This is a genomic window from Agromyces mediolanus (genome assembly GCF_014648575.1).
In the GTDB taxonomy this organism is placed as follows: domain Bacteria; phylum Actinomycetota; class Actinomycetes; order Actinomycetales; family Microbacteriaceae; genus Agromyces; species Agromyces mediolanus.
Genome location: NZ_BMRJ01000002.1, coordinates 819,371 through 862,779 on the forward strand (window position 1 = coordinate 819,371; position 43,409 = coordinate 862,779).

General features: G+C 74.6%; 45 protein-coding genes (1 of these 45 cut by a window edge). 23 read left to right on the top strand and 22 right to left on the bottom strand.

Annotation, left to right across the window (positions count from 1 at the left end):
• A protein-coding gene (locus IEY71_RS13685) for an EI24 domain-containing protein (RefSeq protein ID WP_229781745.1) crosses the window boundary here: on the bottom strand, window positions 1-669 show its 5' portion. Its footprint begins 84 nt before the window's first position; the window shows 669 of its 753 coding nt (coding positions 1-669); the start codon lies at window positions 667-669; the stop codon falls past the left edge of the window.
• A gap of 124 nt (window positions 670-793) precedes the next feature.
• On the opposite strand from IEY71_RS13685, the gene IEY71_RS13690 reads away from it, so the two are divergent.
• The 3 genes from IEY71_RS13690 (at window position 794) to IEY71_RS13700 (ending at window position 2,859) form a co-directional block, all read left to right on the top strand.
• Window positions 794-1,219, top strand: a complete 426-nt coding sequence (locus tag IEY71_RS13690; protein ID WP_189085861.1) for a VOC family protein — start codon at window positions 794-796, stop codon at window positions 1,217-1,219.
• Between the two features lie 79 nt (window positions 1,220-1,298).
• Window positions 1,299-2,204 (top strand): intradiol ring-cleavage dioxygenase, encoded by a 906-nt coding sequence (locus IEY71_RS13695; RefSeq protein WP_189085862.1) that lies wholly within the window; start codon window positions 1,299-1,301, stop codon window positions 2,202-2,204.
• A gap of 55 nt (window positions 2,205-2,259) precedes the next feature.
• Complete coding sequence (locus IEY71_RS13700) at window positions 2,260-2,859, top strand: class I SAM-dependent methyltransferase (protein ID WP_189085863.1); 600 nt, start codon at window positions 2,260-2,262, stop codon at window positions 2,857-2,859.
• A 3-nt stretch (window positions 2,860-2,862) separates the two neighbouring features.
• Here the strand turns inward: IEY71_RS13700 and IEY71_RS13705 are convergent, their stop codons facing one another.
• Together IEY71_RS13705 and IEY71_RS13710 are read right to left on the bottom strand one after the other, a co-directional pair.
• Window positions 2,863-3,945 carry a trans-sulfuration enzyme family protein gene (locus tag IEY71_RS13705; protein ID WP_189085864.1) on the bottom strand — a complete coding sequence of 361 codons (1,083 nt, stop codon included), beginning with the start codon at window positions 3,943-3,945 and terminating at the stop codon, window positions 2,863-2,865.
• Between the two features lie 82 nt (window positions 3,946-4,027).
• The gene (locus tag IEY71_RS13710) at window positions 4,028-4,516 is read right to left on the bottom strand and encodes an NUDIX hydrolase (RefSeq protein WP_189085865.1); all 489 of its coding nucleotides are present in this window, start codon (window positions 4,514-4,516) and stop codon (window positions 4,028-4,030) included.
• A 53-nt stretch (window positions 4,517-4,569) separates the two neighbouring features.
• Between IEY71_RS13710 and IEY71_RS13715 the strand changes: the two genes are divergently transcribed.
• Both IEY71_RS13715 and IEY71_RS13720 read left to right on the top strand, forming a co-directional pair.
• A complete protein-coding gene (locus tag IEY71_RS13715) occupies window positions 4,570-5,208 on the top strand; it encodes an SDR family oxidoreductase (protein WP_189085866.1) in 639 nt (212 codons plus the stop codon).
• A gap of 270 nt (window positions 5,209-5,478) precedes the next feature.
• Window positions 5,479-5,649 (top strand): hypothetical protein, encoded by a 171-nt coding sequence (locus tag IEY71_RS13720; protein ID WP_189085867.1) that lies wholly within the window; start codon window positions 5,479-5,481, stop codon window positions 5,647-5,649.
• A gap of 111 nt (window positions 5,650-5,760) precedes the next feature.
• Here IEY71_RS13720 and IEY71_RS13725 read toward each other — a convergent pair whose 3' ends face one another.
• Window positions 5,761-6,792 (bottom strand): PHP domain-containing protein, encoded by a 1,032-nt coding sequence (locus IEY71_RS13725; protein WP_189085868.1) that lies wholly within the window; start codon window positions 6,790-6,792, stop codon window positions 5,761-5,763.
• A gap of 142 nt (window positions 6,793-6,934) precedes the next feature.
• Here IEY71_RS13725 and IEY71_RS13730 point away from each other — a divergent pair, with 142 nt between their 5' ends.
• On the top strand, window positions 6,935-7,237 hold the full coding sequence (locus IEY71_RS13730) for a DUF1540 domain-containing protein (RefSeq protein WP_189085869.1): 303 nt from the start codon (window positions 6,935-6,937) through the stop codon (window positions 7,235-7,237).
• Between the two features lie 93 nt (window positions 7,238-7,330).
• Here IEY71_RS13730 and IEY71_RS13735 read toward each other — a convergent pair whose 3' ends face one another.
• Window positions 7,331-7,849, bottom strand: coding sequence for a MarR family winged helix-turn-helix transcriptional regulator (locus tag IEY71_RS13735; protein WP_189085870.1), 519 nt, complete (start codon window positions 7,847-7,849; stop codon window positions 7,331-7,333).
• 103 nt (window positions 7,850-7,952) lie between these two features.
• Between IEY71_RS13735 and IEY71_RS13740 the strand changes: the two genes are divergently transcribed.
• The gene (locus tag IEY71_RS13740) at window positions 7,953-8,525 is read left to right on the top strand and encodes an NADPH-dependent F420 reductase (RefSeq protein WP_189085871.1); all 573 of its coding nucleotides are present in this window, start codon (window positions 7,953-7,955) and stop codon (window positions 8,523-8,525) included.
• Between the two features lie 6 nt (window positions 8,526-8,531).
• On the opposite strand, the gene IEY71_RS13745 is transcribed toward IEY71_RS13740, so the two are convergent.
• Window positions 8,532-9,335, bottom strand: a complete 804-nt coding sequence (locus tag IEY71_RS13745) for an MBL fold metallo-hydrolase (protein WP_373292267.1) — start codon at window positions 9,333-9,335, stop codon at window positions 8,532-8,534.
• 43 nt (window positions 9,336-9,378) lie between these two features.
• Between IEY71_RS13745 and IEY71_RS13750 the strand changes: the two genes are divergently transcribed.
• Both IEY71_RS13750 and IEY71_RS13755 read left to right on the top strand, forming a co-directional pair.
• A complete protein-coding gene (locus IEY71_RS13750) occupies window positions 9,379-10,152 on the top strand; it encodes an NUDIX hydrolase (RefSeq protein WP_189085873.1) in 774 nt (257 codons plus the stop codon).
• Between the two features lies 1 nt (window position 10,153).
• Window positions 10,154-11,620, top strand: coding sequence for a phytoene desaturase family protein (locus IEY71_RS13755; protein ID WP_189085874.1), 1,467 nt, complete (start codon window positions 10,154-10,156; stop codon window positions 11,618-11,620).
• 31 nt (window positions 11,621-11,651) lie between these two features.
• On the opposite strand, the gene IEY71_RS13760 is transcribed toward IEY71_RS13755, so the two are convergent.
• Window positions 11,652-13,094 carry an MDR family MFS transporter gene (locus IEY71_RS13760; protein WP_373292268.1) on the bottom strand — a complete coding sequence of 481 codons (1,443 nt, stop codon included), beginning with the start codon at window positions 13,092-13,094 and terminating at the stop codon, window positions 11,652-11,654.
• A gap of 157 nt (window positions 13,095-13,251) precedes the next feature.
• Between IEY71_RS13760 and IEY71_RS13765 the strand changes: the two genes are divergently transcribed.
• Entirely contained in the window at window positions 13,252-14,394 is a 1,143-nt protein-coding gene (locus IEY71_RS13765; protein ID WP_189085875.1) for an AI-2E family transporter, read from the top strand.
• A 47-nt stretch (window positions 14,395-14,441) separates the two neighbouring features.
• The gene (locus IEY71_RS13770; RefSeq protein WP_189085876.1) at window positions 14,442-15,062 is read left to right on the top strand and encodes a hypothetical protein; all 621 of its coding nucleotides are present in this window, start codon (window positions 14,442-14,444) and stop codon (window positions 15,060-15,062) included.
• On the opposite strand, the gene IEY71_RS13775 is transcribed toward IEY71_RS13770, so the two are convergent.
• Window positions 15,046-16,407, bottom strand: coding sequence for a GNAT family N-acetyltransferase (locus IEY71_RS13775; RefSeq protein ID WP_189085877.1), 1,362 nt, complete (start codon window positions 16,405-16,407; stop codon window positions 15,046-15,048). The two genes, IEY71_RS13770 and IEY71_RS13775, sit on opposite strands and share 17 nt — an antisense overlap.
• 252 nt (window positions 16,408-16,659) lie before the next feature.
• Here IEY71_RS13775 and IEY71_RS13780 point away from each other — a divergent pair, with 252 nt between their 5' ends.
• Together IEY71_RS13780 and IEY71_RS13785 are read left to right on the top strand one after the other, a co-directional pair.
• Window positions 16,660-17,943, top strand: a complete 1,284-nt coding sequence (locus IEY71_RS13780; protein ID WP_189085878.1) for a multidrug effflux MFS transporter — start codon at window positions 16,660-16,662, stop codon at window positions 17,941-17,943.
• Window positions 17,944-17,966: 23 nt separating this feature from the next.
• Window positions 17,967-18,722 carry a phosphatase PAP2 family protein gene (locus IEY71_RS13785; protein ID WP_189085879.1) on the top strand — a complete coding sequence of 252 codons (756 nt, stop codon included), beginning with the start codon at window positions 17,967-17,969 and terminating at the stop codon, window positions 18,720-18,722.
• Here IEY71_RS13785 and IEY71_RS13790 read toward each other — a convergent pair.
• Genes IEY71_RS13790 through IEY71_RS13805 form a run of 4 tightly spaced genes read right to left on the bottom strand, consistent with a single transcriptional unit; the run spans window position 18,710 to window position 21,245 of the window.
• The gene (locus IEY71_RS13790) at window positions 18,710-19,207 is read right to left on the bottom strand and encodes a MogA/MoaB family molybdenum cofactor biosynthesis protein (RefSeq protein ID WP_189085880.1); all 498 of its coding nucleotides are present in this window, start codon (window positions 19,205-19,207) and stop codon (window positions 18,710-18,712) included. The genes IEY71_RS13785 and IEY71_RS13790 overlap by 13 nt on opposite strands.
• Entirely contained in the window at window positions 19,204-19,689 is a 486-nt protein-coding gene (gene moaC, locus IEY71_RS13795) for a cyclic pyranopterin monophosphate synthase MoaC (RefSeq protein WP_189085881.1), read from the bottom strand. The genes IEY71_RS13790 and moaC overlap by 4 nt, the downstream gene beginning before the upstream one ends.
• Window positions 19,682-20,941, bottom strand: a complete 1,260-nt coding sequence (locus IEY71_RS13800) for a molybdopterin molybdotransferase MoeA (RefSeq protein WP_189085882.1) — start codon at window positions 20,939-20,941, stop codon at window positions 19,682-19,684. The genes moaC and IEY71_RS13800 overlap by 8 nt, the downstream gene beginning before the upstream one ends.
• Window positions 20,942-20,999: 58 nt before the next feature.
• Window positions 21,000-21,245 carry a MoaD/ThiS family protein gene (locus IEY71_RS13805; RefSeq protein ID WP_189085883.1) on the bottom strand — a complete coding sequence of 82 codons (246 nt, stop codon included), beginning with the start codon at window positions 21,243-21,245 and terminating at the stop codon, window positions 21,000-21,002.
• A 71-nt stretch (window positions 21,246-21,316) separates the two neighbouring features.
• Between IEY71_RS13805 and IEY71_RS13810 the strand changes: the two genes are divergently transcribed.
• Window positions 21,317-22,465, top strand: coding sequence for a ThiF family adenylyltransferase (locus IEY71_RS13810; protein ID WP_189085884.1), 1,149 nt, complete (start codon window positions 21,317-21,319; stop codon window positions 22,463-22,465).
• A gap of 41 nt (window positions 22,466-22,506) precedes the next feature.
• Complete coding sequence (locus IEY71_RS13815) at window positions 22,507-22,965, top strand: molybdenum cofactor biosynthesis protein MoaE (protein ID WP_189085885.1); 459 nt, start codon at window positions 22,507-22,509, stop codon at window positions 22,963-22,965.
• 30 nt (window positions 22,966-22,995) lie between these two features.
• Here IEY71_RS13815 and moaA read toward each other — a convergent pair whose 3' ends face one another.
• Genes moaA through IEY71_RS13840 form a run of 5 tightly spaced genes read right to left on the bottom strand, consistent with a single transcriptional unit; the run spans window position 22,996 to window position 27,374 of the window.
• Window positions 22,996-24,087 (bottom strand): GTP 3',8-cyclase MoaA, encoded by a 1,092-nt coding sequence (moaA, locus tag IEY71_RS13820; RefSeq protein ID WP_189085886.1) that lies wholly within the window; start codon window positions 24,085-24,087, stop codon window positions 22,996-22,998.
• A 50-nt stretch (window positions 24,088-24,137) separates the two neighbouring features.
• The gene (locus IEY71_RS13825; protein WP_189085887.1) at window positions 24,138-25,271 is read right to left on the bottom strand and encodes an ABC transporter ATP-binding protein; all 1,134 of its coding nucleotides are present in this window, start codon (window positions 25,269-25,271) and stop codon (window positions 24,138-24,140) included.
• Window positions 25,268-26,098 (bottom strand): ABC transporter permease, encoded by an 831-nt coding sequence (locus IEY71_RS13830; RefSeq protein WP_189085888.1) that lies wholly within the window; start codon window positions 26,096-26,098, stop codon window positions 25,268-25,270. The genes IEY71_RS13825 and IEY71_RS13830 overlap by 4 nt, the downstream gene beginning before the upstream one ends.
• Window positions 26,095-26,970 (bottom strand): molybdate ABC transporter substrate-binding protein, encoded by an 876-nt coding sequence (gene modA / locus IEY71_RS13835; RefSeq protein ID WP_308426155.1) that lies wholly within the window; start codon window positions 26,968-26,970, stop codon window positions 26,095-26,097. The genes IEY71_RS13830 and modA overlap by 4 nt, the downstream gene beginning before the upstream one ends.
• Complete coding sequence (locus tag IEY71_RS13840) at window positions 26,967-27,374, bottom strand: TOBE domain-containing protein (RefSeq protein WP_189085889.1); 408 nt, start codon at window positions 27,372-27,374, stop codon at window positions 26,967-26,969. The genes modA and IEY71_RS13840 overlap by 4 nt, the downstream gene beginning before the upstream one ends.
• A 248-nt stretch (window positions 27,375-27,622) precedes the next feature.
• On the opposite strand from IEY71_RS13840, the gene IEY71_RS13845 reads away from it, so the two are divergent.
• The 3 genes from IEY71_RS13845 to IEY71_RS13855 all read left to right on the top strand — a co-directional run bounded on the left by IEY71_RS13845 (window position 27,623) and on the right by IEY71_RS13855 (window position 30,974).
• Complete coding sequence (locus tag IEY71_RS13845; protein WP_189085890.1) at window positions 27,623-28,153, top strand: nucleoside deaminase; 531 nt, start codon at window positions 27,623-27,625, stop codon at window positions 28,151-28,153.
• A 45-nt stretch (window positions 28,154-28,198) separates the two neighbouring features.
• Window positions 28,199-29,656, top strand: a complete 1,458-nt coding sequence (locus IEY71_RS13850) for an NCS2 family permease (RefSeq protein WP_189085994.1) — start codon at window positions 28,199-28,201, stop codon at window positions 29,654-29,656.
• Between the two features lie 178 nt (window positions 29,657-29,834).
• Window positions 29,835-30,974, top strand: coding sequence for an MFS transporter (locus IEY71_RS13855; RefSeq protein WP_189085891.1), 1,140 nt, complete (start codon window positions 29,835-29,837; stop codon window positions 30,972-30,974).
• Window positions 30,975-31,006: 32 nt separating this feature from the next.
• Here the strand turns inward: IEY71_RS13855 and IEY71_RS13860 are convergent, their stop codons facing one another.
• The 5 genes from IEY71_RS13860 to IEY71_RS13880 form a co-directional block, all read right to left on the bottom strand.
• Window positions 31,007-31,753 (bottom strand): SDR family oxidoreductase, encoded by a 747-nt coding sequence (locus tag IEY71_RS13860; RefSeq protein WP_189085892.1) that lies wholly within the window; start codon window positions 31,751-31,753, stop codon window positions 31,007-31,009.
• On the bottom strand, window positions 31,750-32,625 hold the full coding sequence (xdhC, locus tag IEY71_RS13865; RefSeq protein ID WP_189085893.1) for a xanthine dehydrogenase accessory protein XdhC: 876 nt from the start codon (window positions 32,623-32,625) through the stop codon (window positions 31,750-31,752). Before xdhC ends, IEY71_RS13860 begins: the two co-directional genes overlap by 4 nt.
• Window positions 32,626-32,635: 10 nt before the next feature.
• A complete protein-coding gene (xdhB, locus tag IEY71_RS13870) occupies window positions 32,636-35,023 on the bottom strand; it encodes a xanthine dehydrogenase molybdopterin binding subunit (RefSeq protein WP_189085894.1) in 2,388 nt (795 codons plus the stop codon).
• Window positions 35,020-36,561, bottom strand: coding sequence for a xanthine dehydrogenase small subunit (locus IEY71_RS13875; RefSeq protein ID WP_189085895.1), 1,542 nt, complete (start codon window positions 36,559-36,561; stop codon window positions 35,020-35,022). The genes xdhB and IEY71_RS13875 overlap by 4 nt, the downstream gene beginning before the upstream one ends.
• Window positions 36,562-36,826: 265 nt before the next feature.
• Window positions 36,827-37,576 carry an IclR family transcriptional regulator gene (locus tag IEY71_RS13880; RefSeq protein WP_189085896.1) on the bottom strand — a complete coding sequence of 250 codons (750 nt, stop codon included), beginning with the start codon at window positions 37,574-37,576 and terminating at the stop codon, window positions 36,827-36,829.
• A 251-nt stretch (window positions 37,577-37,827) separates the two neighbouring features.
• On the opposite strand from IEY71_RS13880, the gene aceB reads away from it, so the two are divergent.
• The 5 genes from aceB to IEY71_RS13905 all read left to right on the top strand — a co-directional run.
• On the top strand, window positions 37,828-39,429 hold the full coding sequence (gene aceB / locus IEY71_RS13885; RefSeq protein WP_189085897.1) for a malate synthase A: 1,602 nt from the start codon (window positions 37,828-37,830) through the stop codon (window positions 39,427-39,429).
• Window positions 39,429-40,721 carry a DUF6986 family protein gene (locus IEY71_RS13890; RefSeq protein WP_189085898.1) on the top strand — a complete coding sequence of 431 codons (1,293 nt, stop codon included), beginning with the start codon at window positions 39,429-39,431 and terminating at the stop codon, window positions 40,719-40,721. Before aceB ends, IEY71_RS13890 begins: the two co-directional genes overlap by 1 nt.
• On the top strand, window positions 40,718-41,530 hold the full coding sequence (locus IEY71_RS13895) for a bifunctional allantoicase/(S)-ureidoglycine aminohydrolase (protein WP_189085899.1): 813 nt from the start codon (window positions 40,718-40,720) through the stop codon (window positions 41,528-41,530). Before IEY71_RS13890 ends, IEY71_RS13895 begins: the two co-directional genes overlap by 4 nt.
• A 224-nt stretch (window positions 41,531-41,754) precedes the next feature.
• Entirely contained in the window at window positions 41,755-42,546 is a 792-nt protein-coding gene (locus tag IEY71_RS13900; RefSeq protein ID WP_189085900.1) for a hydroxypyruvate isomerase family protein, read from the top strand.
• Window positions 42,547-42,594: 48 nt separating this feature from the next.
• Window positions 42,595-43,409, top strand: an 815-nt coding sequence (locus tag IEY71_RS13905) for an NAD(P)-dependent oxidoreductase (RefSeq protein WP_189085901.1), incomplete at its 3' end; no start/stop codon positions are given.

A 43,409-nucleotide genomic window follows, 5' to 3' on the forward strand; every position in this document is an offset into this window, starting at 1 on the left:
CGCCACCGCGCCGAGCGGCACGAGGAAGCAGAGCTGCGTCGCCACGCCGAAGCCGAGCACCCGCCAGCGCGAGGCCGCGAGCAGCTCGCGCCGTCGTGCGGGGTCGACCGCCCGCGCGTCGAACGCCCGCCCCATCAGCTCGCGGGCGAGCAGGCGGCCGGTGAGCAGCACGCCGAGCACCGCCGCGAGCGCCGTGCCGACGAGCGGCAGGAGTCCCGCGACCGCGGTCGCCGCCGCCGCGAGGACGCCGAGGCCGAGGAGCGCGGCGGCATCCGCGACCGTGCGCCAGAAGCCCGCGCCCTCGCCCGGGGGTGGAGCGCCGAGCTCCTGCTCGACGTGGCGCCAGAGGCGCTCGTAGAACGGGTCGCCGATCACGAGCGTGAGCGCCGTGAAGGAGACGGCGGCGAGCACCGCCGCCGCGCCGAGGGCGACGACGCCGAGCGAGATCCGCAGCAGGGCGCGCCAGCCCTCCTGCCAGCCGTCGGCGAACGGGGTCGCCCAGTCGACGAGGCCGGGCAGTGCGAGGCCGAGGGCGGTGAGCCCGGCGGCGAGCACGACGAAGGCGACGGCGGCCGGGATGAGACCGAGCGCCATCGCGTCGGGCCGGCGGCGCCAGAAGCCGAAGCCGCGGCCGAGCAGCGCGAACCCGGCGGCGAACTCCCTCAGCACGGTTCCAGCCTAGGCGGGACGGGGGTGGAGGCGCCGACGGCGGCGGCGTAGCGTGAGCCGCGGCCGTCCGCCCGGTCGGCCGACGCGACGCGCCCGAGACGGGCGCATGGGTGAAGGGGAGACCATGGCCGACCTCGTCGTGCACTTCGAGATCCACGCGAGCGAGCCGCAGCGGCTCGTCGACTTCTACTCCGAGCTGTTCGGCTGGCGGTTCACCCAGTTCGGCGACTTCCCGTACTGGATGATCGACACCGGTGAGGGGGCGATCGGCAACACCGACGGCGCGGCCGGGCACGGCATCAACGGCGGCCTCACCCAGCGGCAGGGGCCGCCGCCCGAGGTGGGCGCGCCCGTCAACGGCTGCAACATCGTGGTCGCCGTCGACGACGTCGACGAGACGTACCGCCGCGCGCTCGGCCTCGGCGGCAGCGACGCGCTGCCGCCGGAGGACATGGCGGGCGTCGGCCGCACCGCCACGATCCTCGACCCGGACCGCAATCTCATCGGCTTCATCTCGCCGATGCTCTCGGACGGCACGCGCGCGATGTGAGGCGGGCGGATGCCTCGTGCAGAGCCGGCGCACAGCGGACCCAGAGCGGCCGCAAAGGCGGCACGAGGATGCTGACGGAATGACGCAGCGCACCACGTCCCGACAGCCGGGCGAGACCGATCCCAGGTGGCTCGACGCGAACGGCGAGCCGATCGACGAGGACCACCGCGGACTCGTCTACGACATCCGCACCCTCGTCGATCGGCGCCGGGCGCTCGGCATCTTCGGCGGCATCGGCCTCACCTCGCTCCTCGCGGCGTGCGCCGGGCCGGGGGAGTCCGGCACCGCGAGCGCCTCGAGCAGCTCGGGAGCGGGTGCGCCGAGCGCGTCGAGCACGCCGACGGCGAGCGACGCGAGCGGGATCAGCGAGGTGCCGGACGAGACGGGCGGCCCGTACCCCGCCGACGGCTCGAACGGCGTGAACGTCCTCGACGACTCGGGGATCGTCCGCAGCGACCTCCGGCAGAGCTTCGGGGCCTCGACGACGACCGCCGAGGGCGTGCCGCTGCAGATCGCGCTCACCGTGCGCGACGCGGCGAGCGGGGCCGCCCTCGTCGGGGCCGGCGTCTACCTCTGGCACTGCGACCGCTCCGGCGGCTACTCGCTCTACTCCGCCGGCCTGGAGCACGAGAACTACCTCCGCGGAGTGCAGGCCACCGACGACACGGGCACCGTGCGCTTCACCTCGATCTACCCGGCCTGCTACTCCGGCCGCTGGCCGCACATCCACTTCGAGGTCTACGCCGATGTGGCGAACGCCGTCGCCTCCGGACCGATCGTGAAGACCTCGCAGATCGCGCTGCCGCCCGAGTCGAACGACGCGGTGTACGCCACGAGCGGCTACGAGCAGAGCGTGCGCAACGCCGCCGCAGTGAGTCTTGCGAGCGACAACGTCTTCGGCGACGACGGCGGCATCCACCAGATCGCCTCGATGTCGGGATCCGTCGCGCAGGGCTACACCGCCGCGCTCACGATCGGCGTCTGACGGCGTGCCGGGCGGCGGGCTTGACGCGGCGGACCCGGCGTGGTCGCATGGCCGGATGCCGCAGCAGGAACGCCCGCCCCTCGTCGACGACGACACCCTCGACGAGCTCGAGCGCGAGTGGTTCGGTCGGGTGCACGGCCGGGTGCTCGAGATCGGCGCCGGCGAGGGCGAGAACTTCGGCGCGCTCGCGCTCGACGTCGTCTGGACCGGCCTCGAACCCGATGCGGAGCGCCGCGCCGAGCTCGCCATCCGGGCGCGCGAGTGGGGGCACGAGCAGCCGCCGCTCGCGGCGTCGGCCGAGCGGATCCCGGTGCCCGACGGCGCCTTCGACGCCGTCATCGCGAGCTACGTCTTCTGCACGGTGCCGGATCCGGCGGCCGCGCTCGCGGAGCTGCGCCGGGTGCTCGTGCCGGGCGGCCGACTCGTCGTCGCCGAGCACGTCGGGGCGCCGCAGGGCACGGCGAAGCGCGCGGTGCAGCGGATCGCGACGCCGTGCTCGGTGCGCTGGTGCCACGGCTGCCACCTCGACCGGGACACCGAGCGGGCGATCGCGAACGCCGGCTTCCTCGCCGAGGAGGTGCGCCGGGTGCGGGCGAGGTCCTTCCCCCTCGGCGCGCTGCCGATCCTGCTCTACGAGGGCGTCTCGCCCGCCTGAGCCTCAGCGGGCGGCGTCGAGCGCCTGCAGCAGGTCGGCGGCGAGGTCGTCGACATGCTCGATGCCGACCGAGAGGCGCACGAGCCCGGCCGGGATCGTGTCGGCCTCCGCCGCCCAGCGGCGTCGGCGCTCGAGCGTCGACTCGACGCCCCCGAGGCTCGTCGCGTGCACCCACAGGCGGGCCGCGGCGACGAAGCGGTCGGCGCCCTCGGCTCCGCCCGCCACGACGAGCGAGATCACCGCGCCGAAGCCCGGATAGCGCACCTCCTGGAGGTCGGGGTGGCCGGCGAGCCGCTCGACGAGGTCGCGCGCGTTGCGCTCCGCCCGGTCGAGGCGCACGTGCAGGGTGCGCAGGCCCCGCAGCGCGAGGAAGGCCTCGAAGGCCGAGGGGATGGCCCCGCCGAGCGAGCGCCGGTCGACGAGCCGCTGGGCGAGCGCGTCGTCGTTCGTGACGACCGCGCCCATGATGACGTCGCTGTGCCCGGAGAGGTACTTCGTCGCCGAGTGCACGACAAGGTCGGCGCCGTCGGCGATCGGACGCTGACGCAGCGGCGTCGCGAAGGTGTTGTCGATCGCGACGAGCGCGCCGTGCGCGTGCGCGCCCGCGACGAGCGCCGGCACGTCGCCGAGCTCCAGCGCGGGGTTCGTCGGCGACTCGAACCAGAGCAGCGCGGCGCCCTCGCACGCGGCCGCCACGGCGGCCGTGTCGGTGACGTCGACGTACGCGACGCGGATGCGCCCGGACTCGACCCGGGCGTCGAGCTGCAGCACGGTGCCCGTGTAGGAGTGCCGCGGCGCGACGACGAGACCGCCGGTCGGCACGAGCTCGAGCACGGCGTCGACGGCGGCGATGCCCGAGGCGAAGCTCGTCGCCCGCCCGCCCTCGAGCGCGCCGAGCGCCTCCTCGAAAGCCGCCCAGCTCGGGTTGCCGTAGCGGCCGTACTCGAGGGCCCCACCGGCGACGTAGGTGGAGGCGAGGTGCAGCGGGGTGTTCAGCGGTTCGTCCGGCTCGTGGGCCGGGCGTCCGGCGGTCACGGCCACCGTCTCGGCTCGGACGTCGGTCGCGGCTGCTCGGGGCTGGGTCATGCGGTCCTCTCGTGGCTCGCGCCGCGCGGGCGCTCCGTCAGGATACGCAGCGCCGCCGGCGTGTGACGCCATGTTCCGCGGCTCAGCTGCCGCCGCCCTCCACCCCGCCGCCGAGCCGCGCCACGAGCGCGGACAGCGCCGGTCGCTGCCCGACGACGAGCCGCTCGGCGGCGCGACCGAGCGGCATCCACTCGGCGCGGTCCACCTCGGGGAACGCGACCGTCCGGCCCGAGTGCGGCGGCCACTCCAGCTCGAACGTCTCGCTGACGACCGCGTCGACCTCGAAGTCCGGGGCGGCGAGGGCGAAGACGTGCACCGTCTTGCCCGAGGCGTAGCGGACGGGGCCGAGGTCCATGACCTCGCCGCCCGGCGGATCGACGCCGATCTCCTCGGCGAACTCCCGTCGGGCGGCGGCGAGCGGCTCCTCGCCCGCGTCGAGTTCGCCCTTCGGGATCGACCACGCCGCGGCGTCCTTCTTGGCCCAGAACGGGCCGCCCATGTGGCCGAGGAAGACCTCGAGCCCATCGCCCCGCTCGCGGTGCAGCAGCAGCCCGGCGCTCGTCACCGGCATCCGGTCCTCCGTTCAGGGTCGCGCGCTAGCGTGGACGGCGGAAGGGAGCCGACATGACCCGCATCCTGATCATCGGCGGCCACGGCAAGGTCGCCCTCCTCACCGAGCGGCTGCTCGCCGATCGCGGCGACGAGGTCGACGCGGTGATCCGCAACCCCGAGCACGCCGAGGCGGTGCGCGCCGCGGGGGCGAACGCCGTGCTGGCCGACATCGAGCAGCTCGACGTCGACGGACTCGCCGAACTCATCGCCGGGCACGACGCCGTCGTCTGGTCGGCCGGCGCCGGTGGCGGCAATCCGGAGCGCACCTACGCCGTCGACCGCGATGCCGCGATCCGCTCGATGCGCGCCGCGGAGCAGGTCGGCGTGCGCCGCTACGTGATGGTGTCGTACTTCGGCTCGCCCGACCGGGTCGAGCCCGACACGAGCCCGTTCCGGCACTACGCGGCCGCGAAGGCGGCCGCCGACCGGGAGCTCGCGGGAAGCGAGCTGGCGTGGACGATCCTCGGGCCGAGCACGCTCGAGAACGGCCCGGGCACGGGCCTGATCGACACGACGGCCGGGCGGAGCGGCGCCGTCGACCGGGCCGATGTCGCCGCCGTGATCGCGGAGACGCTCGCGCAGCCGGCGACGATCGGCCGCACCATCCGATTCAACCGCGGCTCGACGCCGATCGCCGACGCCCTCGTCTGACGCGGCGCGGTCGGCCCGCCGGTCGACCGCCGCGAGCGGGCGGGTCAGTCCTTCGCCTTCACGAGCGACCAGAGCGCGCTGAGCAGCAGCACGCCGCCCACCAGCGCGATGAGTCCGAGCACCGTCCAGAGCACCGCTTCGATCGTCATGGTTCCTCCCCGGGGTCGTTGCCGCCATTCTGCTCCTGCCGCTCGCGCTTGACCAGGGGGCCCCGCCGCGCCCTCCGTCAACCCCGTTGCCGCGGGCCGCCGCGCGCGGCACGCTGGCAGCATGAACCGAACGGATGAGCCGCGCGACGCGCGCGACACGGATGGCCGCCGCGACTCGGATGCCCAGGAGCTCGAGCCGCACGAGGGCGAGGAGCTCGACGAGCTCGAGGCCGACAACGCCGTCGAGGAGGACCAGCTGGAGAGCCTCGACCCGGAGCAGCCGCCCGCCTGAGCGCAGTCCCTCCCGCTGCGCACGCCAAGACGTCAGTATCTGCGGGTGCGGGGCCCGCGCGACCCGCGAATCCTGACGTCATGCCGGGCCGCGCCGGCGCCACCGCGCGGCTCAGGCCGAGCGGTGCGCCCAGTCGAGCAGGCGCTCGAGCGGCCAGGTGTTCACGATCCGCTCGGCGGGCACGCCGGCCCGCTCCGCACGGGCGGCCCCGAGCCCGAGGAACGCGAAGTGCCCCGGCGCGTGCGCGTCGCTGTCGATCGAGAACAGGCAGCCGGCGTCGAGCGCGAGCGCGATGAGTTCGTCCGGCGGATCCTCCCGCTCCGGGCGGGAGTTGATCTCGACGGCGACGCCGTGCTCGGCGCAGGCGGCGAAGACGGCGTGCGCGTCGAACTCGGACTGCGGCCGGGTGCCGCGCGAGCCGCGCACGAGCCGGCCGGTGCAATGGCCGAGCACGTTGAGCCGCGGATGCGCGATGGCGCGGAGCATCCGCGGGGTCATCTCCTCGGCGGGCATCCGCAGCTTCGAGTGCACGCTGCCGACGACGATGCCGAGCCGCGCGAGCAGCTCGTCGCGCTGATCGAGCTCGCCGCCGGTGAGGATGTCGACCTCGATGCCGGGGACGAGGCGGATGCCGAGGCCGCCGTCGCCCTCCCCGTGCCCCGTGTCGAGGGCCTCGACGAGGTCGAGCTGCGTCTCGAGGCGCTCGGCGCTCAGCCCGTTCGCCACGCGGAGGCTGGGGGAGTGGTCGGTGACGACGAGGTACTCGAGCCCCGCGTCGCGGGCCGCGGCGGCCATCACGGGCAGGCTCGTGGTGCCGTCGGACCAGTCGGTGTGGCTGTGCAGGTCGCCGCGGAGCTCGCGGCGCAGCGCGCTCTCCGACTCGCCGCCGCCGAGCTTGGCGCGCAGCTCGGCGAGGTAGTCGGGCACCCGCCCCTCGGCGGCCTCGGCGATGACCGTGTAGCTCGTGTCGCCGATGCCCTTCGTGCGGCGCAGGGAGCCGTCGGCGATGCGGCGGGCGAGCTCCTCGGCGTCGAGCCCGGCGATCGCGGCCGAGGCCCGGCGGAACGCCTTCGCCTTGAACGGGTTCGCCAGCTCCCGTTCGAGCAGCAGGGCGATCTCGTCGAGCGCGGCGGCGGCATCCATGCCCCCATCCTCGCGCGGCGGGAAAGGTGAGGCAATCCTAATCAAGAAATCTGGTCTGATCTGCGGAAAAACACCGCGCGATGCGTGGCGGGACCGCCGCCGCCGGAGTAGCATCGCCCGCAACGAGACGACGGAGGCCGACATGAGCATGACCCTCGACGAACTGCCCCGCGTCACCGAGTGTTCGGTGGCCGGCTGCTCCTACAACGATCACTCGCACTGCCACGCGGCGGCCGTCACCATCGGCGGCTCGGTCGGCGATGCCGAGTGCGCGACGTTCATCCCGCTGAGCGCGAAGGGCGGGCTCGACAAGGTCGTCACGCACGTCGGCGCCTGCCAGCGCGCGGAGTGCGTCCACAACGAGCAGCTCGAGTGCAGCGCCCCGGCCGTCCGCATCGGCGCCGGTGCCGACGACGCCGACTGCCTCACCTACGAGGTGCGCTGAGCGCCGATCCGCCCGCACCGCCACGAACCGCCCGCCCCGGTGATCCGTCCCGGGGCGGGCGTCGTCGTCCCGGGGCCGGCGCGGCGCCCGCGGCTACGCGATGCGGGTGCGCGGACCCTCGCTGAACTGGCACGAGGTGGCGTTCAGCCGCTCCTCGGGGTCGAGCCGGCCGAGCACGGCGCCGGCGATTTCGTAGAGCTGCTCGAGCTGGGTGGGGGTGAGTGCGTCGAGCACGTTCGCGCGCACGGTGCGCACGTGGCCGGGGGCGGCCTGCTCGAGCAGTGCGAGACCCGCCTCGGTGATCGTCGCGTTCGTCGCGCGACGGTCTTCGGGACAGGGGAAGCGGCGCACGAGCTCGCGCGCCTCGAGGCGGCGCATGACGTGCGAGAGCCGGGGGAGCGTCGCGTTCGTGAGCGAGGCGAGCGCCGTCATGCGCATGGTGCGCTCGGGGGCGCCGGCGAGCGACATGAGCGCGACGTACTCGAAGTGGGTGAGCCCGACGTCGGCGCCGAGCTGCGCGTCGAGCGCGGTCGGCAGGAGCTCGGCGACCGCGACGAGGCGCACCCAGGCGGCGGATTCCTCGGGCGAGAGCCAGGGGGTCGGGTCGGTCATGGGGCCAGTCTACCGCAATAGTTGACGCAACAACTGAATGAGCGTAGGGTGTTGGTTGTTAGAACAACTAATGGCGTCCGAGCGGCGCCCGGAAGGAACGGCAATGACCACGGTCAGCATCATCGGCAGCGGCAACATGGGCAGTGCGATCGGCGCGATCGTCGCCGCGGGCGGCAACTCGGTCGAGGTGGTCGGCCGCGAGGCGACCGCCATCACGGGCGAGATCGTCGTGCTCGCCGTGCCGTACCCCTCGCTCGCCGAGATCGTCGAGCGCCACCGCGACGCCCTCGCCGGCAAGATCGTCGTCGACCTCACGAACCCCCTCGACTTCTCGACCTTCGACCGCCTGGTCGTGCCGGCCGACGGCTCCGCCGCGGCCGAGCTCGCCGCCGCCCTGCCCGACTCGAAGGTGCTGAAAGCGTTCAACACGAACTTCGCCGCCACCCTCGCCTCGAAGACCGTCGGCGGCGCCGTGCCCACCACGGTGCTCATCGCGGGCGACGACGAGTCGGCGAAGGCCGCCCTCGCCGAGCTCGTGCGCGCCGGCGGCCTCGAGGCCGTCGACGCGGGCAGCCTCGCCCGGGCCCGCGAGCTCGAGGCGGTCGGCTTCCTCCAGCTCACCCTCGCGGTGCAGGAGCGCATCTCCTGGACGGCGGGCTTCGCCCTCGTCAAGTAAGCGGGGTCAGCCCCGCTCGCCGCGGAGGTACGCGAGCTGCGCACGGACGGATGCCTCGGCCGCCTGGCGGACCGAGGCATCCGTGTCGCGGTAGACGACGTCGGTGACCGCCTCCGCGGAGGCGTCGGCGCCGAGCGCGGCGAGGGCCGCGCGCACCTGGTCGAGCCGCTCGGCGCGGTGCGCGAGATACGCGTCGCAGATCGCCACGAGGTCCGGGAGCACCGGACCGTGCGCCGGCAGCGCCGGCACCGGGGCATCCGCCGCCCTCGCGAGCGAGCGCAGCCGCTCGAGCGAGTCGAGATAGGGGCCGAGCGCGCCGTCGGGATCGGCGATGATCGTCGTGCCGCGGCCGAGGATCGTGTCGCCCGTGAGCACGGCGGGCCCCGCCTCGCCGCGGACCAGGAAGCAGGCGGAGTCGGCCGTGTGGCCCGGCGTGTGCAGCACCTCGAGCGCGAGCCCCGCCGCCAGGATCGTCTCGCCGTCGACGAGCGGCCCTGCCCCGGCGCAGTAGGCGGGGTCGAACGCCCGCATCGGCGCGCCGACGAGCTCGGCGAAGCCCAGGGCGCCGGCGACGTGGTCGGCGTGGTGATGGGTGATGAGCACGAGCTCGACGGGGCCCGCCGCGGCGAGCCGGGCCAGGTGCGCCGGATCGTCGGGGCCGGGGTCGACGACCACGGCGCTCGGCGATCCCGGCGCGCGCAGTACGTAGGAGTTGGTGCCGTCGAGGGTCATCGGCCCGGGGTTCGGCGCGAGCACGATGGTCGCCTCGTCGCTCGCCCGCACGCCCTCGGTCCCGTTCCGCTCGCTCACGCAGGCAGTGTACCCGCGCGGCGTGCGGGCATAGGCTGTCGACATGGACGCCCTGAACGAGCAGGTGCCGGCCAGCACCGCTCCGCCCGAAGCACCGCCCGCTGCCGCCGTCCCGCCGGCCCCGACCCCGCCGGCCCCACCGCCGCCGGCTCTCGGCGCCGCCGCGACCGTCGTGCTGCTGCGCGACGGCGAGCTCGGCCTCGAGGTGCTCCTCGCCGAGCGCCCGCACGATCGCGGCTCGTTCCGCGGCGCCTGGGTGTTCCCCGGCGGCGCCGTCGACCCGGGCGACGCCCACGGGCAGGCCATCGACGACGTCGAGAGCGCGCGTCGCGCCGCCGTCCGCGAGACCCGCGAGGAGATCGGCATCGACGTCGACCCCGCCGAGCTCGTCGCGTTCTCGCATTGGGTGCCGCCGATGATCGCGCAGAAGCGGCTCGTCACGACCTTCTTCGCCGCCCGCATGCCCGACGGCGAGCTGCGACCCGCCCCGGACGAGCTCGTCGCCGTGGCCTGGATCCGGCCGGCCGAGGCGCTCGAGCGGCACGCCGCGGGCGCGATGACGCTCTGGCCGCCGACCTGGGTGACCCTGCACGGGCTCGCCGCCGAGGCCTCCGTCGACGCCGCCCTCGCGCGGTTCCGGCAGCGCGAGCTGCACCGCTTCGCCGGGCGCTTCGACGAGGCCGGCACGACGATCCTCTGGCAGGAGGATGCCGCGTACCTCGCCGCCGACGGCGCCGAGCACGGCGCGGGCCTCGACGGTCCGCGGCACCGCCTCGTCATGACCGGGCTGCCCTGGCAGTACCTCGCGGCGTTCTGAGATGAGCGACGTCACCGTCGTCGGCAGCGGGCCGAACGGGCTCGTGGCCGCCGTCATGGCCGCGCGGGCCGGGCTCGACGTGCTCGTGCTCGAGGCCGAGGACACCATCGGCGGCGCGACGCGCACCGCCGAGCTCACCCTGCCGGGGTTCCGCCACGACGTCGGCTCCGCGGTGCATCCCGCCGCGCTCGCCTCGCCGGTGCTGCGCGAGCTCGGGCTGCTCGGCGAGGCCGGGGCCGCGCGCGGCCTGCGCTGGATCGTGCCCGAGCTGTCCTACGCGCACCCGATGCCGGGCGGCGGGGCGGGGCTCGCCTGGCGGGACCTCGAGCGCACCGTCGCGGGGCTCGGCGCCGACGGCGGCGACTGGCGCCGCCTGGTCGGCCCGCTCGTCTCCCGCATCGAGGGCGTCGTCGACTTCACCGGCTCGCAGCTGCTCCGGATGCCGCGCGATCCCGTCGCCGCGCTGCGCTTCGGCGCCAGGGCCGTCGATCAGGGCACGAGCCTGTGGAGCTCCCGGTTCAGCGGGCCAGTGGCCCCGGCGCTGCTCACCGGGGTCATCGCGCACGCCGCCGGGCGCCTGCCGAACCTCGCCTCCGCGGGGGCCGGGCTGCTCCTCGCCGCGCACGGCCACGCCGCCGGCTGGGGCTTCCCCGAGGGCGGGGCGCAGCGCATCGCCGACGCGCTCGCCGCCGAGCTGCGCCGGCTCGGCGGGCGCATCGAGACCGGGGTCCGGGTGCGCGAGCTCGCCGAGGTGCGCGGGAGCCGCGCGGTGCTCCTCGACACCGGGCCCGCGCTGCTGCGCACCGCCCGGCTGCCGCGGCGCTACGTGCGGGCGCTCGACCGCTTCCGCCCAGGCAGCGGCGTCGCCAAGGTGGATTTCGCGCTCGATGGACCGGTGCCCTGGGCGGCGGCCGAGGTCGGCCTCACCCCGACCGTGCACCTCGGCGGCACGCGCAGCGAGGTCGCCGCCGCCGAGAACGCCGTCGCCGCCGGGCGTCAGCCGGGCACCGACGGGGCGCCGAGGCATCCGTTCGTCCTCGTCACCCAGCCGAGCGTGCTCGACGCGAGCCGCGCGCCCGCCGGCAAGCACGTGCTCTGGGCCTACACGCATGTGCCCGCCGGGTCGACCTTCGACGCGAGCGAGCTCATCACCGCGGAGGTGGAGCGCTTCGCGCCGGGGTTCCGCGACCTCGTGCTCGCCGCCACCGCGAGCTCCGCGGTCGAGCTCGAACGCGGCAACGCGAACCTCGTCGGCGGCGACCTGGGCGGCGGGGCGACGACGCTCGCGCAGCTCGTGAAGCGCCCGGTCGTCTCGCGCACGCCCTGGCGCACCCCCGTCGAGGGCGTGTACCTCTGCTCGGCGTCGACGCCGCCGGGGCCCGCGGTGCACGGCATGAACGGCTGGTACGCCGCGCGGCTCGCGCTGCGCGAGCGCTTCGGCATCCGCCTGCCCGAGCTGCGGGCGTAGCGGGCCGCGGGCGCGCCCGCCGCCGCGCGCCTCAGCCGGCGGCGGACGGCTCGCTCGGGGCGAGCTCGACATCCTCCACGCGCGCCTGCGGCATCACCAGCGCCGCGACGATCGTCGCCGCCGCGGCGACGATCACCGCGACGAACACCGCGGTCGCGGCGCCCTGCATCGCCACGGGGGAGTGGTCGCCGAGCCCGGAGCGCTCGATCACGCCGTTCGCGACGGCGCCGAAGACGGCGACGCCGACCGCGCTGCCGACCGAGCGGAGGAACATGTTCGCGCCCGTCACCACGCCGCGCTCCGACCACGGCACGGAGGACTGCGCCGCGATGAGCGTCGGCGAGGCGACGAGGCCGAGGCCGAGGCCGACGATGAAGCAGGCGAGGGCCGCCGTCCACGGGTTCGGCACGAAAGACGCCGCGATGAGCGCCGCCGAGCCGGCGATCGCGATCGCGAGGCCGATGAGCGCCGTGGTGCGGAAGCCGAGCCGCAGGTACAGCCGCCCCGACTGCGACGCCGAGATCGGCCAGCCGAGCGTGAGCGCCGCGACCGCGAGGCCGGCGACGAGCGGACTCGACCCCGCCGACACCTCGAGGAACGTCGGCACGTAGGAGGTCAGCCCGATGAGCACGGCGCCGACGCCGAGCGAGATCAGCGAGGTCGTGACGATGAGCCGGCGGGAGAACACCCAGAGCGGCAGCACGGGCTCCTTCGCCCGCAGCTCGATGAACACGAACGCCACGATGAGGGCCGCGCCGACGCCGAAGGCGCCGAGCGACTGCCAGGACAGCCACGACCAGGCCTGGCCGCCCTCGAGCACCGCGAGGATGAGCAGCGTGAGCCCGAGGGTGAGCACGATGGAACCGCTCACGTCGATCGTGTGCTTCTCGCGGCCGAGCGACTCGTGGTAGCGGCGCCACAGCACCACGGCGGCGATGACGCACAGCGGGATGTTGATGAAGAAGATCCAGCGCCAGTCGAGGTACCCCGCGAACAGCCCGCCGAGCGTCGGCCCGATCACCGAGGACGCCGCCCAGACGCTCGCGATGTAGCCCTGCACCCTGGCCCGCTCGCGCACGGTGTAGATGTCGCCGGTGATGGTGATCGAGACCGGCATCACCGCGCCCGCGCCGAGGCCCTGCACCGCGCGGAAGACGATGAGCGAGGTCATGTCCCAGGCGAAGCCGCAGAGCACCGAGCCGAGGAGGAACAGCCCGATGCCGACGAGCATGATCGGCTTGCGGCCCACCGTGTCGGCGAGCTTCGCGTACACCGGCACCGAGACGGCCTGGGCGAGCAGGTAGACGGAGAAGAGCCACGGGAACTGCGCGAAGCCGCCGAGGTCGCGCACGATCGACGGCACCGCGGTCGCGAGGATCGTCGAGTCGATGGCGATGAGCCCCGTCGCGAGCATGAGCGCGATGAGCACCGGCCCTCGCTCGGAACGGAATCCGACGGCGGTCTCTGCGGTCACGGTGCTCCTTCCGGCGGGCGCGCGTCGCCCATGGGCGCGTCTTCCCACTTGAGGTCAACGCGGTCGCCGCCCGTTCATTCCGAGCACAGGAGATCCGGCCTGTCAACTCGCCGTGGGGGACCTTCCGCGACGTGCCGGGCGCGGCTACGGTCGGAGCATGCGGATCCCGTCGAAGTCCCGATCGGCCTCCGGCCCGGCGAAGGCCGAGGCCACCGTGCGCGACGCCACGAGCAAGCCCGACGTCGTCGAACTGCCGTCGTTCCGCGTCAACGCGTTCCGGATCGGCTTCACCGCGACCCTGGGCGTGCTCGTCGCGCTCGCGCTCGGCGGCATCGTCGGACAGCTCTCGACCGTCATCCTGTACGTGGCGCTCGCGCTCTTCCTGGCGCTCGGCCTGGACCCGGTGGTCAGCTGGATGCAGCGGCGGGGCCTGCCCCGCTGGGCCGCCATCCTGATCGTGTTCGCCGTCGTGATCGGACTCTTCGTCGGCCTGATCGCGACGATCGTGCCGATCGTCATCACCGAGAGCACCCGCATCGTCAACGACTGGGACCGCATCGTCGTCGCCGTGCGCGAGAGCCAGCTCGTCAGCTGGATCAACGGGCTCACGGGCGGCGACTCGATCGACCAGGCCATCCAGGCCATCGGCGACTGGCTGAGCGACCCCGCGCACATCGGCTCGCTCGGCGGCGGCCTCCTCGCGGTCGGCGCGGGCATCGCCGGCGGCTTCACGGGCGCGACGATCGTGCTCATCCTCACCCTCTACTTCCTCGCCTCGCTGCGCTCGATGAAGCGCGCCTCGGCCCGCTTCGTGCCGGCCAGCTCGCGCCGTGGCTACCTCGACGTCGCCGGCGACATCACCGGCGCCGTCGGCCGCTACGTGATCGGCCAGGTCACGCTCGGCGCCGTGAACGGCGTGCTCAGCCTCATCTACCTCACGATCATCGGGGCGCCGGCGCCGATCCTGCTCGCCTTCGTCGCGTTCCTCTGCTCGCTCGTGCCCCTCATCGGCACGCTCACGGGCGCGGTGATCATCTCCCTCGTGTCGTTCGCGGCCTCGCCCGTGACGGCGCTCGCCGCGGCGATCTACTACCTCGTGTACATGCAGGTCGAGGCGTACGTCATCAGCCCGCGCATCATGAACAAGGCGGTCGCGGTGCCCGGCGCCCTCGTCGTCATCGCGGCGGTCGCGGGCGGCACGCTCGGCGGTGTGCTGGGCGCCCTCGTCGCGATCCCGGTCGCGGCGTCGATCATCATCATCCTCGAGAAGGTCGTCTTCCCCCGCCAGGACGCCCGCTGAGGCGGGCCCGGCCGGGCGGTTCGCCGCCCTGGACGGATGCCGCGGAGTTGCGGCACCGCGACCAGCTGGCGTTCGCGACGGCGGCCGTGTGCGCCGTCGCCGCGGCGCTGATCTGGTGGCTCTGGGTCGCGCCGATCGTGCAGTCCGTGGCCGCAGCCGAGCCGCACCGGCTCGGCGAACCGGTCGCGGTGCAGCTCTCCGCGGGCGAGCGCGCCGGCGTGTGGGCGAGCGGGATCGCCGCGAACCTCGGCACCGTCGAGTGCCGTGCGTCGGGACCGGGCGGCGGGGAGCTCACGCTGCGCTCCGGCCCCTCGCTCGACTGGGACGACACGCTCTGGTGGATGACGCCGAAGCCCGGCTTCGCCCAGGTGCTGCAGTTCACGGCCGAGCGGGCGGGCGTTCATACCGTCTCCTGCCGGGACGCGCTCGACACCTACGACGCCGAGGTGCTCGTCGCGGGCGACGCGTTCGGCAGCGGCAGCCTCGGCCTCGGGGCGGGCGGCGCGAGCCGCTTCCCGATCGGCAGCGTGCTCGCCTTCGGCGCCGTCGTGTTCCCAGGGGTCGCGGTGCTGATCCCGATCGTCATCGGGCTGCGCCGCTGGGTCGGCCGGATGCGGGACCGCGGCCGCCGGCGCTCCTCGTGGGGCGGCGTCAGAACCAGATGCTGAGGCGGGGCGCGCGGTTCGTCGCGAACAGCCGGTCGGCGACCGCGAGCGAGCCGGGGCCGGTCTCCTCGACCCGGCCGGCACGGGCCAGCAGGCTCGCCCTGGCGTCGCCCAGGTACATGGCGGCGAGCGCGTCGACGCCGAGGCGGAGGCCGTGCGCGGGCTTCGAACGGCGGGTCGGCGCCGTCGTCGCGCGGCTCGCCGACGAGGCATCCGCCCCGCCGTCGAGGCGCTGCACCTCGGCCACCCCGCGCGCGGAGACCTCGAGCGCGTAGCGGCCGGCCGCGTGCCCCAGCGGGTCGTCGAGCTCGAGCACGAGCGAGCCCGGGCCCTCGTAGCGGCGCGCCTCGAGCGCGGCGACGGGGTCGAGGATGCGCAGCCAGAGGTGGTCGCCGACGGTCGTCGTGATCGCCCGCTGGTCGGCGAGCAGCCAGCGCAGCGGCTCGTCGACGGAGCGGAGGCGGGCCCGCACGGTCGACACGAAGTCCTGCTCGAGCAGGAAGCGCCACAGCGCCGCCTCGGCGTCGTCGCTCGCGGCGGCCAGGAAGTCGAACTCGAGGACGCCCGCGCCCATGCCGTCGCGGGTGATGCGGTACGAGACGAAGCCCTGCGCCTGGCCGCGCTCGTCGTCGTAGCGGGCGACGCGCGTCGCCCGGGCCGTCTCGCCGTCGGGGTCCTCGAGCCCGAGCACCCGGTCGACGAGCGCCGGCCAGCGGTCGATCTCGCCGGGCGTGCGGGCGACCTGGCGGCGCACGATCTGTCCGGCGGTGCGGCGGAAGGCCGCGGCATCCGTCACGAAGCGCACCCGGCCCGGCGCCTCGGCGCCGGCCCACTCGACCCGGCGCCGGTCGATCTCGAGGGTCGCCGCGCGCGCGGCGGGCGCGTAGCCGTAGCGGCCGTAGAGCGTCGCCTCGGTGGCGGTGAGCATCGCGACGGCGGCGCCCGCGGTGACGGCGTTCGCGAGCTCGGCCTGCATCATCGCCCTGGCGATGCCGCGGCGGCGGTGGGTCGGGGCGACGGTCACGCCCGCGACGGCCCAGCCGTCGACGCTGCGGCCGCCGGGGACGCTGAGGCCGGTCGGCCAGCTCGCGACCGTCGCGACGGGCGTGGCGTCGTCGAGCGCGGGGTCGTAGACGCCCTGCACCCGGCGCTCCTGCAGCAGTGCGCCCTCGCGCTCGAGGGTCTCGGGCGTCGGCCGGGGGTGGTGGAAGCCGCGGTGCTCGGCCGCCGACCAGGCGGCGAGCGCCTCGCGATCGTCGGGGGAGAGCACTCGGTAGTCGAGGCCGAGGCCGCCGAGACGGGCGGCGGTGGCGGGGTCTGCGGGGAAGGCGCGGAAGTCACTCGACACGCCCGCCACCCTACCCACCCCGCCTGAGCGCCCGCTCCGCCCGCCGCTCGATGCGCTACCATGGATCTTCTCGAATCGATTCGATACCGAGGCCGCCATCGGCGGCCCGGCGACGGGCGCTCGACCCGTGCGCGATTCGAGCCCGGATCCGGCACGCCGGACCCGACCCAGGCGGGCCCGCCCGACCCGCCCGGCCAGCACCGCCGATCCACCGCCGCCCGCGCCCCGCCGCCGCATCCGTCCAAGGAGCCCATGTCCACCGCCTCCATCCCGATCATCCGCCCCGACGACACCGGCTCGGTCTCGGCCGTCAGCGCGCACCCCGGCGATCGGCTCAGCCGCCGCCAGCGGCTCGTCTACGTGCTCGTGCTCGGCGCGCTCACCGCGCTCGGGCCGTTCACCGTCGACCTCTACCTGCCCGCGTTCCCCGTGCTGCAGTCCGAGCTCGGCGTCGGCGCGGCCGCGGTGCAGCTGACCCTCACGGGCACGATGATCGGCTTCGGCTTCGGGCAGCTCATCGTCGGGCCGTGGAGCGACAAGGTCGGCCGGCGGCTGCCGCTCATCCTCTCGACGCTGCTGCACATCGCGGCCTCGCTCGGCGCCGCGTTCGCGCCCGACATCACCTGGCTCGCGGTCTTCCGCCTGCTGCAGGGCTTCGGGGCGGCGGCCGGCGGCGTCGTCGCGATGGCGATGGTGCGCGACCTCTTCGGCGGCAAGCCGCTCGTGCGCATGCTCTCGCGCCTCGCGCTCGTGAACGGGCTCGCCCCGGTGCTCGCGCCCGTCATCGGCTCGCAGCTGCTGCAGGTGATGGACTGGCGCGGCGTCTTCTGGGTGCTCGCGGCGTACGGGGTCGTCGTCGTGCTCTGCGTCTCCTTCCTCATCGTCGAGACGCTGCCGAAGCAGCGCCGGCACGCCGCCGGGCACTCGACGATGCGCGAGCGCTACCGCGCCCTGTTCCGCGACCGGGTGTACCTCGGCGCGGCGCTCGTCGGCGGCATGGTGTTCACGGGGCTGTTCGGCTACCTCTCGACGTCCTCGTTCCTGTTCCAGGAGGTGCACGGCTTCACGGCGCAGCAGTACGGGCTGCTCTTCGGCGTGAACTCGGTCGGCATCATCATCGGCGTGCAGACGAGCTCGCGGCTCATGCGCGGCCGGGTGCAGCCGCAGTGGATCCTCGCGGTGACGACGCTCGTGCTGCTCGGCTCGGCCGTCGCGATCGCGGTGCTCGACCTCACCGGCGCCGGCCTCTGGGGCACGATCGTGCCGCTGTTCCTGTTCATCATGGCCTGCGGCTTCTCGTTCCCGGCGGTGCAGATCCTCGCGCTCGCCTCCCACGGCAACGAGGCGGGCACGGCGGCGTCGCTGCTCGGCGCGCTGAACTTCGGGCTCGCCGGACTCATCTCGCCGCTCATCGGCCTGATGGGCGTCGGCAGCGCCGTGCCGATGGCGATCGTGATGACCGCGGCGGCCCTGGTCGCGATCGTCGCGCTGTGGGCGCTCGTGCGCCCGCGCAGCGTGCCGCCGCTCGGCGACTGAGCCCGGGCGGCTAGCGTGGGCGCATGGCCCACGACGAGTCGAGCGACCCCGCAACGCCCGCGCCGGCGGATCCGCCTACCACGGCGGACGGCGCGGACGCCCCGGCCGCCCGCCGCCTGCACCGACGGGTCATCGTCGCGGCGGGCGTCGGCGTGCTCTTCGTGGCGCTGCTGCTCGGCGGCCTGATCGCGGTGCGCAACGGGGTCATCGGTCTCGACGAGGGCTGGGCCGGCGAGGTGATCGAGCTGCGCGGCGCGTTCGGCGACGCGGTCGCGTTCACCATGAACCGCCTCGGCGGCGGGGCGATCGGGGTCTTCGTCGTGCCCCTCGGCGGCGCGATCGTGCTGCTGCTCTGCCGTCGCCCCTGGGGCGCCGCGTTCTTCATCCTCGCCTCGGCCGCGAGCGCGGGCGTCGTGCAGCTGCTGAAGCACCTCTTCGGCCGGGCCCGCCCCGAGGACATGCTGGTCACGAGCGACTTCGGTTCATTCCCCTCGGGGCATGTGGCGAACGCCGCGACGATCGCCGTGGTCGTCGGCATCATCGCGCCGCGGGTGTGGGTCTGGGCGCTCGGCGTCGCGTACACGCTCCTGATGGCGTTCACCCGCACCTACCTCGGCGTGCACTGGCTCACCGACACCATCGCGGGCGCGCTCGTCGGCGTCGGGGTCGCGCTCGTGGTGTGGGCGATCCTCGCCCGCCCGCTCGAGGAGGAGCGGCAGCGCTGGCACCGCAGGCGGGATGCCTCGGCCGGCACCGCCCCGACAGCTCAGGCGGGGTGATCGCCGCCGGCGAGCTGGTCGAGCACGTGGTCGAGCACCTCGTCGAGGAGCTCGAGCCCGTCGCGCACGCCGCCCGATGAGCCGGGCAGATTCACCACGAGCGCCCCGGCGGCGATGCCCGCGCGGCCGCGGCTGAGCAGCGCCGTCGGAGTGGTGGCGGCGCCGCGGCGGCGGAGCTCCTCGGCGAACCCGGTCAGCTCGCGGTCGAGCACGGCGGCGGTCGCCTCGGGCACGGTGTCGCCCGGGGCGATGCCCGTGCCGCCGGTGGAGACGACGAGGGCCGGGCTCGTCGCGAGCGCCGTGTCGAGGGCGATCGCGAAGTCGGGGCCGTCGGCGACGACGATCGGGCCCTCGACGGCGAAGCCGCGTTCGCGCAGCCAGTCGGCGATCACCGGGCCGGTGCGGTCCTCGTACACGCCGGCCGCGGCCCTGGTGGACGAGACGATGACGACCGCGTGCGCGCCGTGCCGAGTGCCCGCGCTCACGCGCGGTTCCACTCGCCGCGCTTGCCGCCCGACTTGGCGAGCACGCAGACGTCGGTGATGACCGCCTCGTGGTCGACGGCCTTGATCATGTCGTAGAGCGTGAGGGCCGCGACGCTCGCGGCCGTGAGGGCCTCCATCTCGACGCCGGTCACGCCGTTCGTCGTCGCCGTCGCGACGACGCGCACGCGGTCGCCGGCCGGTTCGAAGTCGACGGCGAGCTTCGTGAGGGGCAGCGGGTGGCACAGCGGGATGAGGCTCGAGGTCTGCTTCGCGGCCATGATGCCGGCGATGCGCGCGGTGCCGAGCGCCTCGCCCTTCGGCAGGGTGCCGTCGGCCACGCGGGCGACGACGTCCTCGCGGGTGACGAGCACCGCCTGCGCGCTCGCCGTGCGCCGGGTGACGGCCTTGTCGGTCACGTCCACCATGTGCGCCGAGCCGTCGGCGCGCAGGTGGGTGAGGCCGGTCGCGGACTCGTCAGTCATCGATCCTCCAGATGTCGACGGGGGCGCCGGCCGGGAGCCGATCGACGCCGACGGGCAGGTGCACGAGCACGGTCGCCTGAGCGTAGGCGTGCAGCAGATGGGAGCTCGGCGCGCCGACCTCGACGGCGCCGTCGCCGTCGAGGACGCCGCGGCGCACCTGGTGCTTGCCGAGCGGGGACACCACCTCGTGGGCGAGCGGGAGGGTCGCCCGGTGCCGGTCGGGGGCGAGCCCCTCGAGTCGGCGCAGCACGGGGCGCAGGAAGAGCTCGAAGGAGACGAGCGCGCTCACCGGGTTGCCCGGGAACGCGACGACCGGGAGGGCCGCGCCGTCGTCGAAGCGCGCCAGTCCGAGGCCCTGCGGGCCGCCGGGCTGGATCGCGACCTTCTCGAAGGCGACGCCGAGCGGGGCGAGCGCCTCGCGCACGACCTCGAAGGCGCCCTCGCTCACGCCGCCGCTCGTGACGACGAGGTCGACGCGGTCCGCCGCGGCGGCGATGGCCTGGCGCAGGGACGCCGCGTCGTCGGGGGAGACCGCTTCGACCACCTCGGCGCCGCAGCCGCGCAGGGCAGCGCCGAGCATCGCCGAGTTGGCGTCGTGGATCTGCCCCGGCCGGAGCTCGGCCGCGGGGGGCCGCAGCTCGTGCCCGGTCGAGACGAGCAGCACGCGGAGCCGCCGCCGCACCGGGAACGCCGTCATGCCCGCGGCTGCGAGCGCCCCGAGCTGCGCCGGACCGAGCCGGGTGCCGGCGGCGAGCAGGAGCGCGCCCGCGGCGATGTCGCTGCCCGCCCGGCGGATGAAGGCGCCGGGCTCGACGGGAGCGGCGAAGCCGACCGTCTCCTGCACGGGCGAGTCGTGGCGGGCGCCCGAGATGCCGATGAACGCGGGGGGATCGGCCGCCTCGATGGGCACGACCGCGTCCGCGCCGCGGGGGATCGGCGCACCCGTCATCACGGGCGAGGCGGTGCCGGGGGCGAGCTCGAAGACGTGGTCGCCCGCGGCGCTCGTCGGCCCGATCGGGAGCCGCACGGGGGAGTCCGGGGCGGCGCCGGCGAGCTCGGCGGCGCGGAGGGCGTAGCCGTCCATCTGCGAGTTGTCGAAGCCGGGCAGCTCGATCGGGCAGACGACGTCGGCGGCGAGCACGCGACCGAGCACGTCGCCCCCGGAGAGGCTCGCGTCCTCGGCGTCGAGGGCGGACTCGAGCGGGGCGAGCAGCTCGGTGACCGCACGACGGTGTTCGGCGTAGCTGCGCATGCGTTCAGCCTAAACGGCGGATGCCTGAGAGAGCCTGTGCCCGCGGGAGCCCGTGCGCTCAGCCGCCGGCGAACGGCGGCAGGAGGTCGACCGCGGCGCCGATGGGCGTGGCCGGGTCGCGGCGCACGGTGCCGTCGACGAGGAAGGATCCGTTGCGGAGCACCCGCCGCATGGGCTCGCCGTAGCGCTCGGCGAGCAGCTCGCGGAGCGCGCCGACGGTGGCCTCGCCGAGCTCCAGGCGCTCCTCCTCGCGACCCGCGGCGTCGGCGGCGGCCGCGAAGTAGCGCACGGTCACGACGGTCATGGGCTCGATGCTACCCGACGGCGGAATCCGGCATCCGCCACGCGGAAAAGCTCCGCGAGTACACTGACCGGATGACCCAGCCGCTCGTCGCGCCAGGCGCGCCGCTCAGCGCCGAGCGCGTGAGCCGGCACAGCCGTCAGCTCATGCTGCCCGGCTACGGCGAGGACGCGCAACGCCGGCTCGCCGCCGCCCGCGTGCTCGTGATCGGCGCCGGCGGCCTCGGCAGCGCCGTCGTGCCCGCGCTCGCCGGGTCGGGCATCGGCACGATCGGCATCGCCGACGACGACGACGTCGAGCTCAGCAACCTGCCGAGGCAGCTCAGCCACGGCGTCGCCGACCTCGGCCGCCCGAAGGTCGACTCGCTCGCCGACACGGTCGCGGCGATCGACCCGGAGTGCCGGGTGGTGCGGCACCGGGTGCGGCTGACGGCGGCGAACCTGCCCGGCATCCTCGCCGACTACGACCTCGTCGTCGACGGCAGTGACAACTTCCCCACCCGCTACCTCGCGAACGACGCCGCGCACCTCGCGGGGGTGCCGCTCGTGTGGGGCGCGATCCTGCGCTTCCAGGGCCAGCTCGGCGTCGCCTGGCGGGACCACGGGCCGGGCTACCGCGATCTGTTCCCGACGCCGCCCGCGCCCGGCGAGGTGCCCTCCTGCGAGCTCGGCGGCGTGCTGCCCACGCTCTGCCTCACGATCGGCGCGATGCTCGCGAGCGAGGTCGTGAAGCTCGTCACGGGGATCGGCGAGCCGCTGCTCGGACGGGTGCTGAGCTACGACGCGCTGAGCGGGCGCAGCCGCGAGATCGCCTACGGGGCCGACCCCGACGCCGCCGAGATCACGGGGCTCGTCGACTACGAGCGCTTCTGCGGGCTGCCTCCTCGCGAGGCATCCGCGGATGCCGCGGCCGCGGCGATCTCGGCCGCGGAGCTCCTGCGCCGGCTGCGCGCCGGCGAGGCGCTGCGCCTGCTCGACGTGCGCGAGCCCGGCGAAGCCGAACTGCGGCGGATCGCCGGCAGCGAGCTCGTGCCGCTCGGGGAACTGCTCGGCGGCGCGGAGCCCGCGGCCGCGCCGGGCCCGCTCGTCGTGTACTGCGAGCTCGGCATGCGCTCGGCCAGGGCCGCCGCGGCGCTCACCGCCCGCGGGCACGCCGACGTCGTCTCGCTCGACGGCGGCCTCGACCGCTTCGCCGCGCTCGGCGCGGAGTACCTCAGCCGATGACCCACTCCGACCCGATGAACCGCAGCGGAAGCGAGCCAGCGATGCCCCGATCCGAGCCCACCGAGCCCGACCCCACCGTGCCCGACCTCACCGAGCTCTACGCCGTCGTCTCCGAGGACCCGCTCGACGCGGACGCGGTGCGCCGGGCGGTCGAGCACGACGCCTCGGGCGCGGTCGTCGTGTTCCACGGCGTCGTGCGCGACCACGACGGCGGGCGGGCCGTGCGGGCCCTCGACTACCGCGGCCACCCCGAGGCCGAGCGCTTCCTCGCCGACTGCGTGCGCCGCATTCGCGAGGAGACGGGCTTCGCGGTCGCCGCGGCCCACCGCGTCGGCGATCTCGCGATCGGCGACGTCGCGCTCGTCGCGGCGGCCGGCGCCGGACACCGGGCGCAGGCCTTCGACGCGTGCGAGCGGCTCGTCGAGCTGGTGAAGCAGGAGGTGCCGATCTGGAAGCGGCAGCACTTCGACGACGGCGTCTCGGAGTGGGTCGGCCTCTAGCAGCGCCCCGGCGATCGGGGCGCCGCCGCCTCAGCCGCCGATGTAGCTCATCTCGATCTTCGGCCGGGCGGCCCGCAGCTCGGGGGTGAGCGTCGCCCGCAGTTCGGAGTAGCGGTCGTCGCGCGCACCCCAGATCGCCGCCATGGCCCGGGCGAGCTCGGCGTCGTCGGCGCCGCCGCGGAGGATCGCCCGCAGGTCGTGGCCCTCGCTCGCGAAGAGGCAGGTGAAGAGCCGGCCCTCGGTCGAGATCCTGGCGCGGTTGCAGGTGCCGCAGAACGCGTTCGTCACGCTCGAGATGACGCCGATCTCGCCCTCGCCGTCGGCGTAGCGCCAGCGCGCCGCGGTCTCGCCGGGGGCGGAACGCCCGATGGGCACGAGCGGCAGCTCGGCGCCGATGCGCTCCACGATCTCGGCGGAGGGGACGACCTCGGCGAGGTCCCAGCCGTTCGAGGTGCCGACGTCCATGTACTCGATGAAGCGCAGCGTGTAGGGCGTGCCCTTGAAGTGCCGGGCCATGGCGACCACCTCGTCGTCGTTCAGCCCGCGCTTGACGACCATGTTCAGCTTGATCGGGCCGAGCCCCGCCTCGTGCGCGGCGTCGATGCCGGCGAGCACCCGCGCCACCGGGAAGCGCACGTCGTTCATCTCCTGGAACTTGGCGTCGTCGAGCGAGTCCAGCGAGACGGTGACCCGGGTGAGCCCGGCGTCCCGGAGGGCCCGGGCCTTCACCGCGAGGGCGGCGCCGTTCGTGGTGAGGGCGAGCTCGAGCGGACGCCCGTCGGGGGTGCGCAGCTCGGCGAGCCGGGCCACGAGCTCCTCGACGCCGCGGCGCAGCAGCGGCTCGCCGCCGGTGAGCCGCAGCTTCTCGACGCCGTGCGCGGCGGCCACCCGGGCGATCCGCACGATCTCGTCGAAGCTCAGCAGCTCGTCGCGGTCGAGGAAGGCGTAGTCGCGGCCGAACACGGCCTTCGGCATGCAGTAGACGCAGCGGAAGTTGCAGCGATCGGTGATCGAGATGCGCAGGTCCCGCATGGGGCGGCCGAGCCGATCGGGCAGCTCGCCGGAGGCCGGCAGCCGCCTGGCTCCGCCCCTCCCGGCTCGCGCCGGCGTCGTGATCGTCATCGTCACCCCCTCGTGGGCGTCTACCGTAACACCGCCCCGGGAGGGCGCCGTCAGTCGAGCGGGCGCAGCGACACGTCGGCGGCCTCGATCCGGAAGGCGAGGGCCGCGCCCGCTTCGAGGTCGAGCGCGACGGCCGCGGCGGTCGGCACGTCGACGGCGACACCGGGGTGTTCGGCGGTGACGATGCGCACGCCGCCGCCCGTGGGTTCGAGGCTCGCGACGGTGCCGGACCAGTGGTTCGCTTCGGCGTCCCCGCCCGTCGCAGCAGCCGCGCCCGGCGCGACGTGCACCGCGCCGGGCGCGAACACGGCGGAGGCGCGCGCGCCGGGCACGAGCCCGGCCGGCTCCGCCGCGCGCAGCACGAGGCCGTCGCTCGCCCGCACCGTCGCCGCGTCGAGCGCGACGCCCTCGACGAGGTCCACCCCGGCGAGGGCGGCGATGAACGGCGTGCGGGGGTGCCCGAGCACGCGCGCGATCGGCCCCTCGTCGACGAGGCGGCCGGCCTGGAGGATCGCCGCACGTCCGGCGAGCACGAGCGCGTCGAGCGGGTCGTGGGTGACGAGCAGCATGGGGATGCCGAGGGCCGCCCGATGCTCGCGGACGAGCCGCCGCATGCCCGCCGCCGCCTCGACGTCGAGCGCCGCGAACGGCTCGTCGAGGAGCAGCGCCGCCGGCTTCGCCGCGAGCGTGCGGGCGAGCGCGACGCGCTGCTGCTGCCCGCCGGAGAGCTCGGCCGGCCGGCGGCGCTCGAAGCCGGCGAGGCCGACTCGCTCGAGCCAGGCGGCGGCCTCGGCGCGCGACTCCCGGCGGCCGGCGCCCTGCGCCCGCGGTCCGAAGGCGACGTTCTCGAGCGCGCTGAGGTGCGGGAACAGCAGCGCCTGCTGGCCGAGCAGGCCGACGCGGCGAGCCGCGAGCGGGACCTCGCGCGCGCCGGCGCCGCCGAGGAGGCGGCCGCCGATGCGGACCTCGCCCCGGTCGAGGGGCACGTGCCCCGCGATCGCGCCGAGCAGCGTCGACTTGCCGGAACCGTTCGGCCCGAGCACGGCGAGCACCTCGTCGGGGCCGACCGCGACAGCGGCGTCGAGCCGGAAGCCGCCCCGCTCGACCTCGAGCTCGGCGACGAGTCCGGTGCCGGCGGCCGGCCGGTCCGAGGCATCCGTCCGCCGCTCCGGTGCGGCGCTCATCGCGGGGCGTCCGCTCGCCAGCCGCGCATCAGCACGAGCACCGCGATCGCCACGGCGATGAGCATGAGCGACAGCGCGATCGCGGTGTCCTCGCTGACCCCGGCGCCGTTGAAGGCGGTGTAGATCGCGAGCGGCATCGTTCGCGTCGTGCCGGCGGCGTTGCCCGCGAACAGCGCGGTCGCGCCGAACTCGCCGAGCGCCCGGGCGAAGCAGAGCACGGCGCCGGCGAGGAGGCCGGGGGCGACGAGCGGCAGGGTGATCCGGCGGAAGACGGTGAAGCGGCCGGCGCCGAGGCCGGCGGCGACGCCCTCGAAGCGGGTGCCTGCGGTGCGCAGCGCGCCCTCGACGGAGATCACGAGGAAGGGCAGGGCGACGAAGACCTGGGCGATGACGACGGCGGCGGTCGTGAAGGGGATGCGGATGCCCCAGACGGCGAGCACCTCGCCGAAGAGCCCGGTGCGGCCGAGGAGGGCGAGCAGGGCGATGCCGCCGACGAGCGGCGGCAGCACGAGGGGGAGCGTCACGAGGGTGCGGAGCGCCGCGGCAACTCCGGGCCGGCTCCTGGCGATCACGAGGGCGAGCGGAACGCCGAGCACGATGCACGCGAGCGTCGCCCAGCTCGCGGTCGCGAGGGAGAGCCCGAGCGCTTGCAGCGCCGCGGGGGAGGTGATGGCGGCCGGCACACCCGCCCAGTCGAGCCGCACGAGCAGCGCCGCGAGCGGCAGCAGCAGCACGGCGGCGCCGAGGCCGGCCGGCAGGTAGAGCCAGCCGGGGAAGCGCCCCGCGGCGGCGGTGCCGTCGCGGGGCGCGTGCGCGACTCGGGTCACGGCGCTCCGAAGCCGAAGGAGGCGAGCACCTGCTGCCCGGCCTTCGAGGTGACGAAGGCGACGAAGGCGGCGGCCGCCTCCGGGTTGGGTGCGGCGGTGAGTGCGGTGAGCGGGTAGACGTTGGTGGCGTCGGCGGCGTTCGCGATCCGCACGCCCTCGACCGCGTCGCCCGCGGCCTCGACGTCGGTCACGTAGACGAGCCCCGCGTCGGCCTCGCCGGACTTCACCTTGGTGAGCACAGCGGTGACGTTCTGCTCCTCGCTCGCGGGGGTCAGCGTGAGGCCGGCGGCCTGGATGAGCGTCTGCGAGGCGGCGCCGCAGGGCACCTCGGGCGCGCAGAGCACGACCGTCGCGGGGCGGCCGTCGGCCGTCGTCGTGGCGCCGTCGGCGAGGGCGTCGAGGCCGTCCACGCCGAGCGGGTTGCCGGGGGCGACCGCGATCTGGAGCACGTTGGTGGCGAAGTCGTCGGCGGACTCGGCGAGGCCGGCGTCGAGCACCTTCGTCATGTTCTTCTCGTCGGCCGAGGCGAAGACGTCGGCGGGCGCGCCCTCGATGAGCTGCGTGGCGAGCACGGAGGAGCCGTCGTAGGTGATGGGCACGACGTCGAGGCCGGGGTGCTCGGCCTCGAACTGCGCGGCGAGCTCGTCGAAGGCGCCGCTCAGCGAGGCGGCCGCGTAGATCGTGAGCTCGCCCGTGAGCGCCTGCTCCCCGGCCCCCGCACTCGCGGTCGGGCTCGCGGCGGTCGGGGCGCCGCTCGCGCAGCCGGCGAGGAGGGCCGCCGCGGCGACGGCGACGCCGGCTCGAGCGAGGCGCGAGCGGCGGGCGGGGAGGGTGCTGCGGGTGCTACGGGACGTGCGGTGCTGCAGGGTCACGACGAGGGATCCTCTTCCGTCTCGATGATGACCGTGGTCGCCTTGACCACGGCCACGCCGCGCGAACCGATCTCGAGCTCCATCTCGCGGGCGGCCTCGGCCGACATGAGGGAGACGACCCGGTTGGGGCCGCACTGCAGCTCGACCTGGGCCATGAGCCCGGCGATCTCGACCTTGGTGACGAGACCGACGAAGCGGTTGCGGGCGCTGCGGCGCACATGGGACCGGTCGGTGATGGTCGCCGCGACGGCCTGCGCCCTCGCGGCGAGCTCGCGACCGGGCACGACCTGGCGGCCGGCGTCGTCCTTCGAGACGCTCAGCAGGCCGTCCTGCACCCATCGCCGAACGGTGTCGTCGCTCACGCCGAGGAGATCGGCGGCCTCACTGATCCGATATTGCGCCATAACAGTGACCATAGTTCCGTATCTGCGGATATGCAATCAAGTTTTCCGTATTTCAGAATCAAACTTCCAAAAACGTGTAGACCGGGGCAGGGGTGGCTGTTAGCCTCGACCAGTCGCCGGGCCCGCCACGAAGCCGCCCGGTGCCAAAGCCCAGCAGACCCGAACGGATCGACGACGATCACGACGGCGCCGAACCCGCGCCGCTGGCCGAGCCGACCGGTCGGACTCCGAGAGCAAGGATGCTTTTCATGGAATCGCTCGGTACCACCACTCCGGCAGACACGGGCCCCCAGGGCGCCGCGCCGACGCCCGCCCAGTACCTCGCCCGAGCCGTCGCGCTCGCGACCGAGAACGTGCGCCGCTCCGGCGGCCCGTTCGGCGCCATCGTCGTCACCGCCGACGGCCGCGTCTTCGAGGGCGTCAACCGGGTCACCGCGAACCTCGATCCCACCGCGCACGCGGAGGTCTCCGCCATCCGCGCCGCCTGCCAGGGCATCGGCGACTTCGACCTCTCCGGCGCCGTGCTCTACACGAGCTGCGAGCCCTGCCCGATGTGCCTCGCCTCCTCGCTGTGGGCGCGCATCGACCGCGTCTACTTCGCGGCGAGCCGCCACGACGCGGCCGACGCCGGCTTCGACGACGCCGTCTTCTACCGCTACTTCGAGGGCGACGACGCCGACCGCGCCGTCATGCCGGTCGCCGACATCGAGCTGCCGCCCGCCGAGCGGGTCGCCCCCTTCACCGAGTGGCAGCACACCGCCACCCGCATCGAGTACTGAGCGGAGCCGAACGTGACCCAGCACACCGACAGCACCGCCACGCCGATCCCCGACCCGCTGCCCACGGGCGCGACGACCACGGTCGACGGCGAGCCGAAGAACGCGATCGACCGCTTCTTCGAGATCACCCGCCGCGGCTCCACCTTCGGGCGCGAGATCCGCGGCGGCATCGTCACCTTCGTGACGATGGCCTACATCGTCATCCTGAACCCGCTCATCCTCGGCGGCTCGGAGGACGTCGCCGGCAACGCGCTCGACGCCGCCCAGGTCGGCGCGGCGACGGGCCTCACCGCCGGCCTCATGACGATCCTCTTCGGCGTCTTCGCCCGGCTGCCCTTCGCCATCGCGGCCGGCCTCGGCATCAACTCCTTCCTCGCGGTCTCCGTCGTGGGGCAGGTCACCTGGCCGGAGGCGATGGGCCTCGTCGTCATCAACGGCGTGATCATCGTGCTGCTCGGCGCCACCGGCGCGCGGACCGCGATCTTCCGCGCCGTGCCGCAGGCGCTGAAGGCAGCGATCACGGTCGGCATCGGCCTGTTCATCGCCTTCATCGGCTTCGTCGACTCGGGCTTCGTGAACCGCACGCCCGGCGGCCCGCCCGTGCAGCTCGGCGACGCCGGCTCGATCACCTCGGTGCCGACGCTCATCTTCCTGCTCGGCCTCGTGCTGATCGGCATCCTCGTCGCGCGCCGGGTGCCGGGCGGCATCCTGATCGGCATCGTGGTGACCACCATCGTCGCGATCATCGCCCAGGCGCTGCTGAAGCTCGGCCCCTCCTTCGAGGACCCGAACGGCTGGCACATGACCATCCCCGAGCTGCCCACCGCCCTATTCACGGTGCCCGACTTCGGGCTCGTCGGGCAGTTCGACGTGTTCGGCGCCTTCGGCCGGATCGGCGCGCTCTCGGCGACGATGCTCGTCTTCACGCTCGTGTTCTCGAACTTCTTCGACGCCATGGGCACGATGACGGGCCTCGCGAAGAACGCCGGGCTCGCCCACAAGGACGGCACCTTCCCGCGGCTGCGGGCCGCCTTCATCGTCGAGGGCGCCGGCGCCATCGCGGGCGGCGCGACCTCGACCTCCTCGAACACCGTCTACGTCGACAGCGCCTCGGGCATCGGCGAGGGCGCGCGCACCGGGCTCGCCTCGGTCGTGGTGGGGCTGCTGTTCCTGCTCTCCATGTTCCTGACGCCGCTCACCCTCGTCGTGCCGATCGAGGTCGGCTCGGCCGCGCTCGTCGTGGTCGGCGCGATGATGATGGGGCAGATCCGCGAGATCAAGTTCGACAAGTTCGCGGTCGCCCTGCCGGCCTTCCTCACGATCGTGACGATGCCGCTCACCTACTCGATCGCGAACGGCATCGGCGTCGGTTTCATCTCCTGGGCGCTCGTGAACGCGGCGTCCGGCCGGGCGCGCAAGGTGCACTGGCTGATGTGGGTCGTCGCGGCCGGCTTCGCGCTCTACTTCGTGCGCGGGCCGATCGAGAGCCTCATCGCGGGCTGAGCCCGACGTTCGACGCGCCCCGGCCGGCACTCCCGGCCGGGGCGCGCTCGCGTCCGCCGCGCAGCGCACGCCGCCGTCACACGCCCCGCTGTCGTGGTGGGATGGATCGGAAGGGAACGGTGAAGAGGATTTGACGACGAACGGACCGGGCGCAGGATCGGTGTGGCGGGCGCCCGGGATGCCCGCGCTCATCACGATGACGGCCCTGGGCTTCTCCGGCTTCGCCGTGCTCATGCCGGTCGCCCCGCTGTGGGCGGTCGCGGGCGGCGCCGATGTGGCCGGCGCCGGGCTCGTCACGGGCGTGCTGATGCTCGCGACCGTGGCCGGGCAGACGATGGTGCCGGCGGCACTGCGCCGCTTCGGCTGGGCGCCCGTGCTCGTGGTGGGCCTGCTGCTGCTCGGCCTGCCCGCCCCGGCGATGCTCGCCTCGAGCGAGCTGCCCGTCATCCTCGCCTGGTCCGCGGTGCGCGGCCTCGGCTTCGCCGTGCTCACGGTGGCCGGCGGCAGCGCCGTGCCCGAGCTCATCGAGCCGGCCCGTCGCGGCCGGGCCATCGGCGCCTGGGGGCTCGCGATCGCCGGACCCCAGCTCGTGCTGCTCCCGCTCGCGCCCTGGGTGGCGGAGCACCTCGGCTACGCCCCGGTGTTCGTCGTCGCCGCACTGCCGGTGCTCGGCATCCCCGCCGCGCTCCGCCTCGCCAAGCACCTCGCCGCCAAGCCGCCGCACCCGGCCGAGCACGCGCACGCCTCGCACGGCCCGCTCGCGGCGGCCGCCGTGCTGTTCCGCCCGGTCGCGCTGCTGCTCGCCGTCACCGTGGCGGGCGGCGCGCTGATCACCTTCCTGCCCCAGCTCGCCGGCGACCAGCTGCTCGCGGCCGCCGCGCTGCTGCTGCTCACGGGCCTCGCGGCGCTCTCGCGCTGGCTCATCGGCGGGCCGGCCGACCGATTCGGCGCCCGGCCGCTGCTCTGGCCGCTCGTGCTCGCCACCACCGCGGGCCTCGCGATCACCGCGTGGGGCGTGGTGGACGCCACGGCACCGGCGGACTGGGCCCTGCTCGTCGGCGCCGCCCTCGTCGGCCTCGGCTACGGGGGACTGCAGAACCTCACGCTGGGCGAGGCGTTCGCCGCCGTCGGCCCGCGCGACACCCTGCTCGCGAGCATGGTGTGGAACATCGGCTTCGACGCGGGCACCGGCTTCGGCGCCGTGCTCGTCGGCACGATCGCGGCGGGCTTCTCGTTCCCGGTCGCGTTCCTCTGCGCGGCGGCTCTGTCGCTCGCGACGCTCCCGCTCGCGATCATGCGGGGGCGCCGGCTGAGCTGACGGCGGATGCCTCGGCGCCGGCGCCGGCGCGCTCAGCCGCGGCCGATGAACGGCATGCCCGCCGCGGTCGCCGTGAGCTGCGGCACGCTCACCGAGAGCGGCAGCTCGGCGAGGGCGAGCACGAGCCGGGCGACGTCGTCGGCGGCCATCGTCGGCTCGACGAGGCGGCGGCCGTCGGCCTGGAGGGCCCCGTCGCCGACGAGGCCGTCGACGAGCTCGGTGCGGGCGTTGCCCAGGTCGAGCTCGGTGCAGGTGATGCCGTGCGCCCGGCCGTCGAGCTCGATCGACTTCGAGAGCCCCGCGATCGCGTGCTTCGTGGTCGTGTAGGCGGCCGAGCGGGGCCGGGGCACCTGCGCCGAGACGGAGCCGTTGTTCACGATGCGACCGCCGGGAGGATGCTGCGCCGCCATCCGGCGGAACGCGGCCCCCGCGCAGCGCACCGCCGCCGTCACGTTCACCGCGAGGGTCGCCGCCCATTCGGTCTCGTCGAGCCCGCCGACGTCGGCGCTCGGGCCGAACGTCCCCGCGTTGTTGAAGAGCAGGTCCAGCCGGCCGAAGCGCTCGTCGTGCCGGGCGAAGAGCCGCTCGACGTCGCCGGGCTCGGTGACGTCGGCGGGGACGACGAGCGCCGTCCCGGAGCCGGCGGCGGTCTCTTCGAGCGGCGCCCGGCGGCGCCCGGCGAGCGTGACGTTCCAGCCCGCCCCGAGCAGCGCGCGGGCGCAGGCACGGCCGATGCCGCTGCCCGCGCCGGTGACGAGGGCCGAGCGGCCGGCGCTCACTCGGCGCGCTCCCCGGCCGCCTCGGCCGCGTCCGTCGACGCCGTGTCGTCCGAGCCCTCCGCCGCCTCGATGAGTTGCAGCATCCGCGCGGCGACGCTCACGGCGATCGCGGCGGGCAGCTTCGAGCCGATGCCGTCGATGCCGATCGGCGTGGTCACCCGCGCGAGCGCCGTGTCGTCGTGGCCGAGCTCGTGCAGCTTGCCGCGGAACCGCGCCCACTTGGAGCGCGAGCCGATGAGCCCGATCGAGCCGATACCGGGCGTCCGCAGCGCGGTCTCGACGATCGCGAGGTCCTCGACGTGATCGTGGGTCATGACGAGGACGTGCGCGCCGGGCGGCAGCTCGGCGAGCTCCGCCTCGGGCACGGGCGCGTGGTGCACCCGGACCTCGGCCACGGCGTCGCCGAGGGGGCCGCTGCGGCCCGGTTCGCCGAGCCGCTCGGCGGCGAGCATCTGCGGGCGGGAGTCGACGAGGTGGAGTTCGAGCGGATGCCTCGCCAGCACGCGGGCGAGCTCGAGGCCGACGTGGCCGACGCCGAAGACGGCGACCGCGGGCACCGTGCGCACGGGTTCCAAGAGCATCGTGACCTCTCCTCCGCAGCACTGCACGCCGTACTCCGCGTTCGCCTTGTCGCTCAGGGTCAGCGTGAGCAGCTCCGGCTCGGCCGCGCCCGCGGCGAGGAGCTCCCGCGCACGGCGCACGGCCGTCGCCTCGAGGTTGCCGCCGCCGACGGTGCCGAAGAGCCCGTCGGCGGAGACGACCATCTTCGCGCCGCCGTTGCGGGGCGCGTGCCCGCGGACCATCGCCATGGTGACGATGACCGCGGGTGTCCGCGCCTCACGGAGCCGCTGCAGCGCGTCGAGCCAGTCCATCCGGGTCCCGTCAGTCCGCGCCGACGAGCTCGCGCGAGGCATCCGTCTGCGCGACGGCCGCGGCGGGTGCGCCGGCCGCCCGCGCCGCCTCGACCGCCCAGAACACGGCCTCCGGCGTCGCGGGCGAGGCAAGCTCGACCGCCCGGCCGCCGGGGCCGAAGGCGGCGACGGCCTCGCGCAGCGCCTCCCGGGCGCTGAAGGCGAGCATGAAGGGTGGCTCGCCGACGGCCTTCGAGCCGTAGACGGCACCCTCCTCGCGGGCGTCCTCGAAGAGCCGCACGTTGAACACCTCGGGCATCTCCGAGAAGCTCGGCAGCTTGTACGTCGACGCGGACTGGGTGAGCAGCCGCCCGCGCGCGGGGCCGTCGCTCTCGTCCCAGCGCAGTTCCTCGAGCGTCAGCCAGCCGACGCCCTGCACGTAGGCCCCCTCGATCTGCCCGATGTCGAGCATGGGCGAGAGCGAGTCGCCCACATCGTGCACGATGTCGACCCGTCGCACCCGGTAGGCGCCCGTGAAGGCGTCGACCTCGACCTCGCTCGCGGCCGCACCGTAGGCGAAGTACTTGAACGGCGAGCCCTGCATGACGTCGGGGTTCCAGTGCAGCCCCTCGGTGCGGTAGTAGCCGGCCGCCCAGAGCTGCACCCGCTGCAGGTACGCCGCCTCGGCGACCTCGGCGAAGCTCAGCCGCTGCTCGCGGTTGCCGAGGCCGGTGACGACGCCGCCCGAGAAGCGCACGTCGCGTTCGTCGACGCCGAGGAGGCGCCCGGCGACCTTCGCCATCCGCTCGCGGATCTGCTCGCACGCGTTCTTCACCGCGCCGCCGTTCAGGTCGGCGCCGGAGCTCGCCGCGGTCGCGGAGGTGTTCGGCACCTTGTCGGTGCGGGTGGGCGCGAGCCGCACCTGGTGCAGCTCGAGGCCGAGCGCCGTCGCGGCGACCTGCAGCATCTTCGTGTGCAGGCCCTGGCCCATCTCGGTTCCGCCGTGGTTGATCAGCACCGAGCCGTCCTTGTAGACGTGCACGAGCGCGCCCGCCTGGTTGAACGCCGCGAAGTTGAACGAGATGCCGAACTTGATCGGCGTGATCGCGAGCGCCCGCTTGCGGTCCTCGTGGGCGGCGTTGAACGCGGCGATCCCGGCGCGCCGGGCGTCGAAGTCGCTCTCGGCCTTGAGCTCGCTCCAGATGCGGGGCATCCGCTCGGCGTCCTTCACCGTCTGCCCGTACGGGGTGGCCTGGCCCGGCCGGTAGAAGTTCTGCTCGCGGAGCGTCGCCGGCTCGATGCCGAGCTCGGGGGCGACCCGGCCCAGGATGTCCTCGATGAGGAAGACGCCCTGCGGGCCGCCGAAGCCGCGGAACGCGGTCTGCGAGGTCTTGTTCGTCTTCGCGATGCGGCCGTGCGCGTGCACGTTCGGGATCCAGTAGGCGTTGTCGAGGTGGCAGAGCGCGCGCCCGAGCACCGGCTCGGAGAGGTCGAGGCTCCAGCCGCCGTCGGCCGTGAGGGTGGCCTCGAGCGCCTGGATGAAGCCGTCCTCGCTGAAGCCCGCCCGCCACTCGATGTGGAAGGGGTGGCGCTTGCCGGTCATCGTGAGGTCCTGGGTGCGGTTCAGCCGCAGCCGCACCGGCCGGCCGGTGAGCTTCGCGCCGAGCGCGGCGATCGCGGCGAGTCCGTGCGGCTGCATCTCCTTGCCGCCGAAGCCGCCGCCCATGCGCAGCTGCTGCACGGTGACCTCGTTCGAGGGCACGCCGAGCACGTGCGCGACGATCTCCTGCGTCTCGGAGGGGTGCTGCGTCGAGCACTGCACGAAGTACTGGCCCTCGGAGTCGCGGATCGCGTAGGAGGCCTGCGTCTCCAAGTAGAAGTGCTCCTGGCCGCCGAACTCGGTGACCCCCGAGAAGACGCGCGGGGCCTCGGCGAGGGCGGCGGCCGCGTCGCCGCGGGCGACCGTGCGGGCGATGCCCTGGTACGACTCCGCCTCGATGGCGTCGCGCACCGTGATGAGCGAGGGCAGCGGCTCGTACTCGACCCGCACGGCGGCGGCGCCGAGGCGGGCGGCCTCGGGCGTCTCGCCGAGCACCCAGACGAGGGCGTGCCCGAGGAACATCGCCTCGCTCGGGAACAGCGGCTCGTCGTGCTTGATGCCCGCGTCGTTCAGGCCGGGCACGTCGGCAGCGGTGAGCACGCGCACGACGCCGGGCACTTCGGCGGCGGCCGAGACGTCGACCGTGACGCGCGCGTGCGCGTTCGTCGACTGCACCGGCCAGGCCGTGAGCACGCCGTGGTCGCGGGCGGCGAGGTCGTCGGTGTACATCGCCGCGCCGGTGACGTGCAGCGCCGCGCTCTCGTGCGCGGCGCGGAGCCCGACGACCGGGTCGGCGGGGCGGTCGGCGAGGGCGCTCATGCCGGGACCTCCGTCCGGATGCCGCGACTGGAGCCGCGGGAGGCGGCGTACAGCTTCAGGAGGGCGGTGCCGAGCATCGCGCTGCGGTAGTCGGCGCTCGCCCGATGGTCGCTCATCGGCGTGCCGGTCTCGCGCAGCACCGCGGAGGCGGCGCGCACGGTGCCGAGGTCCCAGGGCTTGCCGACGAGCGCCTGCTCGGCCTCGTAGGCGCGGAGCGGCGTGGCGGCGACGCCGCCGAGGCCGATGCGCGCGGCGGCGACGGTCCCCGCGTCGTCCACATCGAGCGCGAACGCGACGGCGACGCTCGAGATGTCGTCGAAGCGGCGCTTGGCGATCTTGTGGAACGCGGTGAGTCCGGCGAGCGGCAGCGGGATGTGGATGGCCCGGATGAGCTCGCCCGGCTCCCGCACCGTCTGGCGGTAGCCGGTGAAGTACTCGGCGAGCTCGACCTGGCGCTCGACGAGCGCGCCGGCCTCGTCCGCCTTCGCCAGCACGACGCGGGCGCCGAGCGCGAGGAGGGCCGGCGGGGTGTCGCCGATGGGCGAGCCGGTGCCGAGATTGCCGCCGATGGTGCCGCGGTTGCGGATCAGCCGGGAGGCGAACTGCGGGAAGAGTTGCGCGAGCAGGGGCACCCGGCCGTCGAGGCGGCGCTCGACGTCCGAGAGCGGCAGCGCCGCGCCGATCTCCACGACGTCGTCGCCGAGGTGCAGCGTGCGCAGCTCCTCGAGCTGCTCGATGGCGACGACGAGCGGCGCGCGGCGGCCGCGGATGTTCACCTCGACGCCCCAGTCGGTCGAGCCGGCCACGAGGAGCGCGTCGGAGTCGTCGCGGAGGATCGCCAGCGTCTCGGCGAGCGAGGCGGGGCGCACGAAGCGGGCGCCCTCGTGGGCGTAGTCGGTGGGGACGGCGACGGGGGCCGGCCGCTCCCGGCGCTCGGCGAGCGGGTCGCCGGCCTCGGGGAAGCCGAGCGTGTAGGCCGCGTCGCGGATCGGCCGGTAGCCGGTGCAGCGGCAGAGGTTGCCGCTCAGGGAGTGCAGGTCGAAGCCGTTCGGCCCGTGCTCGGCGTCTGCGGCACTGTCGGGGTCGTTCGGGGCGGCGGCGCTCGGAGCGCCGTCGTGCACGGGGCACGGCTCGGCGGAGGCATCCTGCGCGACGCGGTCCGCCCGGTAGAACTCGCCCGCCATGCTGCAGGCGAAGCCCGGGGTGCAGTAGCCGCACTGGGAGCCGCCGGCCTCGGCGAGCTTCTCCTGCACGGGGTGCAGGGCCTCGGGGGAGCCGAGGCCCTCCGCGGTGACGAGCTCCTGGCCGGCGAGGGCGTGCACGGGCACGAGGCAGGCGTTCACCGCGGTCCAGGCGGTGCCGCCGTCGTCGGCCGGGGTGGCGAGCAGCATCGCGCAGGCGCCGCACTCGCCTTCGGCGCAGCCCTCCTTGCTGCCGGTGAGGCCGGTGTCGCGCAGCCAGTCGAGGGCGGTCGCGTGGGCGGGGACGCCGTCGAGCGGGCGGGAGCGCCCGTTGACGGTCACGGCGTGGTGTTCCATGTCGAAACTCCTCGGGTCCGGCGTCAGCGTCGACGCCTGCGGCACCGGGGCCCCGGTGGCCCCACCTCGCACCGCGCCTGCGCAGCGGCAGGCACCTCCAGGGTACCGCCCGCCGAGCCGGCAGTTCTTGCGATCCGGAATCCGGTTTTCGCAGAACGGATATGGATACTACGCGACTCGGGCGCGATCCGGCAGGGGCAGTGCGTGCGGGGTCGCCGACGGACCACCCGGGCGGTGGTCGAGGGATGGAGAGCCGGGCGGCGGCTCAGGCTGCGGCGGCGAGCGCGCCGATCTCGCGCACGGCTTCGCGGAGCACGGGGATGGCCCGGGCGGCGAAGTCCTCGTCGACCCGGGCGATCGGTCCGGAGACCGAGACGGCCGTCGGCACGGGTGCGCCGGGCACGGCCATGGCGTAGCAGCGCACGCCGATCTCCTGTTCGCCGTCGTCGATGGCGTAGCCGCGCGCGCGGATCTCGGCGAGGTCGGCGAGTAGCGCCTCGAGGGTGGTGATGGAGTGCTCGGTCTCGGCGGGCAGGCCCGTGCGGCCCACGATCTCGCGCACCTGCTCGTCGTCGAGCTCGGCGAGGATGGCCTTGCCGACGCCGGTGGAGTGCAGGTACGAGCGGCGGCCGACCTCGGTGAACATGCGCATGGCGTGCGGCGAGGGGGCCTGGGAGACGTAGATGACGCGGTCGCCGTCGAGGGTGGCGAGGTTCGCGGTCTCGCCGAGGCGTTCGACGAGGCCCTTCAGCTGGGGCCGGGCGAGCTGCCCGAACTGGCGGTTCGCGACCTCGCCGAGGCGCACGAGGCGCGGGCCGAGCGCGTAGCGGCGGTTCGCGAGCTGGCGGGCGTAGCCGAGCGAGACGAGGGTGCGCAGCAGCCGGTGGATGGTCGGCAGCGGCAGCTCGGCCATCGTCGACAGTTCGCTCAGCGTGACGTCGCCGCCCGCGTCGGCGATGAGTTCGAGCAGGTCGAAGACCCGCGCGACGGACTTGACGCCTTCAGCTTCGGCCATGCCGGGGCTCCTCGGTTCTGCATCTCGGGGGCGAGTATCCGCATCGCGGAAAACGCGGGTGGACACAAGATACCGCACGGCCCCGCCGTGAGCGGGGCGTGGTGGGGCGGGCTCCGGCGACGCGAGGGCCGCCGGAGGCTTGTGTTTCCGTAAAGCAAACATTAACATCCATAATGCGAAAACTTTTGGGACGCTCGGTGCATACGCGATGATGAGCGGACCGCGTCGAGCCGCGAAGGAGCAGCAGCCGCATGACCATCGAGATCACCACCCCCACCGACGTCGAGGGGGGCGACGAGATCCTCTCGGCCGAGGCCCTCGCCTTCGTCGAGGCGCTGCACCACCGCTTCGCGGCGCGCCGGCTGGAGCTGCTCGCGGCCCGCGGCGAACGACGCGAGCGGGCCGCGCCGAGCGGGCGGCTCGATTTCCTCCCCGAGACCCGCGAGGTGCGCGAGTCCGAGTGGCGCGTGGCCCCCGCGCCGCCCGCGCTCCTCGACCGCCGGGTCGAGATCACCGGCCCCGCGGCCCCGCCGAAGATGGCGATCAACGCGCTGAACTCCGGCGCCAAGGTCTGGCTCGCCGACCTCGAGGACGCCGCGAGCCCCACCTGGCACAACGTCGTCGCCGGCGTGCGGAACCTCCTCGACGCCGCCCGCGGCACCCTCGCGTACACCTCGCCGCAGGGCAAGCAGTACGCCCTGCGCAACGACGTCGAGCGACCGACCGTCGTCACCCGCCCGCGCGGCTGGCACCTCCCCGAGCGGCACGTGCTGATCGACGGCGAGCGGGCGAGCGGTTCGCTCGTGGACTTCGGGCTGCACTTCTTCCACACCGCGAAGCCCCTGCTCGAGAACGGCCACGGCCCCTACTACTACCTGCCGAAGCTCGAGTCCCACCTCGAGGCCCGGCTCTGGAACGACGTCTTCGTCTTCGCCCAGGAGCAGCTCGGCCTGCCGCGCGGCACCGTGCGCGCGACCGTGCTCATCGAGACGATCCCGGCCGCGTTCGAGATGGACGAGATCCTGTACGAGCTCCGCGAGCACGCCTCCGGCCTGAACGCCGGCCGCTGGGACTACCTCTTCAGCTTCATCAAGGTGTTCCGCGACGCCGGTCCCGCCTTCGGGCTGCCCGACCGCGCCGACGTCTCGATGACGGCCCCGTTCATGCGCGCCTACACCGAGCTGCTCGTGCAGACCTGCCACCGCCGCGGCGCCTTCGCCATGGGCGGCATGGCGGCCTTCGTGCCGAACCGCAACGACCTCGAGGTCACCCGCGCCGCCTTCGAGAAGGTGCGCGCCGACAAGACCCGCGAGGCCGAGGACGGCTTCGACGGCTCCTGGGTCGCCCACCCCGACCTCGTCCCGGTCTGCCGGGAGGTGTTCGACGGCGTGCTCGGCGCCCGCCCGAACCAGCTCGACCGGCAGCGCCCCGAGGTCGCGGTCACCGCCGAGCAGCTGCTCGACGCGGCATCCGCCCCCGGCCGGGTCACCGAGGCCGGGCTCCGGCTGAACCTCTCGGTCGCCGTCGCGTACACGGCGGTCTGGCTCTCCGGCGACGGCGCGGTCGCGCTGCACAACCTGATGGAGGATGCCGCGACCGCCGAGATCTCCCGCTCGCAGGTGTGGCAGCAGCTGCGCAACGGCGTCGAGCTCGCCGACACCGGCCGGCGGGTCACGCCCGAGCTCGTCCGCACCGTGCTCGCCGAGGAGGTCGCCGCGCTCCGCGAGCAGGTGGACGCCGAGCGCTTCGCCCGCTTCTACGAGCCCGCCGCCCGCCTCGTCGAGGAGCTCTGCCTCGACGACGGCTTCGTCGACTTCCTCACCCTGCCCGCCTACGAACTCCTGGAGGGCTGATGGGCACCGCCCTCGGCGCCGCCGCACTCGCCGACGCCGAGCGCCGCCTCGCCGCCACCGACGAGCTGCTCGACCGCGGCTACCCCGGCGACGACGGGTCCCGGCAGCCCGTGCACACCGTCTACGTGCCGGCCGACCGCTTCACCCCCGAGCTCCCGGCGGAGTGGGGCGTCGCCGCCCTCGCCGCCGCCGACGAGGCGGGCGGCCTCGAGGCCGTCGCCGTCGTCGCGGGCCTCGACGCCGCGCTCGCCGCGGAGCTCGCGCCCCGGGTCGCCCGCAAGCTCGAGCGGGAGCCCATCGAGGACCTCCGCCTCGACTTCGAGGACGGCTACGGCGACCGCGGCGACGAGGCCGAGGACGCCGACGCGGCGCTCGCCGCCCGGCGCGTGCTCGACGCCGTCGCCGCCGGCACGGCGCCGCCCTTCCTCGGCATCCGCTTCAAGTGCTTCGAGCGGCCGACGCGGGCGCGCGGCATCCGCACCCTCGACCTCTTCGTCACCGCCCTCGTCGAGGGCGGAGGCCTGCCCGACGGCCTCGTGCTCACCCTGCCGAAGGTGACGACCGTCGCCCAGGTCGAGACGATGGCGGCGCTCGCCGCCGAGCTCGAGCGGGTGCACGGCCTCGCCGAGGGCCGGATCCGCTTCGAGGTGCAGGTCGAGACGCCGCAGCTCGTGCTCGGCGCCGACGGCCGCTCGCCGGTCGCGCAGCTGCCGCACGCCGCGCCCGGCCGCATCACGGGCCTGCACTACGGCACCTACGACTACAGCGCCTCGCTGCAGATCGCGGCCGGCTACCAGTCCATGGAGCACCCCGCCGCGGACCTCGCGAAGGGCGTCATGCAGCTCGCCGTCGCGGGCACCGGCATCCGCCTCTCCGACGGCTCCACGAACGTGCTGCCCATCGGCGAGCGCACCGCGGAGGCCTGGGCGCTGCACGCGCGGCTCGTGCGGCGCTCGCTGGAGCGCGGCTACTACCAGGGCTGGGACCTGCACCCGCACCAGCTGCCGACGCGGTACCTCGCGAGCTACGCCTTCTTCCGCGAGGGCTACCCGGCCGCGGCCGCACGGCTCCGCGCCTACCTCGAGCAGACCCCCGGCGCCGTGCTCGACGAGCCCGCGACGGCTCGCGCGCTCGCCGACTTCGTGCTGCGCGGGGTGGAGTGCGGCGCGGTCTCCGCCGAGGAGGTCGCCGCCGACGCCGGTGTGCAGCGGGCGGGCCTGGTCGCGCTCGCGCACCCGCGGCTCGCTGCAGCATCCGTCCCCGCCCCGTCGACCCAGGGAGCCTCAGCATGAGCTACTACACGCCGAAGGGCGGGCTGCCGGCCCAGTCCGAGCTGCTCACCGACCGCGCCGTCGTGAAGGAGGCGTACACCGTCATCCCGAAGGGCGTGCTGCGCGACATCGTCACGAGCAATCTGCCGGGCTTCACCGGCACCCGCTCGTGGATCATCGCCCGGCCGATCGCGGGCTTCGCGACGACGTTCGCGCAGTTGATCGTCGAGATCGCGCCTGGCGGCGGCGCCGAGCGGCCCGAGCCGGAGGCCGGCGTCGAGGGCGTCGTCTTCGTCACCGCGGGGAAGCTCGCGCTGACGCTCGCCGGCGAGCGGCACGTGCTCGGCGCGGGCGGCTACGCCTACCTCGCCGCGGGCGCCGAGTGGTCGATCGCGAACGAGGGCGGCGAGCTCGTGTCGTTCCACTGGATCCGCAAGGCGTACGAGGCGGTCGACGGCATCCCGGCGCCCGCCTCCTTCGTCACGCGGGACCAGGATGTCGCGCCGCGCCCGATGCCGGACACCGACGGCGCCTGGGCCACGACCCGCTTCGTCGACCCCGACGACCTCGCGCACGACATGCACGTGAACATCGTGACGTTCCAGCCGGGCGGGGTGATCCCCTTCGCCGAGACGCACGTCATGGAGCACGGGCTCTTCGTGCTCGAGGGCAAGGCGGTCTACCGGCTGAACGACGACTGGGTCGAGGTCGAGGCCGGCGACTTCATGTGGCTGCGGGCGTTCTGCCCGCAGGCCTGCTACGCGGGCGGCCCCGGGCCGTTCCGCTATCTGCTCTACAAGGACGTGAACCGGCAGATCCGGCTCACCTGACCCGACTCCCGCGCCCTCTGGGCGGCGGGGACCAGCTCCGCGCCGGGTGACTCCCGGCCGGGGCGTCCGGAGCGCCCGGCGAAGCAGACTCCCTTCGCCGGGCGCTTCGTCGTGTCCGCGCGTCATGAGCGCGCGAAGGGGTTGACGTCGCGGGAGCCCTCACCTACGCTTTCACACAGCAAAAGCATTCTTCCGAATAGTGGAAACGTGAAGGGCTCGCGACGATGACGTACACGGTGAACTGCTCGATCCTCCTCACCGAGCTGCCGCTGCTCGAGCGCCCCGCCGCGGCGAAGGCCGCCGGTTTCGACGCGGTCGAGTTCTGGTGGCCGTTCGACGGCGCCGTCCCGGCCGACCGCGACGCCGACGCGTTCGTCGCCGCGATCCGCGACGCGGGCGTGCAGCTCACCGGGCTGAACTTCTTCGCCGGCGACATGCCGGCCGGCGACCGCGGCCTCGTCTCCTGGACCGGCCGCGAGGCCGAGTTCCGCGACAACGTCGACGCCGTCGTCGCGATCGGCGAGGCGCTCGGCACCACGGCGTTCAACGCCCTGTACGGCAACCGGCTCGACGGCGTCGACCCCGCCGCGCAGGACGAGACGGCCGCCGAGAACCTCGCCGTCGCTGCAGCCGGCGTCGCGCGCATCGGCGGCACCGTGCTCGTCGAGCCCGTCTCGGGCGCGCCGCGCTACCCCCTGCTGACGGCGGCCGACGCGCTTGCCGCCATCGCGCGGGTGCCGGATGCCTCGAACCTCGCCCTCCTCGCCGACTTCTACCACCTCGCCGTGAACGGCGACGACGTCGCCGCGGTCATCGAGGCGCACGCCGCCCGATTCGGGCACATCCAGATCGCCGACGACCCCGGCCGCGGCGCCCCCGGCACGGGCGCCCTCCCGCTCGAGCGGTGGATCGCCCGCAGCCGCGAGCTCGGCTACGCAGGTCCCATCGGCCTCGAGTACAAGGCGCAGCTCGACGACGCCTTCGCCTGGCTCGCCGAGGCATCCGCCGACGCCTGATCCGGCCACACCACCGACGCACGCACCGCGACCCCGAAGGACGACACCATGACCAGCATCGCGATCATCGGACTCGGCATCATGGGCCTGCCCATGGCCAAGAACCTCGTCGAGGCGGGCTTCGACGTCACCGGGTACAACCGCAGCCGCGGCCCCGTCGACGCGCTCGTCGAGGCGGGCGGCCGCGCCGCCGACAGCGCCGCGGAGGCCGTGCGCGACGCCGACGTCGTCGTCACGATGGTGCCCGACTCGCCCGACGTGGCGGGCCTCGTCCGGGGCGACGACGGCGTGTTCGCGAACGCGAAGGCCGGCGCGCTGTGGATCGACACCTCCTCCATCCGGCCCGACGTGGCGAAGGAGCTCGCGGAGGAGGCCACGGCCGCCGGGCTCGGCGCGATCGACGCCCCCGTCTCCGGCGGCGAGCAGGGCGCCATCGACGGCGTGCTCTCGATCATGGTCGGCGGCTCGCCCGAGGACTTCGAGCGCGCCCGCCCGGTGCTCGAGGCCGTCGGCCGCACCATCGTGCATGTCGGCCCCTCCGGCGCCGGCCAGACCGTGAAGGCCGCGAATCAGCTCATCGTCGCGGTCAACATCCAGGCGCTCGCCGAGGCGGTCGTCTTCCTCGAAGCCTTCGGCGTCGACACCGACGCCGCGTTGACGGTCCTCGGCGGCGGACTCGCCGGCTCGAAGGTCCTCGACCAGAAGGGGCGCAAGATGCTCGACCGCGACTTCGCCCCCGGATTCCGCCTCGCCCTCCACAACAAGGACCTGGGCATCGTCACCGCCGCCGCACGACAGGCCGGCATCACCGTCCCGCTCGGCTCCGCCGTGGCCCAGCTCGTCCAGGCGACCGTCGCCCCCCG

What these genes read in the sequence shown, in the direction of transcription:
- IEY71_RS13765 (WP_189085875.1), top strand. Translation starts at nt 13,252, where the DNA reads ATGCGGATCCCGTCGAAGTCCCGATCGGCCTCCGGCCCGGCGAAGGCC.
- IEY71_RS13740 (WP_189085871.1), top strand. Translation starts at nt 7,953, where the DNA reads ATGACCACGGTCAGCATCATCGGCAGCGGCAACATGGGCAGTGCGATC.
- IEY71_RS13695 (WP_189085862.1), top strand. Translation starts at nt 1,299, where the DNA reads ATGACGCAGCGCACCACGTCCCGACAGCCGGGCGAGACCGATCCCAGG.
- moaC (WP_189085881.1), bottom strand. Translation starts at nt 19,689, where the DNA reads ATGACTGACGAGTCCGCGACCGGCCTCACCCACCTGCGCGCCGACGGC.
- moaA (WP_189085886.1), bottom strand. Translation starts at nt 24,087, where the DNA reads ATGACGATCACGACGCCGGCGCGAGCCGGGAGGGGCGGAGCCAGGCGG.
- IEY71_RS13785 (WP_189085879.1), top strand. Translation starts at nt 17,967, where the DNA reads ATGGCCCACGACGAGTCGAGCGACCCCGCAACGCCCGCGCCGGCGGAT.
- IEY71_RS13825 (WP_189085887.1), bottom strand. Translation starts at nt 25,271, where the DNA reads ATGAGCGCCGCACCGGAGCGGCGGACGGATGCCTCGGACCGGCCGGCC.
- IEY71_RS13880 (WP_189085896.1), bottom strand. Translation starts at nt 37,576, where the DNA reads ATGGCCGAAGCTGAAGGCGTCAAGTCCGTCGCGCGGGTCTTCGACCTG.
- IEY71_RS13800 (WP_189085882.1), bottom strand. Translation starts at nt 20,941, where the DNA reads ATGCGCAGCTACGCCGAACACCGTCGTGCGGTCACCGAGCTGCTCGCC.
- xdhC (WP_189085893.1), bottom strand. Translation starts at nt 32,625, where the DNA reads ATGGACTGGCTCGACGCGCTGCAGCGGCTCCGTGAGGCGCGGACACCC.
- IEY71_RS13895 (WP_189085899.1), top strand. Translation starts at nt 40,718, where the DNA reads ATGAGCTACTACACGCCGAAGGGCGGGCTGCCGGCCCAGTCCGAGCTG.
- IEY71_RS13720 (WP_189085867.1), top strand. Translation starts at nt 5,479, where the DNA reads ATGAACCGAACGGATGAGCCGCGCGACGCGCGCGACACGGATGGCCGC.
- xdhB (WP_189085894.1), bottom strand. Translation starts at nt 35,023, where the DNA reads ATGAGCGCCCTCGCCGACCGCCCCGCCGACCCGGTCGTCGGGCTCCGC.
- IEY71_RS13890 (WP_189085898.1), top strand. Translation starts at nt 39,429, where the DNA reads ATGGGCACCGCCCTCGGCGCCGCCGCACTCGCCGACGCCGAGCGCCGC.
- IEY71_RS13815 (WP_189085885.1), top strand. Translation starts at nt 22,507, where the DNA reads ATGCCCCGATCCGAGCCCACCGAGCCCGACCCCACCGTGCCCGACCTC.
- IEY71_RS13780 (WP_189085878.1), top strand. Translation starts at nt 16,660, where the DNA reads ATGTCCACCGCCTCCATCCCGATCATCCGCCCCGACGACACCGGCTCG.
- IEY71_RS13875 (WP_189085895.1), bottom strand. Translation starts at nt 36,561, where the DNA reads ATGGAACACCACGCCGTGACCGTCAACGGGCGCTCCCGCCCGCTCGAC.
- IEY71_RS13700 (WP_189085863.1), top strand. Translation starts at nt 2,260, where the DNA reads ATGCCGCAGCAGGAACGCCCGCCCCTCGTCGACGACGACACCCTCGAC.
- IEY71_RS13715 (WP_189085866.1), top strand. Translation starts at nt 4,570, where the DNA reads ATGACCCGCATCCTGATCATCGGCGGCCACGGCAAGGTCGCCCTCCTC.
- IEY71_RS13750 (WP_189085873.1), top strand. Translation starts at nt 9,379, where the DNA reads ATGGACGCCCTGAACGAGCAGGTGCCGGCCAGCACCGCTCCGCCCGAA.
- IEY71_RS13710 (WP_189085865.1), bottom strand. Translation starts at nt 4,516, where the DNA reads ATGCCGGTGACGAGCGCCGGGCTGCTGCTGCACCGCGAGCGGGGCGAT.
- IEY71_RS13900 (WP_189085900.1), top strand. Translation starts at nt 41,755, where the DNA reads ATGACGTACACGGTGAACTGCTCGATCCTCCTCACCGAGCTGCCGCTG.
- IEY71_RS13845 (WP_189085890.1), top strand. Translation starts at nt 27,623, where the DNA reads ATGGAATCGCTCGGTACCACCACTCCGGCAGACACGGGCCCCCAGGGC.
- IEY71_RS13690 (WP_189085861.1), top strand. Translation starts at nt 794, where the DNA reads ATGGCCGACCTCGTCGTGCACTTCGAGATCCACGCGAGCGAGCCGCAG.
- IEY71_RS13855 (WP_189085891.1), top strand. Translation starts at nt 29,835, where the DNA reads ATGCCCGCGCTCATCACGATGACGGCCCTGGGCTTCTCCGGCTTCGCC.
- IEY71_RS13735 (WP_189085870.1), bottom strand. Translation starts at nt 7,849, where the DNA reads ATGACCGACCCGACCCCCTGGCTCTCGCCCGAGGAATCCGCCGCCTGG.
- IEY71_RS13730 (WP_189085869.1), top strand. Translation starts at nt 6,935, where the DNA reads ATGAGCATGACCCTCGACGAACTGCCCCGCGTCACCGAGTGTTCGGTG.
- IEY71_RS13840 (WP_189085889.1), bottom strand. Translation starts at nt 27,374, where the DNA reads ATGGCGCAATATCGGATCAGTGAGGCCGCCGATCTCCTCGGCGTGAGC.
- IEY71_RS13705 (WP_189085864.1), bottom strand. Translation starts at nt 3,945, where the DNA reads ATGACCCAGCCCCGAGCAGCCGCGACCGACGTCCGAGCCGAGACGGTG.
- IEY71_RS13725 (WP_189085868.1), bottom strand. Translation starts at nt 6,792, where the DNA reads ATGGATGCCGCCGCCGCGCTCGACGAGATCGCCCTGCTGCTCGAACGG.
- aceB (WP_189085897.1), top strand. Translation starts at nt 37,828, where the DNA reads ATGACCATCGAGATCACCACCCCCACCGACGTCGAGGGGGGCGACGAG.
- IEY71_RS13805 (WP_189085883.1), bottom strand. Translation starts at nt 21,245, where the DNA reads ATGACCGTCGTGACCGTGCGCTACTTCGCGGCCGCCGCCGACGCCGCG.
- IEY71_RS13810 (WP_189085884.1), top strand. Translation starts at nt 21,317, where the DNA reads ATGACCCAGCCGCTCGTCGCGCCAGGCGCGCCGCTCAGCGCCGAGCGC.
- IEY71_RS13755 (WP_189085874.1), top strand. Translation starts at nt 10,154, where the DNA reads ATGAGCGACGTCACCGTCGTCGGCAGCGGGCCGAACGGGCTCGTGGCC.